The 41,091-nt window shown below is 43.4% G+C and carries 36 protein-coding genes and 2 pseudogenes; 31 read left to right on the forward strand and 7 right to left on the reverse strand.

What is annotated here, in order from left to right; genetic code table 11:
• Nucleotides 1-550 precede the first annotated feature (550 nt).
• The 7 genes from LFYK43_RS02530 to rbsU all read left to right on the forward strand — a co-directional run bounded on the left by LFYK43_RS02530 (nucleotide 551) and on the right by rbsU (nucleotide 6,688).
• A complete protein-coding gene (locus tag LFYK43_RS02530) occupies nucleotides 551-1,951 on the forward strand; it encodes a Na+/H+ antiporter NhaC family protein (protein WP_124975116.1) in 1,401 nt (466 codons plus the stop codon).
• Between the two features lie 164 nt (nucleotides 1,952-2,115).
• A complete protein-coding gene (locus LFYK43_RS02535) occupies nucleotides 2,116-2,664 on the forward strand; it encodes a hypothetical protein (RefSeq protein ID WP_124975118.1) in 549 nt (182 codons plus the stop codon).
• Nucleotides 2,665-2,743: 79 nt separating this feature from the next.
• Complete coding sequence (locus LFYK43_RS12465; protein ID WP_158609172.1) at nucleotides 2,744-2,920, forward strand: hypothetical protein; 177 nt, start codon at nucleotides 2,744-2,746, stop codon at nucleotides 2,918-2,920.
• 210 nt (nucleotides 2,921-3,130) lie between these two features.
• Nucleotides 3,131-4,126, forward strand: coding sequence for a ribose utilization transcriptional repressor RbsR (rbsR, locus tag LFYK43_RS02540; protein WP_124975119.1), 996 nt, complete (start codon nucleotides 3,131-3,133; stop codon nucleotides 4,124-4,126).
• An 84-nt stretch (nucleotides 4,127-4,210) separates the two neighbouring features.
• The gene (gene rbsK, locus LFYK43_RS02545) at nucleotides 4,211-5,119 is read left to right on the forward strand and encodes a ribokinase (protein ID WP_124975121.1); all 909 of its coding nucleotides are present in this window, start codon (nucleotides 4,211-4,213) and stop codon (nucleotides 5,117-5,119) included.
• Between the two features lie 27 nt (nucleotides 5,120-5,146).
• Nucleotides 5,147-5,542 (forward strand): D-ribose pyranase, encoded by a 396-nt coding sequence (rbsD, locus tag LFYK43_RS02550; protein ID WP_124975123.1) that lies wholly within the window; start codon nucleotides 5,147-5,149, stop codon nucleotides 5,540-5,542.
• A gap of 255 nt (nucleotides 5,543-5,797) precedes the next feature.
• Nucleotides 5,798-6,688, forward strand: a complete 891-nt coding sequence (gene rbsU / locus LFYK43_RS02555) for a ribose/proton symporter RbsU (protein ID WP_124975125.1) — start codon at nucleotides 5,798-5,800, stop codon at nucleotides 6,686-6,688.
• 257 nt (nucleotides 6,689-6,945) lie between these two features.
• Here the strand turns inward: rbsU and gap are convergent, their stop codons facing one another.
• Nucleotides 6,946-7,950: a type I glyceraldehyde-3-phosphate dehydrogenase gene (gene gap, locus LFYK43_RS02560; protein WP_124975127.1), complete on the reverse strand. Its 1,005-nt coding sequence runs from the start codon at nucleotides 7,948-7,950 to the stop codon at nucleotides 6,946-6,948.
• A 407-nt stretch (nucleotides 7,951-8,357) separates the two neighbouring features.
• On the opposite strand from gap, the gene LFYK43_RS12470 reads away from it, so the two are divergent.
• Complete coding sequence (locus tag LFYK43_RS12470) at nucleotides 8,358-8,495, forward strand: hypothetical protein (RefSeq protein ID WP_158609173.1); 138 nt, start codon at nucleotides 8,358-8,360, stop codon at nucleotides 8,493-8,495.
• A 140-nt stretch (nucleotides 8,496-8,635) separates the two neighbouring features.
• On the opposite strand, the pseudogene LFYK43_RS02565 reads toward LFYK43_RS12470, so the two are convergent.
• The 3 genes and pseudogenes from LFYK43_RS02565 to LFYK43_RS02575 all read right to left on the reverse strand — a co-directional run bounded on the left by LFYK43_RS02565 (nucleotide 8,636) and on the right by LFYK43_RS02575 (nucleotide 11,233).
• Nucleotides 8,636-10,309 (reverse strand): annotated as a pseudogene (locus tag LFYK43_RS02565) (glycoside hydrolase family 13 protein).
• Complete coding sequence (locus tag LFYK43_RS02570) at nucleotides 10,302-10,730, reverse strand: PTS sugar transporter subunit IIA (RefSeq protein WP_124975129.1); 429 nt, start codon at nucleotides 10,728-10,730, stop codon at nucleotides 10,302-10,304. Before LFYK43_RS02570 ends, LFYK43_RS02565 begins: the two are co-directional and overlap by 8 nt.
• Before the next feature lie 17 nt (nucleotides 10,731-10,747).
• Entirely contained in the window at nucleotides 10,748-11,233 is a 486-nt protein-coding gene (locus LFYK43_RS02575; protein WP_124975131.1) for a PTS sugar transporter subunit IIB, read from the reverse strand.
• Between the two features lie 232 nt (nucleotides 11,234-11,465).
• Between LFYK43_RS02575 and LFYK43_RS02580 the strand changes: the two genes are divergently transcribed.
• From LFYK43_RS02580 to LFYK43_RS02680, 21 genes and pseudogenes are all read left to right on the forward strand, one after another.
• Nucleotides 11,466-12,260 (forward strand): PTS mannose/fructose/sorbose/N-acetylgalactosamine transporter subunit IIC, encoded by a 795-nt coding sequence (locus LFYK43_RS02580; RefSeq protein WP_124975133.1) that lies wholly within the window; start codon nucleotides 11,466-11,468, stop codon nucleotides 12,258-12,260.
• Nucleotides 12,253-13,103: pseudogene (locus tag LFYK43_RS02585) on the forward strand (PTS system mannose/fructose/sorbose family transporter subunit IID). The gene LFYK43_RS02580 and the pseudogene LFYK43_RS02585 overlap by 8 nt, the downstream one beginning before the upstream one ends.
• 123 nt (nucleotides 13,104-13,226) lie before the next feature.
• On the forward strand, nucleotides 13,227-14,213 hold the full coding sequence (locus LFYK43_RS02590; protein WP_124975135.1) for a LacI family DNA-binding transcriptional regulator: 987 nt from the start codon (nucleotides 13,227-13,229) through the stop codon (nucleotides 14,211-14,213).
• 196 nt (nucleotides 14,214-14,409) lie between these two features.
• Nucleotides 14,410-14,778: a type II toxin-antitoxin system RelE/ParE family toxin gene (locus LFYK43_RS02595; RefSeq protein ID WP_124975137.1), complete on the forward strand. Its 369-nt coding sequence runs from the start codon at nucleotides 14,410-14,412 to the stop codon at nucleotides 14,776-14,778.
• A complete protein-coding gene (locus LFYK43_RS02600; protein WP_124975139.1) occupies nucleotides 14,778-15,035 on the forward strand; it encodes a helix-turn-helix domain-containing protein in 258 nt (85 codons plus the stop codon). The genes LFYK43_RS02595 and LFYK43_RS02600 overlap by 1 nt, the downstream gene beginning before the upstream one ends.
• A gap of 224 nt (nucleotides 15,036-15,259) precedes the next feature.
• On the forward strand, nucleotides 15,260-17,176 hold the full coding sequence (locus tag LFYK43_RS02605; RefSeq protein WP_124975141.1) for a BglG family transcription antiterminator: 1,917 nt from the start codon (nucleotides 15,260-15,262) through the stop codon (nucleotides 17,174-17,176).
• On the forward strand, nucleotides 17,169-17,645 hold the full coding sequence (locus LFYK43_RS02610) for a PTS sugar transporter subunit IIA (protein ID WP_124975143.1): 477 nt from the start codon (nucleotides 17,169-17,171) through the stop codon (nucleotides 17,643-17,645). The genes LFYK43_RS02605 and LFYK43_RS02610 overlap by 8 nt, the downstream gene beginning before the upstream one ends.
• A complete protein-coding gene (locus tag LFYK43_RS02615) occupies nucleotides 17,638-17,955 on the forward strand; it encodes a PTS fructose transporter subunit IIB (RefSeq protein WP_124975145.1) in 318 nt (105 codons plus the stop codon). Before LFYK43_RS02610 ends, LFYK43_RS02615 begins: the two co-directional genes overlap by 8 nt.
• Before the next feature lie 16 nt (nucleotides 17,956-17,971).
• Nucleotides 17,972-19,000, forward strand: a complete 1,029-nt coding sequence (locus tag LFYK43_RS02620) for a PTS fructose transporter subunit IIC (protein ID WP_124975147.1) — start codon at nucleotides 17,972-17,974, stop codon at nucleotides 18,998-19,000.
• 3 nt (nucleotides 19,001-19,003) lie between these two features.
• On the forward strand, nucleotides 19,004-21,625 hold the full coding sequence (locus LFYK43_RS02625) for an alpha-mannosidase (RefSeq protein ID WP_124975149.1): 2,622 nt from the start codon (nucleotides 19,004-19,006) through the stop codon (nucleotides 21,623-21,625).
• A gap of 12 nt (nucleotides 21,626-21,637) precedes the next feature.
• A complete protein-coding gene (locus tag LFYK43_RS02630; RefSeq protein WP_124975151.1) occupies nucleotides 21,638-22,504 on the forward strand; it encodes an ROK family protein in 867 nt (288 codons plus the stop codon).
• Between the two features lie 370 nt (nucleotides 22,505-22,874).
• Nucleotides 22,875-25,139, forward strand: coding sequence for a glycoside hydrolase family 65 protein (locus tag LFYK43_RS02635; RefSeq protein ID WP_124975153.1), 2,265 nt, complete (start codon nucleotides 22,875-22,877; stop codon nucleotides 25,137-25,139).
• Nucleotides 25,140-25,826 (forward strand): beta-phosphoglucomutase, encoded by a 687-nt coding sequence (pgmB, locus tag LFYK43_RS02640; RefSeq protein WP_124975155.1) that lies wholly within the window; start codon nucleotides 25,140-25,142, stop codon nucleotides 25,824-25,826. It abuts the gene before it with no gap.
• A gap of 86 nt (nucleotides 25,827-25,912) precedes the next feature.
• Nucleotides 25,913-26,860, forward strand: a complete 948-nt coding sequence (locus LFYK43_RS02645; protein ID WP_124975157.1) for a LacI family DNA-binding transcriptional regulator — start codon at nucleotides 25,913-25,915, stop codon at nucleotides 26,858-26,860.
• Nucleotides 26,861-27,028: 168 nt separating this feature from the next.
• Nucleotides 27,029-28,702 carry an alpha-glucosidase gene (locus LFYK43_RS02650; RefSeq protein ID WP_124975185.1) on the forward strand — a complete coding sequence of 558 codons (1,674 nt, stop codon included), beginning with the start codon at nucleotides 27,029-27,031 and terminating at the stop codon, nucleotides 28,700-28,702.
• A gap of 115 nt (nucleotides 28,703-28,817) precedes the next feature.
• Nucleotides 28,818-30,584 carry a glycoside hydrolase family 13 protein gene (locus tag LFYK43_RS02655; RefSeq protein ID WP_124975159.1) on the forward strand — a complete coding sequence of 589 codons (1,767 nt, stop codon included), beginning with the start codon at nucleotides 28,818-28,820 and terminating at the stop codon, nucleotides 30,582-30,584.
• 105 nt (nucleotides 30,585-30,689) lie between these two features.
• Nucleotides 30,690-31,949, forward strand: coding sequence for an extracellular solute-binding protein (locus LFYK43_RS02660; RefSeq protein ID WP_305775327.1), 1,260 nt, complete (start codon nucleotides 30,690-30,692; stop codon nucleotides 31,947-31,949).
• A 217-nt stretch (nucleotides 31,950-32,166) separates the two neighbouring features.
• On the forward strand, nucleotides 32,167-33,450 hold the full coding sequence (locus LFYK43_RS02665) for a sugar ABC transporter permease (protein WP_124975163.1): 1,284 nt from the start codon (nucleotides 32,167-32,169) through the stop codon (nucleotides 33,448-33,450).
• Nucleotides 33,451-33,536: 86 nt separating this feature from the next.
• Nucleotides 33,537-34,322 (forward strand): sugar ABC transporter permease, encoded by a 786-nt coding sequence (locus LFYK43_RS02670; RefSeq protein ID WP_229717908.1) that lies wholly within the window; start codon nucleotides 33,537-33,539, stop codon nucleotides 34,320-34,322.
• A gap of 37 nt (nucleotides 34,323-34,359) precedes the next feature.
• On the forward strand, nucleotides 34,360-35,166 hold the full coding sequence (locus LFYK43_RS02675) for a DUF1189 family protein (protein WP_124975167.1): 807 nt from the start codon (nucleotides 34,360-34,362) through the stop codon (nucleotides 35,164-35,166).
• 34 nt (nucleotides 35,167-35,200) lie between these two features.
• Nucleotides 35,201-36,307, forward strand: coding sequence for an ABC transporter ATP-binding protein (locus LFYK43_RS02680; protein ID WP_124975169.1), 1,107 nt, complete (start codon nucleotides 35,201-35,203; stop codon nucleotides 36,305-36,307).
• Here LFYK43_RS02680 and LFYK43_RS13170 read toward each other — a convergent pair.
• The gene (locus LFYK43_RS13170; RefSeq protein ID WP_229717906.1) at nucleotides 36,304-36,537 is read right to left on the reverse strand and encodes a hypothetical protein; all 234 of its coding nucleotides are present in this window, start codon (nucleotides 36,535-36,537) and stop codon (nucleotides 36,304-36,306) included. The two genes, LFYK43_RS02680 and LFYK43_RS13170, sit on opposite strands and share 4 nt — an antisense overlap.
• Before the next feature lie 201 nt (nucleotides 36,538-36,738).
• Here LFYK43_RS13170 and LFYK43_RS02690 point away from each other — a divergent pair, with 201 nt between their 5' ends.
• Both LFYK43_RS02690 and LFYK43_RS02695 read left to right on the forward strand, forming a co-directional pair.
• Nucleotides 36,739-37,512: a (S)-acetoin forming diacetyl reductase gene (locus LFYK43_RS02690; protein ID WP_124975173.1), complete on the forward strand. Its 774-nt coding sequence runs from the start codon at nucleotides 36,739-36,741 to the stop codon at nucleotides 37,510-37,512.
• 84 nt (nucleotides 37,513-37,596) lie between these two features.
• Entirely contained in the window at nucleotides 37,597-38,151 is a 555-nt protein-coding gene (locus LFYK43_RS02695; protein ID WP_158609175.1) for a GNAT family N-acetyltransferase, read from the forward strand.
• Between the two features lie 89 nt (nucleotides 38,152-38,240).
• On the opposite strand, the gene LFYK43_RS02700 is transcribed toward LFYK43_RS02695, so the two are convergent.
• Both LFYK43_RS02700 and LFYK43_RS02705 read right to left on the reverse strand, forming a co-directional pair.
• Nucleotides 38,241-39,149, reverse strand: coding sequence for a methyl-accepting chemotaxis protein (locus LFYK43_RS02700; protein ID WP_124975177.1), 909 nt, complete (start codon nucleotides 39,147-39,149; stop codon nucleotides 38,241-38,243).
• A gap of 345 nt (nucleotides 39,150-39,494) precedes the next feature.
• Nucleotides 39,495-40,250: an NADP-dependent (R)-specific alcohol dehydrogenase gene (locus LFYK43_RS02705; RefSeq protein ID WP_124975179.1), complete on the reverse strand. Its 756-nt coding sequence runs from the start codon at nucleotides 40,248-40,250 to the stop codon at nucleotides 39,495-39,497.
• Nucleotides 40,251-41,091: the final 841 nt, after the last annotated feature.

A 41,091-nucleotide genomic window follows, 5' to 3' on the forward strand; every position in this document is an offset into this window, starting at 1 on the left:
AGGATCACCTCCAGATGGTGTGACAGTCACCGCCCATAAAACTTTATTGCTATTTCATTATAGCATATGAGAATCACGTTAAGCTGGAAAATAAAATTTAATTAAATGAATTTACTCGGAAAACAAAGTTTAGCAATCAATGAAATTAGTTGCAATTGTGGCTTGCTTTCTTACTTAAAAACTTTTATACTTATCCCAACAATATTTGAGGTCAGATCATACTAAGTAGTTCTTTTGTCTGGGAGTCAGGAAGTTGGCGGCTGCTGCGAGCCAATCAGGGTGGAAGAGTCGAAATACCGTGGTCTTAATGACACTGGGCAATAACTAGAATCCATTATCTTCTAGTGAGTGGTGTGGTGTTTCGTGCACACAAATTGGGTGGTACCACGGCAAGTGAAGTCGTCCCTATTATGTTTATGACATAGTAGGGGCGGCTTTTTTGCGTTCAGGAAGGATGGAGCAAATGTTAAGGGCAACAAATGGAGGCTTAGCACGATATTGGTTAACCAGTTGAAGTGAAACTTAGGACACTGAAATGAGGTTAAGCAATATGCAAAAGAAAAAGTTTAAGTTAGGAATAGTTGAAGCAGTTGGCATGTTAATTTTGGTTCTGCTGATCATGGGCTTTGGAGTAATTGGACTCCGTTTGTCGCCGCAAGTCCCAGTCCTGCTGGCCATGACAGTCGTGATTTTCTGGGCTAAATTCAAGGGGTTTAGTTGGGATGACATTAATAATGGGATCAAAGACGGGATCAACCAGGGCATCATCCCGATCATCATTTTTATTTTGATCGGTGTGATGATCAGCACTTGGATCGCGGCGGGAACGATCCCGACACTGATGGTCTATGGCTTTCAAGCTTTAAGTGCCCGTTGGTTCTTACCCACTGTCTTTTTGGTTTGTACTGCAGTCGGAGCTGCGGTTGGCAGCTGTTTTACCGTCGTTTCTACGGTCGGGATCGCTTTTTTCGGGATCGGTGTAACGATGAATTTTTCCCCGGCTTTGGTTGCAGGGGCAATCATTTCCGGCGGGATCTGCGGTGATAAGTTGTCACCTTTGTCTGAAACTAACAATTTGACCGCGGCGGTGGTCGATGTGAGTTTATTTGACCACATGAAAACCATCTTGTGGTCCGTCTTGCCAGCGGGGACGATCGCGACCGTCCTTTTTGCTATCTTGGGAGCGGGGCACGAACATGCGGATCTAAGCAAAATTGACCAAACAGTGGCGATCCTTCAGAGCAGCTTTCCGGTTTCGGCTTGGACCTTGCTGCCAATCGTTTTGATCTTTGTCTGTGCCTTTTTCAAAATGGGGGCGATCCCGACCATGCTGTTAAATGCTGTGGTCTCGATTGGCTTAATGGTCGTTGAGCAGACTCATTTTAACATTCAAAAATCGGCACAGCTTTTGCTGGATGGGTATGTCGCCAAAACCAGCAGTACTCAGGTCAATTCCTTATTGTCGCGCGGGGGCATCAACAGCATGATGCCGATGGTTGCCTTGATCGTTTTGACCCTCGCCTTAGGCGGACTGCTCGTTCACTTTGGCTTGATCGCAACGGTCATGGAACCTCTGGCTGCCAAACTAAATTCACCGTTAAAACTGGTGGCTGCCGGCTTAGCTGCCTGCCTGGGAGTTAATTTATTCGTGGGTGAGCAATTCTTATCGATCATTTTGCCGGGGCGTGCGTTCAAGCAAGCCTTTGATGACGGCGATTTAAACGGCGAAGCATTGGGACGAGTCCTGGAAGACGGCGGGACCGTCATCAATTACTTAGTTCCATGGGGTGTTGGCGGCGTCTTTATCGCTAATACGCTGGGAGTTGCGACCTTAGATTACCTGCCTTGGACCTTCTTTATCCTGCTATGTCCAGTAATGTCAATTTTAAGTGCGGTAACTGGTTTGGGATTAAAGCGAACTGTCGCAAAACGGCAAGTGGCAGAGGCGTAAACGACATTCAAACTTTGATGAAGTGCTGACAAAAAAGCGTCAGTGCTTTTTTAGTTGGTCTTGACAGTTGGAAGTAAAATTCTCCAATTTGCTAAATATCCAAGATCATTTTGTGTATAATTTAGATGAAAACCAAATTGGCAACTGATTGGAGTACAAAATAAATGAAAATTAGAGGAATGACTGCGGTTGAAGTTGATAACCTAAATCTTGATTTATCAATTAAGACGGATATGGCACAATCAGAAACGGAATTGGCTGCGGTCCGCATCAAACTAGCTGAAATAGGAATGTGGGAGACTGAGATTTTTCAGCCAAATTATGCTGAAACACAGAGCCTAGAGAACAGTAAAAATCAGATTGGTCAAACGCTCATCAAAGTGAAGGATTATATGGTCAAGCATCTCTTGCCGCCTAAAGAAGAATTGTTAAAATCATACGATTCCTTTCGAGATATGGTTCATCTGAGTGATGAGGAGGCGGCTGAATATCAACTGCTGCGGCTTTTAGTGAATGATGATACTATTTCACGGCAAAAATTTCAGCAAATTATGCAAGATTTCTTGGGAATGAGGGAAGTAGAAGATTCCAAACTACCGGGCTTTGAGCCCCACCGAAAATATTTGCAAAAAGAGTATCTGAGTCCCAAAGCAGCTAAGGTCATGCGCAAACGCACGAAAAATAAGTCCAAGAAGCGGCGAAAGAAAAAATAAAACTAAGAAATCAGTATTTGGTGGGGACAGAAATTTGTTGTTAAAAATGTAAATATGATGGATTGAAAGAGGAGTTCAAATGTCAAAACTCATAAATATTCCACTTAGTGGAACTACTATGAAGAAAGCCGTTAAAGTAGCCAATAAAATAGATAAAATGCAATTGAATAATAACGAATTTGAAGAGCAGACAATGGATAAACTATTTTCAAATAGTGATTTGCTAGATGTATTGTCAGCTTTATCTAAAGTATAAAATAAGGAATCTTAAGTCTCCGAGCAATCGGAGTCTTTTTTTACAGAAAAACATCCCAGAATTAACTGAAGAGTTTTTTCTGATAACTTATTTTTTGCATGATTTTGTAATTTAAAAGCGTTGATATAACGGTATTTGCGTACAATGACGGTTCCTGTTTGTGCTATACTGGAAACACAATTACTTTGGAAACGAGAAGGCACTCAGAGAATGAAGAAGAGAAGAATTACAATCAAAGATGTCGCTAAGGAAGCGGGGCTGTCAACTAGTGCAGTATCGCAGATCCTAAACGGCAATACTCAGCGTTTTAGTGAGCAAGCAATTCAAAAAGTTCATGCGGCTCAGGAACGGCTAAACTACGTGCCTGACTTTTTCGCCCAGCGGATGGTCACTAAAAAAAGCCATCTGATCGGCGTTTTAGTGCCGGACATCAGCAACCCGTTCTTTGCCCAGCTGTTTTTGGGCATTCAAGATGTGCTGCATGCCCAAGGCTATGTTGCCTTGCTTTATAACATGGAAGATGATGAGCAGCGAGAAAGTAGTTCGGTCGCCGACCTGATCCGGCGTGGAGTGGATGGCTTGATCATTGCCAGCTCGGCTTTTTCCAACCAGTCGATTTATGCCGCCTTGCAGCGAGAAAAATTGCCGATGCTGGTGATGGATCAAAAAAATGAGACTGACTTAGTCGATGCTGTGCAAACGGACAACTTTGACGGCGGGCGGCAAGTTGGGCTGCACCTGAAAAAATTTGGGCACCGCAAAGTCGCAGTTGTTCTGCCGGAAAATCCGACAGTCAATGTTCGCAAACGATACGAGGGCTTGGCTAGCATCTATGGTGATGACATTTTGCGAGTCACTGGCGCACTTTCCGTGACTGGTGGTCAGCAAGCTGTGAAAAAAATTATTAATTCGGACGTCACCGCAATTTTTGCGATCAATGATTTGATTGCTTTTGGGCTCTACATGGGTCTTAAGGAAGCTGAAAAGGAGATCCCAGCTGATTATAGCGTCGTGGGCTATGATGATATTGATGCCTGCAAGTACGTCACACCGGCTTTGACGACCATCGCGCAACCAACTTTTGAACTGGGACAAGAAGCCGCGACAATGCTGCTTAAACGCTTGTCTGAGCCTGGCCGAGAACCCGAGGTCAAAATGCTGCCTGTGAAATTAGTTCAACGTTTTTCAGTAGCACCCTTGAAATAGCTTTCAAAAGGTGTTACTATTTTTTTGTTGGATGTGCTAAAACGTTTTAGCAAAATACATCAATATAGTAAGGTGGGAAAAACAATGAACAAAGTAACAGTTGTGGGCTCGATCAATTTAGACACCAACCTCCGGGTTAAACGGATGGTCAAGCCAGGCGAGACGATCCATGCCAAGGAACATTATTCAGCCGGCGGCGGCAAGGGTGCGAACCAAGCGGTAGCTGCTGCACGTGCCGGGGCACAGACAGCCTTTATCGGTGCAGTCGGTGATGATGCGCCGGGCGAACAGATGCTAGGTTTGTTGAAAGATGAGAACATCGATGTCGCTGGTGTCGCTACGATCACCAATGAATCAACTGGCCAAGCCTTCATTACTGTTGATGACGAAGGTGAAAATGCGATCACGATTTATGCCGGCGCAAACTTTGCTTTTGGCGCTAAAGAAGTTGCTGAAAAGAAGGATCTGCTAGAAGACAGCGACTTTGTGATCGCACAATTTGAAACACCAGTCGAAGCAACGATCAAAGCTTTTGAAATTGCACGGGCAGCGGGGGTCAAGACAATTTTGAACCCAGCTCCAGGCGAAGAAAAGATTTCAGCCGAGTTGTTGAAAGTGACAGACATGATCACTCCTAATGAAACTGAAGCTGAAACGATCACTGGGGTCCATGTTAAAGATGAAGCAACAGCTAAAGAAGCTGCCGCTAAGTTGCATGACCTAGGTGTAGCAGTCGTGATCATCACGATCGGCTCTAAGGGTGCTTTCTATGACTACAACGGAGTCGGCGAATTGGTACCGGCTTTTAAAGTTAAAGCAGTCGATACGACAGCAGCCGGCGATACTTTTATTGGGGCAATGAGCAGCGTTTTAAAACCAGACTTTTCTAATTTGAAAGACGCGATCTTGTTTGGCAACAAAGCATCATCCTTAACGGTCCAGCGCTACGGTGCCCAGCCATCGATCCCTTACCAAAAAGAAATCCAGCTTTAAGAATTGTTTTGAGAGGAAGTAGAATTCATGAAGAAAACAGCAGTTATCAACTCCAATCTTTCACGCGTGATCTCACAGATGGGTCATTTTGACAAATTAGCGATCGGCGATGCCGGCACACCTGTGCCAGCCGGGACCGAAAAGATCGATTTGGCCGTTACCAAAGGCATTCCAGCCTTCATGGATGTCTTGAACAATGTTTTGGAAGAGCTGGAGATCCAGAAGATTTATTTGGCAGAAGAAATCAAGACGGAAAACCCAGAAATGCTTAAGGCGATCCAAGCACGCTTGCCAGAAACACCAGTCGAATTCATCACACACGAAGAATTAAAAGCTGATCTGAAAGACTGCAAAGCCTTTGTCCGGACTGGCGAAATGACACCATATGCCAACATCATGCTGGAAAGCAATGTCGTCTTTTAAGCAAGCTAAAGCACGTTTGATTTAAGAGAGGTCGGCGTGCGGTAATTGAGAGAAGAGAAGAATAGGGTGGGGTGAGTTCCGCGAGTGCCGCTCCGCTTCACTTCACCTTGTTATTAGTCAGGTTGCGCGGATCAGAAGTCTGTGCCTAGCCAACTCAGGCAAACAACCGCCAAGACCGCGGTTATTCGCCAGAGTCCGCTAGTGCTCGACTCCTGGACGCTCCGCTTCACCTTGTTATTTTTAGGAGGAAATTACATGAATGCAGTTGCACTTTTAGTCGGCCTTGGGCCCTTGCTGGGCTGGGGCTTGTTCCCAACGATTGCTTCTAAGATCGGCGGTAAACCATCGCACCAGATCTTGGGCGCTACCGCCGGAACTTTCATTTTTGCAGTGATCTTTGCCATCGTTCAAGGAATTCCAATGCCAAGCGGCTCAGCATTAATTTTGTCAATCATTTCGGGGATCGGCTGGGCTTGTGCTCAGATCATGACCTTCATGTCATTTGGCTTGGTTGGTTCATCCCGTGCCATGCCGATCACGACTGCCTTTCAGCTTTTGGGCGCTTCATTATGGGGTGCCTTTTACCTGGGAGACTGGGCGGGTGCTACCAGCAAGGTCATTGGAATCGTAGCTTTGATCGCCATTATTATTGGTGCTTACATGACAGTCTGGTCAGAACACAAAACTTCAGAAAAATCCGGTTACTTAAAGAAGGCCGTTTTATGGCTTGCCCTAGGTGAAATCGGTTACTGGGCCTATTCAGCCGCTCCGCAAGCCGCTCACATCGACGGCATGCATGCCTTTTTGCCGCAATCGATCGGCATGCTGCTGGTTGGGATCGTTTATGGCTTAGTTCAGACCTTTAACAAGAAGAATGATGAATCGCCGTTGAAGGACAGTGTTTCATACAAGCAGATTTTTGCTGGTTTCTTCTTTGCTTTTGGGGCTTTGACTTATCTGATTTCAGCTCAGCCGGATATGAACGGTTTAGCTACTGGTTTCGTCTTGTCCCAGACTTCTGTTGTCTTAGCAACCCTGACCGGGATCTGGTTCTTGGGTCAAAGAAAGACCAAAAAGGAAATGGGGATCACTGTGATCGGTCTGCTGATCATCTTGGTGGCAGCAGCGGTCACGAAGTTTATCTAAAGAGGCGCAAGTGCCTTAGGGAAGAACAGAAAAAAATTAAACAGCTAAGTAAATTAGCAGTTCATAGAGCCTGTTTGCGGTTTGTAGCCGGAGATGGGCTTTTTGTTTTGGCTGATATTGAGTCAGCACCCAGAAATACAAAGCGTGGCTGGAAAATTAGGAAAAAAATACCCCATGATCATTAACCTTCCTGGGCCAACGGTTCTGGGGCACGTTCAAACTATATTTTATTTGACAAGCAAGTCCGTGAAATGCTTTTACAAACTAGCAAATTTTTCCAGTGTACGAATCATTTGAGCGGTAAAGCCAGATTCATTATCATACCAGGCGACGGTTTTAACGATTTGGGTCTCGCTATCTCCATCAACAACTTGAGTTTGCGTTGGATCGAAAATGGAACCCCAAGTCGTGCCAATCACATCAGAAGAAACGATGCTATCTTTGTTAGTCCCAAAAGAAGCAGTATTAGCGACTTTCTCAACCGCAGTGTTGACCTCCTGCGCAGTTACTTTTTTGGCGAGGACTGCAGTTAATTCGGTGACAGAGCCGGCAATGACTGGCACACGCTGCGCATGTCCGTTTAACTTTCCTTTTAATTCTGGAATAACTAAACCAATGGCCTTAGCAGCACCCGTTGAAAGTGGAATAGTGTTTTGCGCAGCGGCACGGGCAGCCCGCAGGTTCTTTTTCGGCCCATCTTGGAGAGACTGAGAAGCGGTGTAAGCATGGATCGTCGTCATTGTACCGACCTTGATCCCAAAAGCATCATTCACTGCTTTAGCTAAAGGTGCTAAACAATTAGTGGTGCATGAGCCGGCGGAAACAATTTGGTCCTTTGCGTCTAAAGTATCGTCGTTGACACCATAAACGATCGTTTTCATGTCTCCAGCTGGAGCTGAGATCAAGACTCGTTTGACTCCAGCCTTTAAGTGCGCGGCACATTTTTCTGCAGAAGTATAAAAACCAGTTGATTCTAAGACAAATTCAACCCCGTCATTTTTTACCCAAGGGATATCAGCAGCATTTGCTTCGGCATAGACAGGTATCTCTTTACCATTGACAACAATACCGTGTTCTGTCGCTGAAACTTCACCATCGTAAGTTCCTTGTCCAGTGTCATATTTCAACAGGTGGGCTAACATTGCTGGCGAGGTGAGGTCATTGATTGCAGCGACTTCAAGATCATCAGAAGTAGCAGCAATTCTCCGGAAAGCTAAACGACCGATCCGACCAAAACCGTTAATACCAATTTTCGTAGCCATTATCTAAGTCTCCTTTTCCAAAAGCGAAGTAACCAAACTGTGGAACAGGGTAACCATAGCACCGGTAAGCTGCAAAAACCAATAAAATGCATAGGGCGAGCGGGCCATTTTGCTAGTGAAAAAGCGTTATCATTACGATCTGATGGGAGCTTAAGGTGACTATATATTTTGAAAAAATTTTTAGCATAGATGACTAAAATCAATTCAAAATGATACACTTTTTTTACACAAATTTAAGCTGATTATAAGCATTAAGGTTTAGAATTTAGCTGTGTTGAAGTTCAAGAGCTTCAATGCAATAAAAGGCTATCAATGCCTGTAAAGAGAGCGTGACAATTATGGCACAGGAGCTTAAAAACAAGGTTATTTCGGCTCAAATCATAGGCTACACAAATAAGAGTTTAGTAATGAAAACAATTACTGGTCAGATCGTACAGGTCCACTATGAATTAAAAACTGAGGAAAAACGAAACTTTTATCAAACAATTCTAAAAGACATTATGTTAGCTGGTCTCTGGATCCCGCTAGACACACAAAACAATTAGCTCCTACCATATGATTGGCTTGATCGGGAAGCAACATTATAGGCCAAATCAATACCCGGAAGGCAAGCCTTGAAAATCATTTTTAGAGAAAACCGCGTCAGAATGGAGGTTTACAACTCCCATTCTGACGCGGTTTTTGGTTAAGATAACTTGTAGGTTAAACACTCATATGGTTGCAAATAGCATATTTTCTGTAATTCAGCATTCTGAGTATGTGGATAATTTGACAGCAACAATTGAGCATCGGCAATCTTAAGTTCTGCAGGAATGTTATATTTGACCTTTTTGTCTGCAAAAGAACCAATGATGAGGATCTTTTCACCTTCTAGTGCGCGGACATATGCAAAGATTTCTGAGTCGTCTGCAGAAATCAACTGAAATTTACCTTCAGTCAAACTTTCTTCTTGTGATCGTAGTGCAATCAGTTTCTGGTAAAAACTAAAGATAGAATCATCAGCTTGACGGTCTGCTTCTGTGTTGATCTCTTGATAATTATTGTTGACGGCAATCCATGGTTTGTGGGTTGAAAAGCCTGCATTTTTTTCGGAATTCCACTGCATCGGTGTTCGAGAATTATCACGTGATTTTAAGTTTAGCAATTCAAGGGCTTTATCAGCAGAAAGACCTGAGGATCTTAAGTTCTCGAATATATTGAGAGCTTCTACATCCTGAAAGTCGGTGATGTTTTGCCGCTTGCAATTAGTCATCCCAATTTCTTCCCCTTGAAAAATGAAAGGCGTTCCTTTTTGCAAAAAAGTGACCATAGCCAACATTTCGGCAGATTTTTTTCGATATTGACTGTCATTACCGAAACGTGAGACTGCACGCGGCTGATCATGGTTATTTAAGTATAGAGCATTCCAAGCGACATTGTCTTGCCATTCAGCCATTGAATTCCGAAGGTCGCTAAGCTTGAATCAAACATCTGAATATCTGCCTAGCTCGCCATAATCGACGTGCATATGATCGAACTGGAAGAGCATGCTCAATTCGTTATTTCGGGGGTCAACATATTGCTGAGCTTGTGTGCTAGTCGTATGCGGAGTTTCACCGATTAAAACGACATCATATTTACTTAAAATTTCTTCGTGCATTTCTTTAATGTATTCATGCAACTTGGGTCCATTAGCTGAACCGACATAATAAGCACCAAAGCCTTCCTGATTAAGGAGGGACAGGTTTTTAAAATCAGGTTCCTTTGAAATGAAACTGATCGAATCCATTCTAAAACCGTCGATACCCTTGTCTAGCCAAAATTTCATCGTCGCATAGATATCTTGTCTGAGCTGAGAATTTTCCCAATTTAAGTCAGGCTGTCTCTTTTCAAAGAGGTGTAAGTAATACTGCTTTCTGGCGGGAACATACTCCCAAGCGGAACCCCCAAAGACCGAACCTAAATTGCTGGGAGCACTGCCGTCTTGTTTGGGGTCGCGCCAGATATAGTAATCACTGTAGGCGTTTGAGCGACTTTTTTTAGATTCCATGAACCACTTATGTTGATCGGAAGTGTGATTAACGACCAGATCCATGATAATTTTGAGACCTTTTTGGTGGGCTGATCTTAGTAGTTGATCGAAGTCTTCCATCGTCCCATAGTCAGAGTTGATTTCCTTATAACTCGAAATATCGTAACCATTGTCGATCATTGGAGACTTGTAAACAGGCGTGAGCCAGATCCCACTTATCCCTAATTCCGTTAAATAGTCCAATGACTCTGTGATGCCATTGAGATCACCGATGCCATCCCCATTACTGTCTTTAAAACTTTGAGTATAAATCTCATAAAAAACGTATTTTTTCCACCAATTATTCATCTTCTTCGTCATCAAATTCACTTTCGCTTTCATTCAGAGCGTTGACATAAACTACTTGTTTTCTTGCCTCATCCACCAAAGAAGAAATTTTATCCGCTTCCAAGGGCGTATCAGTTGGTTCCATTGCGATCGCCAATGCCAAGGGGAGGTTGACCCCCGAAATTAAATGAGTTTTTGGTCGACTGATATACGGTAAAAACTTCTGATTGACGGAGCCCGCTAAAATATCTGTCATAATAATGACTTCATCTTCGGAAGTGAGACCAGAAAATAATTGCTTGATCTCAGGCTCAATCGGTTTATTGTCCATGTAGGCCGTCAATACCTTGACATTTAGGTTATCTCCAGCAAAGAACTGCAAGGCATTTGCTAATCCTTCCGAAAGAGTGCGATGAGATGCAAAAAATAGATATATTGACATTATGTTCACCTACCTTTTTATTTCTGTTTTTTCAAAACCTTATCTAGTGATACCGGCGAATCATCCGGAGTGTATTGGAAGCTGACCGGGATCCCAAGCTCGCTAAGCTCTTCCAGAGTCTGGACTTCTGCTTCACTTAAAGCTACACGTTTAGTATATGGAACTCGTCCATCCTGTTCAAAAAGTGCCCCGACATTAATTGCGGGAACTTGAACACCGCCTTTGATCAGATTGAGCAGGGTCGAAGGTTCCTTAACTAGCAGGAAAACTTTATGGTCGTCGTATTTACCAGCCTTGAAATTTGTAATGGCTTTTTCTTGCGAAATAATTGACATACCAGTTCCTGCAGGTTTGCTCAATCGCATCCCTGATTTAACTAAATCGTCATTGGCAACTTGATCATCAACGACCATATATCGTTTAGGATGCAGTTCCTTGTTCCATTGATTAACTGTGATTCCGTGGATCAGTCTTTGATCGATACGCGCAAGTACTACTGACATAATTAACCCTCCTAAAATGAATCGTTCCAATTTTTATAAACAAAATATAACACTTACTTTAATAGCTGTAAACCTATATTAAAACAATAAAAATTAAAAAATATGGCAATAAAAAAGATTAAAAAAAACTTTAAGAAAAGCGTTTATATTTTTTCTTTAAGGTGCTAATATCTAACTTAGTTGGAGCGTTCCATAAAAACAAACAATTTTTTTACTTAGGAGAGTGAAAAATATGCCAGTGTTCTTACAGAATTTGTTAATTGTGATCCTTGCTGCTTATATGGCCTGGGATAATGGTTCCGGTGGTCAGATTACCGCACAGTGGCCGGTGACGATCGGTGTCATGATGGGGTTGATCATGGGTGACTTACATACTGCCTTATTGGTTGGCGGTACTTTGCAATTGATGTCACTCGGCGTTGCGGCAATTGGCGGGTCATCGATCCCTGAATATGGTTTGGCAACCATAATTAGTATCTACTTAGCAGTCAGAACGGGTGCTAGTACCGGAACTGCGATTGCGGTTGGACTGCCAGTAGGGATCTTCGCCTTGCAGCTGGATGTCATTGTAAAAATCATCAACAACTTTTTTGCCCACCTCTCGCAAAGATTACTACATGAGAAGAAATTCAAGCAAATGCAATTATCGTTCCTGTGTTCAGTCTTAGTCTGGACGCTTAAATATGTTATTCCAGTCTCTGTTGTGATCATGTTTGGTGTTCCTTTGGTTAAATTTATCATTAATGTTATTCCACAATGGGTCACAGATGGTTTAACAATTGCTGGTGGGATCTTGCCAGTCGTCGGGATCAGTTTGTTAATGAGATACATGCCTGTGATGAAATATCTTTCATATTTAGGAATTGGCTTTGTGCTTGCAGCTTATCTGAATGTTCCGATCCTGGGCGTCGCAATTGTTGGTGCTGGTATTTCCTATATTATTTTTAGACAGAATTCACAGCGGGAAAATGACCGCAACCAAATGACTACTAATGTAGAAGGAAATGGGGATGACTTCGATGAGTAAAGAGAATAATAGCGAGGTAAAACAAGCTGCACCAGGGACGTTGGGAAAACTTTCAGTCAAGGAACGAAAATCTATGTTTTGCAGATGGATCTTTTCTGCTGGATTGGGCTGGAACTTTGAAACTCAGCAAGGACCCTCAGTTGCGTTTTCCATGGCGCGTGCTTTAAGAAAAATTTATCCTAACGATGATGATTATATTAAAGCAATGGATAATCATTTTAAATATTACAACGCTACTCCTCAAATGGGGAATGTTATTTTAGGCGCTACATTAGCGATGGAAGAACAAGATGGCTTGAAAGCATATGATTCGGTTCAATCTTTAAAAACATCGCTGATGGGACCGTTATCTGGAGTGGGGGATTCGTTTTTCTGGTTTTACTGCCAACTATCATGGGTTCGATTTCCGGTTACATGGCTTTGCAGGGTAATGCGACCGGGGCAATTATTTGGATGATCCTTTACGTTTTGTTATATTGGGTCAAAATGTGGCTTTTCAACTTGGGATATTCAACAGGGACTAAATTGATCACGACACTTGGCTCAAAGCTTGAGATCTTTACTGATGCGATTTCAGCCATGGGTGTGATGGTTATCGGGACTTTGATGGCAACCGTGATCAACTTCAAGACTTCACTTGTCTTTAAAACTGGCAAAGTATCTCTTTCCGTTCAAAAGGACGTTTTAGATAAGATAATGCCAGCCTTATTGCCAGTAATCTTAACTTTCTTCATTTACTGGTTATTGGGTAAGAAGGGTTGGACCACAACCAGAGTGATCTTGCTGATCATTGTGCTCGCCTTGCTAGGTGCACTTGCTGGTGTTTTAGCTGTTCCAGCCTGATGAAGGCAATTAGGTAAATATTGTAGTATTTACTGAATGAAGTATAATATCCTTAAGTCTTAATTGAACTTGATCGTTTGAGAGCTACAAAATTTAACTTGAATTGCAGTAAGGGGAATCAACATGGCAACTATGGACGATGTCTCGAAAGAGGCTCATGTTTCACGGGGGACTGTCAGTAATTATATTAACGGTAAGCCCGTCAAGGCAGATAATGTTGAAAAAATAAAAAAAGCCATTGAAAAGCTCGATTATGTACCTAATGCCTCAGCACAAAGCTTGAAAAGAAATCGTTCTGATTACGTTGTTTTTATAATTCCAAGAGTTAATACACCGTTCTTTTCACAACTAACCAATGATATCCAGCTAGCGTTGCGCGAAATGAACTTGAAAATGATTCTTTGTGTTTCAGAAAGCGAAGCTCAGAAAGAAATGATCTATATCCAGATGGCCAAATCACAGAAGGTAGCTGGTATAATCACTATTTCTTATTCCGATATTGAGGACCTAGTTCCAGCGGACATTCCACTGGTAGCTTTGGAGAAGCAGGTGTCGAATTTTTTTCCTTTAATTATTTCCGACAATTTTCGGGGCGGTCAAATTGCAGCCCAAAAATTAGTTGAAGGCAACTCAAGCAAGCTGCTCTATATTGCGCAAAAACCAGAATACGAAGCTGGGGCGAATCGGCGCAAGGGTTTTGTTGACTACTGTGAGCGAAATCAGATCAGCTATCAAACTTTCTTTAGTAAAAATAAGAAAATGCCACAACAAGATTTCCAGGAATTTATTGAAGAAAATCTAGAAAACCAGCATTTCAAGTATGACGGAGTTTTTTGTGAAACTGACGAGTTTGCTTTTAGTTTTTGGGGAGCGTTAAAAGAGCAGGGAATCAAAGTTCCGCAGGATGTCCAAGTCATTGGTTTCGATGGAATTCGAGTTTTTCCTCGTCAGGAACCAATTTTAGCTTCAATTAAACAACCAACCAATTTAATTGCGAAATTTGCAGTAGAGTACCTAATGAATCTAATTGACTCTGGTCACGAAAGAAACGAAGAATTTGAACCATTAGTTTTGCCTGTTTCATATATACCTGGGAAATCAGTCAGATAAAAGCAACGCATTCATCCTGTGATTCGTGTTAAGGGATGAATGCGTTGCTTTATGTTTTGCGGTACGGTTTTATATACCCTAGCTAGGGTATATGTTCGAAAATAAAGGATAGAAGGTTGCACAAATATAACTAGAATGCTATATTATTATTGCAGGTTGATATAGCATATGAGTTATATTGAAAGGCGTTATGTGTATGTATGAAATTGAAGTTTATGAAGATAAAAACGGATATAGTGAGGTCAAAGCTTGGTTAGATGCTTTGAATGAAAGCAAGCAAAAAGATGATCAGAAAGTGCTTAAAAAAGTACGATATCAGCTCAAAATTTTAGAAGAACTAGGAACTGATATTAGACCACCACATTCAAAATTGCTCAAAGGTTATAAGTATCCAATCATGGAGTTAAGACCACAGCCAGATAAAATTTTTAATGCAAGTTATGACGGGGCAAAGTTTGTCTTGTTAAGCCACTATACTAAGAAACAAAATAAGACCGACAAGAGACAGGTTGAACATGCAATCACATTATTAGAGGATTGGCTAGAAAGAAAGGATGAGTGGTGATGAGGTTATCAGAGTTAGAAACAAGTTTCTCATCAATTCCCACAGATGAAAAATTTGTTATTGATATCATGGCCGAGTTATACGCTGAACGGATCAAAAAGAATGTGTCTCAGCGAGAATTGGCTGAAAAAATTGGGATGAAGCAGCCACAAGTAGCTAAACTTGAAATGTTAGAGTCTCTTCCAACCTTAAGGACTCTGAATCGGTATGCCAAAGGATTGGGACTAAAACTAAAAGTGGGTTTAGTACCAGTTTGACTCTTACACAATTAGCAGAGCAATTAGTAAAGATTTTTCAAAACTTAATAAACCTTATTAGCTTGCCTATCCTTCGGTTGATATGGCAGGCTTTTTTGATGATCATTTATTTAACGTGTAACGAAATTGTTTGGAAACCTCTTTAAAGGTACACTTTTAAAGGTGTACTTTTATGTATATTTTAGCTTAAGAAATATAATTATAATTAAAGTGCAAGCAAGTAGGTGCGCAAGATTAATACTGATGAGCTGCAAATCATAGAGGAAATCATTAAAGATGAAGTTGTTCATTATGCTGATCTATCAAGGGTAACCGGAAAGTCTAGAAAAACAATTGCTAAATATCTAGACCATATTTCAGATTTCGTAGTGCGGTTTCAGGTTCAATTGGTCAGGAAAAGAAACGTAGGTATTTATTTTAAGGGAAATATTGACCGACTTGTAAAGGAGTTCTATCAATTTAATGATGGTCAGGGTGTGGATCCCAGCAATGCAAGACTTATTAAGTTGTTGTCACAGCTTCTTTCAGAGGCTAAGGAAAAGCCGGCACAAGAGTTTTGTGAAGAGCTTTTTGTGAGTCGAGGAACACTTGAAAATGATTTGAAGCAACTAAAACCAATTTTGAAGAAAAATGGAGCCAAACTGGTTTCTAACCATTTTGGCATCAAAATTGAGGCTTCTGAGAGGGTAAAACGTCGACTAATATCTGAATTATTAAACATGTATTGGGGTAAATCAATTTTTCTGCAAGAAAAGCACGAAAAGCCGCAGATTCCAAGCAATCTTCCTAAAGATATTGCAGAATTACTGGATCAATCTATATTTGACGATGTTAGTGCTGTGCTGAATAAGTTTCAGAAAGAGATCGATTTTTACCTCAATGACTATGAGTATCAGTCATTATGTGTCCATCTTGTAATTGCTATTAAGAGGATCAAGCGGCATGAGATCCTAAAATCAAACGAAACGCAAAAAGACCTTGAGATGGAAACAAGAAAATTAGTTGCTTTGCTTGAAAAGAAGTTTGCGATGGTTTTGCCGGATGATGAAAAAAGTTATATTGATATTCACATCCTTGCTGCTAAAGAGGGGCAAGAGGGCAGTGCAAGTAAAGTTGATAGAATAAAAAATTCAACTCAAAACGATTTGTATGATTTTCTGGCTGGAAATATTCGCGAGACCGATGATTTCTTACTTGAAAATCTGACGCTGCATTTAATTCCAGCACTTAAAAGGTTATCTTTGGGACTTAAATTAAGTAACCCCTATACCAATGAAATTAAACGTTATTTTCCTTATGCATATAATGAGGCTGCCGACTTAGGAATCAAAATTTATCAACAGTTTGATGTCAAGCTAAACGAAGATGAATTGGCATATGTTACCTTGCATTTACAAGCTTTTCGGGAAAGAAGTAGTACTAAGTTACAAGCGGTGATTGTCTGCAGCACTGGAATGGGGACTGCTCGGCTGATTGAACAAAGACTAAAAAATAACTTTGCTGATCTTTTGGAGATTCGAAGAGTCATTTCTTTGCAAGAGTTAAAAAGACTGCCTATTACAGAAGACTTAGTGATCAGTACAATCAATATTTCCAATCTTGAGGCGCCGGTAATAGTGGTCCCACCATTTTTAGATCAGAATTCTATTAGTAAGATCAGTCGAAAAATAGATCAATTACATGGCGAACACTCTAACCGCTCTGAATTTATGAAATTGATCGACCCTCGAGTAGTCATGATCGACAATAAGCCGCGCTCGCAGAAAGAGGCAATCGGCAAAACAGCTTCACTTTTAGTGATGAATGGCTATGCCAGAGAAGGGATAGGTGCAGCTGCCTGCGCCAGAGAAAAGTTGGCCAGTACTCAGATTGACCAGGTTGCAGTTCCACATGCACCACTTTCTTTTGTGATCCATCCCTGTATTGGTATCTATATCAATAGGCAAGGAATTGAGTGGGGCGAAGGACAAGTCAATTTAATTTTCTTTCTAGCAATGAATCAGGAAATTAAAGCGAAAGTTGACGAGATTTATCGGTATTTCAATGAGATTCTGGAGGATAAAGAATTATTGAAGCAGTTGATTGCTTGCAAGAATTCTTCAGAAGTGATTAGTAGATTAGAAGGTGAGAGGAATGTCTGAGACACAAGATTTTATCAACGAAAAAAATATCATTATTGGGTTAGATGCCACAGATAAAGAAGATGCGATTTTTAAGATGAGTCAGGTCTTAGAGAAGAATGGCGACATTTGTGATGCTAAGAAATTTTATCAGGATGTCTTGTACAGAGAAAGTCTGACGACTACAGGAATCGGCAATAATATTGCTATCCCTCATGGAAAAAGTGACACGGTCATGCAGCCATCATTGATCTTTGCTAAAAGTAAACGACCATTGCAGTGGAATTCATTGGATGGGCAGCCGGTTGAGATTATTTTTTTAATGGCAGTTGGAACCGCTGACAGTGGAAAAGAGCACTTAAGAATGCTAGCACATCTTTCAGGAAATCTAATGAATGATGATTTTGTTAAGCAAATTAAGGACGCAAATAAAACCCAGGATATTTTAGATGTTTTTGATGAATTTAAGGAGGATGAAGATAATGAGTAAAAAAATAGTTGCTGTTACAGCTTGTATTGCAGGTATCGCACACACATATATGGCGGCCGAAAACCTGAAAAAGTATGCCAAAAAGGCTGGTTATGAAATTAAGGTTGAAACGCAAGGCGCTATGGGGATTGAAAATCAGTTAAAACAAAAAGATATTGATGAAGCTGATATTGTGATTTTTGCTGTCGATACAACAGTTTCAAAAGCAGAAAGATTCGAAAACAAGAACGTATTTAAGGTTGGTACATCTGAAGTTGTCAAGAATGGTAAGGCAGCAATTGATGGTGCAATAGCTGCTGCTCAACAATAAAAAGGGGTGGGACCTGATGAAACAATTTTTTAAAGAGTTAGGACAGCATTTTCAGACTGGTGTATCTTATATGATCCCATTAGTTACAGCTTCTGGGCTTTTGACCTCAATTGCCGTGATTTTCGGTGGGCAAGCTGTCTGGAATGAGACAAGCGATGTTTGGGGCAACATGCGCTTACTAGGCCAAACGGGGTTGAACTTTATTCCTGTCATCATTGCTGCTTACGTTGCATATTCAATTGCTGATCGCCCTGGGCTGGCTCCGGCTTTTATTGTTGGTTTGGTAGCTGCCAAAATGGGAACAGGCTTCCTTGGAGGCATGTTGGTTGGGATCTTAATGGGTTATTTAATTCAATGGTTGAAGAAAATTCCAACGCCTGCAAAATTAACTACTGTTAAATCACTTCTGCTGATCCCGTTTTTGGCAACGTTGATTGTTGGGTTCGTAATGGTTTACGTTGTTGGTGAGCCAATTTCGGCGATGACTAATTTCCTGTCTGCTTGGTTAAAAGGAATGAGTGGGACCAACGCTGTTTTGCTAGCCGGACTATTGGGAGCAATGATGGCCGTTGATATGGGCGGCCCAATCAATAAAATTGCATACGCTTTCGGCATGGCAGCCTTCACTACTGGTGGTTATCAAGCAAGTACAGCAATGTTAATGGCAATTGCGATCCCACCGGCAGGAATGTTTTTAGCAACCTTGCTTGGAGGACGTAAATTATACAGTCAACAAGAAATCGAAAATGGTAGAACTGCTATTATTATGGGATTAGTTGGAATTACTGAAGGGACGATTCCTTTTGCTGTCGCTGATCCAGTTCGTGTTATTCCAAGTATTATTATTGGGACTTCTGTGGGTTGTGGTTTAAATGCTGCTTTTGGGACTTATCAGAAAACTGCATTATCAACATTCATGGCAATTCCGTTCTCCTCAAATTGGATCCTATATACGGTTGCAATTTTAGTTGGCGTCGTTGTGGTGGCATTGCTGGCAAATGGACTGAAAATTATCACGCATCATCAACCACAGGAGGATGATTAATTTATGACCAAAGCGCATTTTGTGAACCATACGCATTGGGACCGAGAATGGTACTTTACGACAGAAGATGCCCAGGTTTTAAGTGACCAGTTATTCTCAGATGTTTTACAAGAATTGGAAAGTCACCCAGAAGCCAACTTTACTCTCGATGGACAGACATCAATCGTGGATGAATATGTCGCTATGCATCCAGAAGACGTGGACAGAATTAAAGCCTTAGTTGCACGAGGACAGCTTTTTATTGGCCCCTGGTATACCCAGACTGATGCCATGCTGCCCGATGCCGAGTCAATTATTCGCAATTTAGTGATTGGGATAAATGATACCAAGCTAAAATACGGGCAGCCGATGATGATCGGTTACCTGCCGGATACCTTTGGCTTTAACGCCCAACTGCCAATGCTCTTGAATCAGGTGGGGATCAGCGACTTCCTTTTCTGGCGCGGGACAAACTTTAAGCGCCAGATGGACTCTGTTTACTTCAAGTGGCAGGGCTTGGGTGAAAATCAAGTTTACACAGCTAACTTTCCTTTCGGCTATTATACTGGGCAAATTGCTGTCGATTCTAAGCGGCACTTAAAAGAATTTGTAGAGAATCGCCTGGATCCCGGCATTGATTTTTCTGCCGACCATGGCAACAACGAGACGGTTTTACTGCCATCAGGGATCGATCAAATGAATATCGTGCATAACGTGCAGCAGACGTTAGATGAGATCAATCAATACAGCCATAATCAGATCCTTTTGAGCAGTTACCCGCAATTCATGCAGACCTTACGGCAAAATGACGATTTGCCCGCCTATCAGGGTGAGCTGCGTTATCCAACATACTCGCGGGTGCACCGGACGATCGGTTCAGTGCGGTCGCGGATCAAACGGAAAAACTTTGCTTTGGAACAGCAGATCTTGCGCAGAGTTGAACCGCTGCTGGTCATCGCGCAAAAATGCGGGATCAAGGTCTCCAATGGAGTGGTCTTGAAGCTGTGGAAAAAGTTGTTGGAGTGTCAGCCGCACGATACCTTGGGCGGCAGTGTCTCAGATAACGTTGCCAGTGATATCGACCATCGCTTCAAAGAAGGCTTTGAAATCGCGGACGGGATCGAAAACTATATCAAAAAGCGCATCGCCCAGAGACTGAAATTGACCGACCAGCATGTCCTGGTCTTTAATACTGACGCGCGTCCATTTAGCGGTTATAAAACGGTGCAATTTTTGGCTCGCTCCAAGAACATCAAGTTTGCTGAAAAATATCATGCTGCGATCTTAAAAGCAGATTATGTGCCTAAACGGGAAAACATCATGCAGCAAACAGCTAAAGGTTTCGAATTCAAGGATGAACCTGGTTACTATCAATTAACGGTGCGGCTGAAAGTTGATTTTAAGGGTCTCGGTTATCAAGTCGTTGCCTTTCAAGCAGATCAGGCTGCCTTGCCTGAGTTGCAGCAAGTTGAGCAGACGACCATTGAAAACCATGCCTGGAAAGTAGCGTACAATGACGGCCAGTTTACTGGATACGCCAACGGCAAAGTTTATCCCGGGTTGATCAGTATTGTTGATTCGGGTAACGATGGGGACACCTATGACTATTCGCCGCTTCGAGGTGATCAAGAAATTGCTTTGCCTTTGAAAGGAGAAGTCAATGTCCATGCTGTTACTGATTATCAAGAGCTTTCTTTGACCGGGAAATGGCGGCTGCCGCAACAACTCAGTGAGCGCTTGGTCAAGGATCCAAACTGTGGTGAAGTTGCGTACAAACTGACCTTGTCCTTGAGTGCAGACGATGATGTTTTAGCTGGTCGGCTGGAAGTTGATAACCAGGTCCTGGATCATCGCATACGGCTGAAGATCAAGACTGGGATCCAAAGCGACCATGCACTAGCACAGATCCAAGGCGGCTTTCAAAAGACCTTTAACTTGCCGATCGATCCTAATTGGCAAGACGAGTTTGTCGAAAAGCCCGTCAATCTTTATAACTTTGATAAAGTCGTTGGCATGAACGACGAACATGAAGGAATTTTCCTCTTTGCAAAAGGCCTGAAAGAGTATGAGTTAGGGGAACAAGCCTTTTATGTCACTTTGATGGCCACGACTGGTCAATTGGGGAAACCTAATTTGTTGTGGCGTCCAGGCAGAGCTTCAGGCGATACGACCAGTCTCGGGCACCAGATGACCCCCACACCACTCGCAGAAGAGCTGGGGGAAAACACTTTTGAATTTGGTTTGCTGGCTGGCAAGGATCTGCAAGAAAATGAATTAGCTGTTAGAGCCGAACGCTGGCTGGCCGCAGATGTTAGTTACCAGCTCCAGACGCTTAACCTCTTTATTAACCGTTTGGATAATAAAATCTGGGAGATCGAATTTGATGACAGTTTGCCGCAAATTACTGAGCAGGAAACCTTGTTTGAACTTGACCCAGAAGTCACGATCAGTGCACTTTACCCTGCCTATACTGTTAAAGGTGCAGTTGTTTTGCGGTTAGCCAATGAGTCTGCAAAAACGCTCGATCTTTCTGCTTTGTTGGAGCAGGGTTTTATCCCAACCAATGCTCTGGAAGAAACTTTACCCAAGAAAGAAAAGCTGCTGCTTGCACCCTATGATATGCTGACAGTGCTGAAGAAAGATTAGGAGGGCTGAATTATGCGGTTAGGAAGTATCGAGGCTGGCGGGACCAAGTTCATTGTCGCCGTTGCGGATGAAAATTATCGGATCTTGGCACGGCGCAGGATTCCCACGACCACACCAGCAGAAACATTAGCAGCTTGTATCAGCTTTTTTCAGGAAAATCCGGTGAATGCTTTAGGGATCGGCAGCTTTGGTCCCGCAGAAATTAAAAGAGATTCACCGCATTTTGGCACAATTTTGAACACCCCTAAACCCAACTGGGCCCAAGTCGATGTAGTTGGTCCGTTAAAGCAAGCGCTGCAAGTGCCGGCGGCTTTTACGACCGATGTCAATGCATCTGCGTATGGTGAGTATATGCTGGGAGCAGGCAAAAAGGTCAACTCGCTGATTTACTTTACGGTTGGAACGGGGATCGGCGGCGGTGCGATCCAAGATGGACACTTCATTGGCGGCAGGTCACATACTGAGATGGGGCACGCCTTTGTTAAGCCGTATTCTGGCGATGATTTCAAAGGAGTCTGTCCTTATCACGGCAACCAGTGCTTTGAAGGCATGGCTTCCGGTCCTGCCATCGAAGCACGGACCGGTCAACGTGGTGAAGACCTAGAGCGAAGCGCTGATGTTTTCAAGTTGATCAGCTACTATACAGCCCAGCTGGTTTTAGCTGCCTACTTGAATTTCACGCCAGAAAAGATTGTGCTCGGCGGGTCGGTCATTAGCCAAACTGAATTACCGCAAATCAGAAAAGTTGTGCGGGAACTCAATAACGGCTACGTTGATTTGCCAGACCTAGATCAGTTGCTGGTCCTGACTTCAATTCCAGATAATGGCGCAGCAACGATGGGAAATTTTGCTTTAGCGCGACGGCTGCTTGAAGGATAGGCGTGGAGTTGTCTGGAGCAAGAGCCTTTAAAAGCTAACGGCTGGGATAAAGCCTAAGTGCTGTCTAGTCAGATGATGGATTGAACCAAAAATTATTTTGAATTGTAATTGGAGCTATCGGGTGGATCCGGTGGCCCCTTTTTTTATTTAAATTAGGGTGATGTAAAAAGTGCGCCAAAATCTGTTATCGGTAACATCGTTAATGTGACGGGAACCTTGATTTGACGGGCTAGAAAACGATTGCTTCGGTTAATTTGGCAATGCTATCATGAAAATTGTAAATATAGCGCATAGACTAGCGACTAAGGCAGTGGTTAGGTAAGGTCACTGGCAAAAATATGAAAGCAGTAACTGAAGGAGCAAAAAGCAAATGAAAAGAATTTTTGAGATCGATCCTTGGAAGATCGTGACTCACTCGTTAGACCAAGATAATAAAAGGCTACAAGAAAGTATCACCAGTCTGGGCAATGAGTATATGGGAATGCGCGGGATGTTCGAAGAAAAATATTCAGGCGACACTCACCATGGGATCTATCTGGGAGGGGTCTGGTATCCGGATAAGACTAGAGTCGGTTGGTGGAAAAACGGCTATCCCGCTTATTTCGGCAAGGTGATCAACGCGGTTGATTTTGTCAGTGTAGATCTGCAGATCAATGGCGAGTCGATCGACTTAGCCCGTGACCGCTATACCGATTTTGACTTAGAACTTGATATGCAACGCGGGATTTTAAGACGCAGTTTCACTGTGTTTAAGGGTGATGCCAAGGTCCGGCTGCATTCAGAACGCTTTGTTAGTACAGCTTGCAAGGAACTCTACGCGAACCGGTTAACTTTTGAAAATCTTGGGAAAAAAGCGGTTGAACTCAGTATTAGTTCAGTGATCGACGCGAATGTTTTCAATGAGGATGCCAATTATGACGAGCAATTCTGGGATGTTTTAGCCCACCAGGCAAAAGGTCAAGAACTGACCATGACCTCCCAGACCATTCCTAATTCTTTTGGTACACCCCAGTTTATTGTGGCGATGAAGGCTGTCCATCAGACTTCGCTGACTTTCCAGAAAAATGAAACGAGTCCAAAAACTGTTGCGGCTCTCTGGTCAGGTGAGTTGGGCCCTGGCGACCAGGCTGAATTTGAAAAAAAGGTGCTGGTCACGACTTCACGCGATTATCCCAGTCAAGAAAAAATTGAGCTGGCGGCAGAGCGGTTAGCGAGTCAGCAAGGCGGACGTGCTTTTGCGGAACTTTTAGCTGAACATGCAGCAATTTGGGAAAAGCGCTGGGAAAAATCTGATGTTGTGATCGAAGGCAACGCAGAATCCCAGCAAGGGATCCGCTTTAACCTCTTTCAGCTCTTTTCAACTTATTATGGCAACGATGCTCGGTTAAATATTGGACCGAAAGGTTTTACGGGTGAAAAATACGGCGGGGCCACCTACTGGGACACTGAAGCCTTTGCCTTTCCTTTTTACCTTGGAGCAACACCGGCAAAAGTGACGCGGAATCTGTTGCAATACCGGCATGATCAGTTGCCCGGGGCATTCCATAATGCGCAAGAACAAGGGCTTGATGGCGCGCTGTTTCCGATGGTGACCTTTAATGGGATAGAATGCCACAATGAATGGGAGATCACCTTTGAAGAGATCCACCGTAATGGCTCGATCGCCTATGCAATTTATAACTATACTCGCTACACCGGCGATCAGGAATATGTTCATCACGAAGGTTTCGATGTCTTGGTCGGGATCGCCCGTTTCTGGGCCGACCGGGTCCACTATTCTGCGCGTAAAGGCCAGTACATGATCCACGGTGTGACGGGACCAAATGAATACGAAAATAACGTCAATAACAATTGGTATACCAACCTGCTTGCCAAATGGTGCTTAGGGTACACTGACCAGATTGCCCAAGAGGTATCTGATCAGAAATTAGCTGAACTTAGTTTGGACCAAAAGGAGCGGAGTCGGTGGCGAGAAATCAGCAATCAGATGTACTTGCCGGCTGACTCAAATTTAGGGATCTTCGTTCAGCACGATACTTTTCTGGATAAAGATTTGACTCCAGTCAAAGACCTGCCGCAAGATCAGTTGCCGCTCAACCAGCACTGGTCCTGGGATCATATCCTTCGTTCGCCTTACATTAAGCAGGCAGATGTCTTACAGGGAATCTATTATTTTATTGACCAATTTAGTGAAGAAGAGAAGCGTCGCAATTTTGACTTCTATGAACCTTTGACTGTGCATGAATCGAGCCTGTCCGCAGCAACTCATGCTGTGTTGGCGGCTGACCTGCATAAAGAAGATAAAGCCTTTGAAATGTACTCCCGGACTGCTAGGCTGGATCTGGATAATTACAATAATGACACCGAAGACGGCCTGCACATTACTTCAATGACCGGGTCTTGGCTGGCGATCGTGCAAGGCTTTGCTGGTCTGCGCGTCAACGCTGATCACCTGTCTTTTGCTCCGTTTTTGCCTAAAGAATGGACCGCTTATAGCTTTAGAATAAACTTCCGTGGTCGGCTGGTGAGTGTTGCAGTCAATACAGAGGGCACTAAACTTGCCTTATTGTCAGGCGATGACTTAGAGGTCATTTTAAATGGGACTCCAGTTTTCCTTGAAACGGAGGGCAAGTAAATGCAAGGGATCTTGTTTGATGTCGACGGGATCTTGACTGATACCGCGAAATTTCATTTTGCTGCTTGGAGCCGACTGGCGCAAGAAAAGCTGCAAGTTGAGCTGCCTGTAGAATTTGAAAGTAACTTAAAGGGTGTCAGCCGCGTAGATTCCTTAGTGCGTATCATGGAATATGCCGGGATCACAGACCAATATTCACTCGGTCAAATTACTGCGTTAGCCAATGAGAAAAACGCTTATTATGTACAAGCCATCAGCCAATTGACCAAGGCAGATATTTTGCCCGGGATCGTTGCTTTTTTGCAAGAACTTAAAGAGCATGATATTCCTTGCGCGGTTGCTTCAGCCTCTAAAAATGCACCGCTGATCCTTAAAAATTTGGGCTTAAATTCATATTTTGCGGTCATCGCTGATCCTGCCCAGGTCAAACATGGGAAACCCGCTCCAGACCTCTTTTTGGCGGCAGCCCAAAAGCTGCAGGTCCCGATCCAGGAATGCGTTGGGATCGAAGATGCTGTGGCGGGAGTCGCTGCGATCAAAGCCGCCGGAGCCGTCGCTGTGGCAGTCGGGGACAAAATAGAGCTGCAGGCTGCTGATCGGGTCGTTTCTACAACAGCGGATCTAAACTATACCAGCGTCAATGAAGCCTTTCGGCAGTCCAGCAGCAAGAAAAATCTGTCAAGTTAGACCAAAGAAAAAATTTGATTGAAGCACGTCGCAAAAAACCTTATGATTGTTAGAGGAGAGAAACTAGCTAGAAAAGGGGAGTAGTAATGACTACTTTAAAGGATGTGGCTGATCAAGCCCACGTTTCGCGCATGACAGTTTCTCGGGTGATCAATCACCCAGACAAGGTGACAGCTGAAGTCAAGGAGCTGGTCTATCAAGCCATGCAAAGCCTTAATTACCACCCTAATGCAATGGCACGGGCTTTGGTCAATAACCGCACACAAATTGTCAAACTGCTGGTGTTAGAGGAGATGACTACTGTCGAGCCCTACTACATGAACTTGTTGACGGGGATCTCAAAGGAATTAGAAGGACACCAGTACGCCTTGCAGCTGGTAACAGAGAACAGTTTTGAGATCGGCTCCTGTGACGGCTATATTATTACCGGGATGCGCAATGAGGATTATGAATGGATCCGTGAATTAAAGATGCCCTTTGTTTTATTCGGCGAAAACCGCTATGGGTATGATTTCGTGGACTCGGACAACAAAATGGGCGGTGAACTGGGCACTCGTTATGCAATTCAGCAGGGTTATCAGCATCTGATCTATATTGGCATCGACTTAGCCGAACCGTTTGAATATTCGCGCGAAGCCGGGTACCTGCAGGTCATGCAAGAACATGGATTGGAGCCGCGGATCATTCGCAGTGAAAACCACTCTACCCAGATCCAAAATTACATTATGGAACACTGGGCGGATTATGCGGAGAACACGATTTTTATCTGTGCCTCTGACCGGTTAGCATTGGGAGTCGAGCGCGCGATCATTACCATGCAAGGCAGTATTCCTGAGCAATATGGCATTATCGGGCACGACAGCGTCTTTTTGGATCAAGTGGCCTTTCCCAAGTTAACAACGGTTAAACAGGAAGTGGCGCAAATGGGCGGCTTATGTGCCAAAATGCTGCTAAATAAAATCATGCAAAATAATAAACCTCAGGGCAATTGTGTCACCCAACCACAGTTGATCATCAGAGATACAACGAAATGACGGGAATGCAGCTTTTTGAAGCAGCTGGAAATATCTTCCGGCCTGCTTCTTTTTTTACTGTTTTTGTCACTACAAACTGTTACCGATAACATCACAGAACTGCTTGCTTTATCATCTGCCACTCTTTAAATTTAGAATTGGTAAGGCAGGGAGGTCATACTTTTGAAAATGCACTCAAATGCAGAACGGATCATTTATCAAATTTACCCGAAAAGTTTTATGGATTCCAACCATGACGGGATCGGCGACTTGAATGGAATCACTCAGCGCTTAGACTATTTGCAGTCACTCGGAGTCAATACCTTGTGGCTCAACCCAATTTTTGTTTCACCGCAAGTCGACAATGGCTATGATGTCTCGAACTATTTTAGGATCGAACCGACCTTAGGGACGATGGCCGATTTTGAAAAACTGGTAACATCTGTCCATGACCGCGGAATGGAACTGATCTTGGATTTAGTGTTAAACCATACCTCGGACCAGCATCCGTGGTTCAAAGATGCTGTCTCAGATCCCCAGAGCATTTATCGTAATTACTATCTCTGGGATAAAGGGCGTGCGGGGCAAGTCCCCAACAACTGGGCTTCTTTTTTTGGCGGCAGTGTCTGGGAGAAGGATCCAGCAGGAACAGATGAGTATTATTTTCATCTGTTTGATAAGGCGATGCCAGATTTAAATTGGAAAAATCCAGAAGTCAGGCAAGCAATGGTCGACATTGCGAAATTTTGGCTGCAGCGCGGGGTCGATGGTTTTCGCCTCGATGCCTTTATTCATATTGCCAAGGCAGATTTTCGGCAAGATGTTTTTACGGCTGATTCACAGCAACCCCAAATTGCTGACGAATACTACGCAAATTTGCCTCAGGTCCAAGAATATTTGGCTGAATTTGTCCACGCGTTGAAGGAAATTAAGGCAGATGTCTTTATTTTGGGGGAGGCGTCCAGTGCTGACATTGATCTGGTTGAAAGCTATACAGACCCCAAGCGCGATCTATGCGACAGTGTCGTATCATTTCGTTACTTTCAGGATGTACCAGAGCCGCAGCTGATTGACCAATTGCCTGCGGCAGGACAACCGCACAAGCTTGATCTAGCACAGTTCAAACGCACGATGGTCTCTTGGCAAGCGGTTCTTCAGGAGTGGAGTTTACCGACCCTTTATTGGAGTAATCACGACCTGCCGCGGATCCTCGATAAGCTGCAGATCGAGCCAAGCATGCAAACGGATGCAGCTAAGATGCTGGCTGTCTTGATGTACCTGCAACGGGGGATTCCGTGTATCTACTATGGTGAGGAATTAGGGATGACAGCTGGTCAACTGACCGATCCAGCAGATTTTAATGATGAACTTGCAGAGTCGTTTGTCGCTACGGGAACCAGTCATGGTTTTGTACGTGAATCATTACTAGAAAGTCTGTCTGTCAGCCATAAGATGGGGGCACGCTCGGTCATGCAGTGGACTGACGGCGTTTTTGCGGGCTTTTCCAGTCAGACTCCTTGGCTGAATGCTAAAGGCAACGGCAACAGCGTCCTGCTGGAAAAACGAGATCCAGACAGTGTCCTGAATTTTTACGGACAAGTTTTAGCCTTGCGCCAGAAAAAATTATTTACCGAGGGCAGGATCGTCTTTGAGGTCAACGACCCAGACTTGTATGGATATACACGTTTTTGGGAAAAGCAGCAAGCCTATATTATGTGCAATTTAACCGACCATGAGAAGAAAATCAAATTGACCGAGGAACAGTGTGCTAGTCGGGTTAAGTTGAAGAACCGTGCTCAATTTGACCGCACCGCTAATAAGTTGACCTTGGGAGCATATGGCGTGCTGGTATTGGAAGGATAGATATTTCTTTACGGTGTCTCTTGATTGCATGGTCTTAAAAGAGTTAGGGCAGTTTTACAAGAGACGCCTTTAAATACGAGCAATGTGTCGTTTTTCTTAATTTTAGGAGGTAATTATGGAAACTTCAGCTTTATACCATCGCCCAGACAGCGAGATGGCTTACTTAAAAGACGCAACTCATTTTCAGATCCGTTTGCGTACCAAACATAATGATGTTGCCGCAGCAAAACTTTTGTACGGTGATCCATATGGTTCCAAGGTCAATGAAAAAGACGAAGGCGTCTGGGACTATCAAGTCAGTCAGATGCAATTGACCTATCAAACCAGTACACATGACTATTGGATCAGTGAGGTCGTATTACCGCTGCATCGCTTGCAGTATGCTTTTCATGTGATAGGCAAAGATGGGCAAGAGGTGATCTACGATGACCGCCGAACTTATGCGTACAGCCCAGAGGGACTAGCAAAGCTTTCCTGTTTTAGAATGCCTTATCTGCATGAAAGTGATCGAATCACGGCTCCAGAGTGGGTCAAGAAAACTGTTTGGTATCAGATCTTTCCAGAACGTTTTGCCAATGGCGATCACACTAATGACCCAGCCGAAACCTTGCCCTGGGGCAGCGAGGAGCCGACGCCCACGAATTTCTTTGGGGGAGATCTGCAGGGGATCGTCGATCATCTAGACTACCTGGAAGACTTAGGGATCAATGGGATCTACCTCTGTCCGATTTTTACGGCTCATTCTAACCACAAGTACGACACGATCGATTACCTGGAGATCGATCCGGCTTTTGGAACTAAGGAAACCTTAAAGGAACTGGTCGATCAAGCACACGCGCGGGGAATGCGGGTGATGTTGGACGCGGTCTTTAACCATATGGGTGATTTTTCCATGCAGTGGCGTGATGTGCAGCGTTTTGGTGCCAAATCAAGGTTCGCCAGCTGGTTTCACATTCACGATTTTCCTGTCAGTTACACCAAAACGGATAACGATGAGTATGGGAAAGATCTTAACTATGAAGTATTCGCCAATACGCCGCACATGCCTAAGATCAATACTGCTGATCCTGGCGCGCGTAAATATTTGCTCAGTGTGGCGACTTATTGGATCGAGAACTTTGATATCGATGCCTGGCGCTTAGATGTTGCCAATGAAGTTGATCATGAATTTTGGCGTGATTTTTATGAACAGACCCACGCCTTGAAAGAAGACTTTTATGTGTTGGGCGAGGTGTGGCATTCCGCTCAGGAGTGGGTCGGTCACCGCGAATTTGACGCTGTGATGAACTACTGTTACACAGAGCCGCTCATCGCTCACTTTGTTAAACATGAGTTGACTGCACAAGAAATGAGCGACCAGCTGCAAGAACAATTGATGCTTTATCGCGACCAGACGGATCAAGTAATGTTTAACGCGCTGGATACACACGATACCGCGCGGATCTTGACCTTGTGCCAAGGTAATAAAGGATTGACCAAGCAGGTGTTAACCTTTATGTTTACCCAGATCGGTGCGCCTTGCATTTATTATGGGACTGAAGTTGGTCTGGACGGGGGCAATGATCCTGGCTGCCGCAAGTGTATGGTTTGGGATCAGACCCAGCAAGATCAAGAAATGTTCAAATTTACGCAAAAATTGATTCAAGTGCGCAGACACTACAGTGAACTATGGTCCGCCGGACAAATCAAGTTTACCGCGAAAAACGATAATGGCCTGCTGGAGATCGAACGCAGCGATGAACAGCACCGGATCATTTGTCTGTTTAATACAGCTGCGACAGCTCAAGAGTATCAAGCAAAAGGCCAGGTCTTGCTGCAGCAAAACAGCAAAGAAGACGGTCAACTTATGCCGCAAGGATTCGTGCTGTTGCTGGCAGAGTAGGAACAAACTGTTACCGGTAACATCCTGAAAACGATTGCATTAAAGTTTTCGCCAGTGCATAATAATTTGTGGAGAGAATCAGAAACAACAAAAAGGAGTGACTTTCTGATGAAGAAAAGTTTCAAAAAATTGGGTTTGTTGGCTTTAGCAGCTGGAATGACGGTGACATTGGCAGCTTGCGGCAGTGACAAGAAAGATGCCGACGCTAACGCCAAAAAGTCGATCACGGTTTCCGTTGATAAGGGTTATAAGGACTACATCAACGATGTTAAAGGTCAATTTGAAAAAGACAACGGCATTAAAGTTGTGGTCAAGACCCATGATGCTTTATCGACCCTGGATAACCTCAAACTCGATGGACCAGCCGGCAAGGCGCCAGATGTGATGATGGCTCCATTTGATCGGACCGGTGTGTTAGGCAAACAAGGACAGCTTGCAACGGTCAGTTTATCCAATAGTCGTTACAACAAGAAAGATCAAGCATTAGTGACCTTAAAAGATAAGCATTACGGTCAACCAGCAGTGATTGAAACCTTAGTCATGTACTATAATAAAGATCTGGTTTCCCAGGCACCGCAAACTTTCGCAGACTTGGAAAAATTATCCAAGGATCCAAAATTTGCCTATGAAAATGATAAAACTAAGAACGTTGCCTTCCTGACCCAGTGGACGAATTTCTATAATGCTTACGGTGTCATTAAAGGCTATGGCGGCTACATCTTTGGTCAGAATAACACCAACCCTAAAAATCTTGGTTTGAACAATAAGGGTGGGGTTGAAGGTATTACTTATATGGCCAATTGGTTCAAGAATGTCTGGCCAAAAGGGATGCAGTCTACAACTTCTAACGAAAACTTCATCACCGACCAATTTACCAAGGGCAAAACTGCTGTTGTGATCGATGGTCCTTGGATGGCAGCAACTTATAAAAAAGCCAAAGTCAACTATGGTGTCGCTAAGATCCCAACCTTGCCGAATGGTAAAGAATATCAAGCCTTCGGCGGTGGGAAAGCTTGGGTGGTTTCCAACTATTCCAAGAACAAGAGTATGTCTAAGAAATTTGCTGCTTACTTAGCCAATGATAAGAACCAGCAGAAATTCTATCAGGCAACACAAGAGATCCCAGCTAATGAAAATGCACGGACGAAAGTTGTCCAAAATAAAGATGATCAGCTGACACGAGCTGTGATCGCACAGTTTAAAGCAGCTGATCCAATGCCAAACCTTCCAGAAATGGCAGAAGTTTGGACAGGTGCTGAAAACTTGATGGTCAACGCAGCTGCAGGCAAATCATCACCGCAGCAAGTGGCCGACAAGGCAGTTAAGCAGATCAAGGAATCGATCCAACAGAAATACAAAGATTGATCCTAAGCTTTGAGCAAAAAACAGCGCATAAAGGCGTAGCTTTATGAGTTTGGGCCTTACCTCCCAAACTCTTTTATTATGAAGAAACTAAACTTCACCGCTATATTTACAAACAGGCAGAGACTGAAAAGAAGGTTAGTCGCTTCGGGTCGGTTGCTGCTGCTAATTTAAAGAAATGCCCGCTTTTTAGGGTAGAGAGACAAAGGGGAGAAGTAGGATGAAAAAAAATCCCAATAAAGCCATGAGCTTGTCGATCATTCCTGGCTTAGGCCAGTATTACAATGGTCAAAAATTAAAAGCAGGGATCTTTTTAGGCGCCTTCGTGATTTTTGTGATCGAGATGATTTTCTTCGGCGGTGCAGCTTTAAAGGGTCTGTTCACCCTCGGGACCGTTCCGATGCGTGACCATTCCATGTTTTTGATGGTCAAAGGAACGCTGCAATTATTGATTTCAGTGATTTTTATCATGTTTTATGTCTTAAATCTCCGGGACGGAAGAAAGGTCGCCCAAGAGATCAATGCGGGACACGAAGTTCCAATTAGTTTTAAAGAAATGTACCACTCTTTAGGGACAAATAGTTTTCCATACCTCTTGACGATGCCAGCCTACTTGCTGATGATCTTCACAATCATTTTACCGGTCTTAGTGACCTTATTTATGGCCTTTACCAACTATGATTTTGATCATATTCCACCAGCACAATTGATCGATTGGGTCGGGCTGCTCAACTTCAAGAACATGTTCTTCTTAAGCACCTACCGGGCAACGTTTGGAGCTGTCTTTTCTTGGACTTTGATCTGGACATTTTGTGCGACGACCCTGCAAATCGTTTTAGGAATTTTTACCGCCGTCGTTGCTCACCAGGATTTTATTAAGTTTAAACGAGTTTTCGGGATCATCTTCCTGTTGCCTTGGGCTGTACCGGCTTTCGTGACGATCCTGAGTTTTTCCAACATCTTTAATGATTCTGCCGGCGCGATCAATGTCCAAGTTATCCCATTCTTAAATAAGTTCTTCTTTATGCACCTGCCGCAGATCAACTGGATGACAGACCCGTTGTGGACCAAAGTTGCTTTGATCATGATCCAGGGCTGGCTGGGCTTCCCGTATATCTATGTCTTGGTGACAGGGATCTTACAGTCGATCTCAGATGATCTGTATGAGGCAGCGACGATCGATGGCGCAACAGCCTTGCAGAAGTTTAAAAATATTACTTTGCCAGCAATCTTTAGTGTGGCTGCACCAACCTTTGTTACTCAGTACACTTTTAACTTCAACAATTTCTCGATCATCTACCTCTTTAACAACGGTGGACCGGGAGATGTTGGCGGCGGTGCCGGCAATTCCGATATTCTGATCTCTTGGATCTACAAATTAACGACCAATAGTACGCCGCAATATGGGCTGGCTTCAGCGGTGACGATGATCATTTCTGTGATCGTCATTGGCGTTTCGTTGTTAGTCTTCAAGAAAACTAATGCATTTAAAATGGAAGGGTGAGTCGATTGGCTAAACAAGTTCATACTAAAGGAAAAAGCTCGATCAAACGGACCCGCTTTTTCAAACACTTTTTGACCTATTTCTTTATGCTTTTTTTATCCTTGATCATCATATATCCACTCCTGATCACGGTGATGACTGCCTTTAAGAATAGCGATGTGGTGGCGTTTACCCTCAGTTTTCAGGGTCCGTGGACCTTACAGAACTTTACGGACCTCTTTAAGACGACACTATACGGCAAATGGTACTGGAACACGCTAGTTATTTCCTTAGCAACAATGGTGATCCAAGTTGCGGTCGTCACACTTGCTGGTTATACCTATAGCCGCTATAGCTTTGCTGGTAAAAAGTGGTCTTTGACCTTCTTTCTAGTAGTTCAGATGGTCCCAACGATGGCAGCTTTGACCGCCTTTTATGTTTTGGGTATGCTGCTCAACGGTTTAGATCACTACTGGTTTTTAACTTTGATTTACATCGGCGGGGGGATCCCGATGAATACTTGGCTGATGAAGGGCTACTTTGACACCGTACCGTATGATTTCGATGAGTCAGCCAAACTTGATGGTGCCGGGAACTTTACGATTTTCTGGAAAATCGTGATGCCGCTGGTCAAGCCGATGATCGCGGTGCAAGCACTCTGGGCCTTTATGGGACCATTTGGTGATTTTATGACCGCACGCTACTTGTTGCGGGAGGAAGCTAACCTGACCGTGGCAGTCGGTTTGCAGGAGTTTATTTCGGATCCTAAAGACCAGCAGGTTGCCTTATTTGCAGCTGGTGCCATCTTAATTGCTGTCCCGATTTGTGCCTTGTTCTTCTACTTGCAAAAATATTTTGTCACAGGTTTAACAGCAGGCGGTTCCAAAGGATAAAACGGGCAAATACTGTGAGAATTGAGGAGATCAGAACATGATCAAAGAAAGTTTTCCGTTGAACTATTTTGCAAGCTGGTTCAGTCCAGTCAAAATGTTTCGCGGCCGCAAAAGTCTAGGCTGGCTGCAAATTATTATTGTGCTGCTCTTTTTAATGGCACTAAATCTTTTACCTGTTCCAGCATATTTTCAGCGACAGAAGAGCGTACCCTTAGATATTTATTTGCCGCAAGTTCAAAAACTGCTGCAAAAAAATGACAAAGGCTTGGAGCAAGCAGTTCAAAAAGCCGAGTTCACTGCCGAACGGTTTAAATTTGAACAGAGTCAGATAGTTTCCAAGTCGAAAACTAGCATCGTTGGCATTGGATTGTCGGCTAAAAAAATCGGCAACTTTAAGAATGCTGTTGTTCTGAACAATGATCATTTTATTTTTAAAGAAGACGGTCAGGCGGACAAAGTTTACTATTCGGATCACTTCAATCCTCAAACTGGCATCAAACAGCAGCTGGAGCATGAATGGTATCAAAGAAACAAGGGAACGATCACGTTTATGATGCTGCAAAGTATTGGCAGTCTGTTTTTATTAACTAACTTGATTTTTGTTTTCGGCGGAGCTTTTCTGCTTTGGCTGGGCAGGAAGAGCCCATTAGTTACGAAGTCCAGTTTTAAAGAGAATGTTAATTTGATGGTCAACATTTTAGGACCAGTCAGCTTACTGACAGCAATCATTGGTTTCCTAAAATTTGATCTCTCTTTAATGCTGATGTTGCAAATGCTGGGTGCAGTCATAATCATGTTGACAGTCTATGCAAAAACCAAATTTAACGATCATGCTTCGGTCTGAGTAACACAAGAAAAATTGAATAGGGTGGTATAAAATGGTTGAACTTAACTTAGAGCATATCTATAAAAAATATGATAATGCGGATGATTATTCAGTAACAGACTTTAACTTGCACATCAAAGACCGTGAATTCATCGTCTTTGTCGGGCCGTCTGGTTGCGGGAAATCAACAACTTTACGGATGATCGCCGGTTTGGAAGATATAACTAAAGGTGAATTTAAAATAAACGGCAATGTAGTCAATGATGAAGAACCGAAGGACCGCGATATTGCGATGGTCTTTCAGACATATGCCTTATATCCGCATATGACGGTCTACGAGAATATGGCATTTGGCCTGAGGTTACGCAAATATACTAAGGCTGAGATCGATTCTCGGGTCCAGCATGCCGCTGAGATCTTAGGATTAAAAGAGTATCTTGAACGCAAACCAGCCGACCTTTCCGGCGGTCAGCGCCAACGGGTCGCCTTAGGTCGGGCGATCGTCCGCGATGCACCAATCTTTCTAATGGACGAACCGTTGTCCAATTTGGATGCTAAGTTGCGAGTAGCGATGCGCGCACAAATTGCTAAATTACATCAAGATTTAAAAACAACGACGATCTATGTCACTCATGATCAAACGGAAGCGATGACGATGGCGGACCGGATCGTGGTGATGAAAGACGGTAAGATCCAGCAGATTGGCACGCCGCAAGAAGTTTATGATCAACCGGTTAATGTGTTTGTTGGCGGGTTCATTGGTTCACCAGCGATGAATTTCTTCAACGTGACGTTAAAAGACGGATGTATCTATGATGAAGGCCAGAATTTTAACCTGCGTGTGCCTGAAGGGTGTTTAAAAGTTTTGCAGGATAAAGGATATGAAAATCAAAAGTTGGTGTTTGGAATCCGTCCCGAAGATATGCACACGGAAAAACCTTTTCTAGATGCGTTTCCAGAAGCAAGGGTCGAAGCTACTGTTTCTGTGTCTGAACTTTTGGGGTCTGAATCACAACTGTACAGTAAGGTAGGGGAGACAGAATTTGTCTGCAAAGTTGATGCGCGTGATTTTGTCCAGCCTGGGACAAAGGTCATGATGGGTGTCGATTTGAATAAAGCTCACTTCTTTGACCCTCAAACAGAAGTTTCCGTTTATTAGTTTGAAATAGCCAAAAAATGATCTAAAGCCAGTTGTTTTGGTTTTGGGTCATTTTTTCCAATAAATTGGTTGGGTTTTCGCTGGCTGCTCTGTTGGTGATGCTCGTTGGGATGATCCTTTGGCAGAAATTGCCGTTGAAAATTACTGCGATTTTGAGCGTGAATGGGCAGGCCGATGGAGGGAGCAGTCGCGGTTTTACTGTCTTTGGCTTGCCATTTATCTATGCTCATTAATGTACTAGCACAGTGGAAATAGCTGCTTTTGGGCGTACAGACAGTTATCCTGTTTATATCGGCAGGCTATTCGCTTTATCTGCATCAAAAAGGCATTTAGCTGAATTAAATTCAAATAAAAACCATTTGATGAAAGGGCTTTAGTGTGGTACAATATAAATTGTGAAAGAGATAACAAAAAGAACTGGAGGAATTTATATGTCACAGAAAGTTGCAATGGTTACTGGTGGAGCACAAGGGATCGGCGAGGCTATTTCACGGCGTTTGAGCAAGGACGGCTTTGCGGTCGCAATTGCTGATCTGAACGAAGCAAAGGCTGCTGAAGTGGCTGCTGCGATTGAAAAAGACGGCGGCAAAGCTGTTGCGGTCAAATTGGATGTTTCGAATCGGGACAACTTCTTTGCCGCAGTCAGAGATGTAGCTGATCAACTAGGCGGCTTTGACGTTTTGGTCAATAATGCCGGCTTGGGACCAACAACTCCGATCGATACGATCACACCTGAATTATTTGATAAAGTTTATCACATTAACGTGGCCGGTGATATTTGGGGGATCCAGGCTGCTTTGGAACAATTTAGAAAGAACGGCACGGCTGGTAAGATCATCAATGCCACTTCTCAAGCTGGTGTGGTCGGCAATCCTAACCTGTCACTGTACAGCTCAACGAAGTTTGCGGTTCGTGGCCTAACACAAGTAGCAGCACGTGATCTGGCGGAAGAAAATATCACAGTTAATGCCTACGCACCTGGGATCGTGAAGACACCGATGATGTTTGATATTGCACATCAGGTTGGCCAAAATGCCGGCAAAGACGACGAATGGGGCATGCAGACCTTTGCCAAGGACATTGCCTTGAAGCGTTTGTCTGAACCAGAGGATGTGGCTGCAGCCGTTGCATTCCTGGCTGGACCTGATTCTAACTATATCACTGGGCAGACAATTGAGGTCGACGGTGGGATGCAGTTCCATTAATTCAACAAATTAAGAATAAAAATGACTGAAGTTTTGCAGAGAAGTTTCGTTGCAGAACTTCTTTTTTTATTTCAAACGGCTATAATGTTTCAAAAAGGGGTGGGAGCAACGCTAAAAGTAGAAATAATCACTGCTAGCAACCAAGCTGCTTTACGTGTTAAGAATGAGCCATTCCCATTGGTTGGCAAACTGGACGTTGTTCGGCTGCAAAATCAGTGGGCTTATAACATAATGTTTTGTCCAGCCGCGCAAGTTCGGTGGCAAACTTTCCCACAGGAAAAGTACCAATTGGACGAGGTTGTTGCCCAAGGTTTCGCTCTTGGGGCATTTGACGGCCAAAAACCAGTTGGCCTCGGAATTTTTGTAAAACAGAGGAGTCGGTTTCTCTATTTAGCAGACTTGAAGATCAACGGTAGTTACCGTGGGAAGGGGTTGGGAAAACAAATCCTCACAAGTTCTCTGCTGCTGGCGCAGAAATTGGGATATGGCGGGATTTACACAATTGCCCAAGATAACAATCTGAATGCTTGCCTGTTTTACTTGAATTTTGGTTTTGAGATCGGCGGTCTCAATACACGCACCTATGACCATAGTGCCCAAGCGGGAAAGTCAGATGTTTATTTTTACTTTGAATTCTAAAAAACACTGCTTTGCAATTGACATGAATGTCAAAGCAAAACAGTGCTTTTTGATTGGTATCAGGTAGGGCATCAATTTCCAACTAGAAATTATGCGTTGTCAAGTTGCACGCTGAAGAGCTCGTTTAGGATCTCAACGTTTTCTTTGATCGTAGTTGAGGAACTTTCCAGTTCATGTAAAGAGTCCTGGTTCCTGGCAAAACCGCTCAATGCGGAACTGATCTTAGCCCCGGTTTTGCTGGAAGTTTGATCGATGCTGTCGACTTTGTGCACAATATTTTGCAAAGTAGTTTGGATCCGGGAAGAAGATTCATCAACTTCGCGTGAGAGTTTGCGCATCTCTTTAGCAACTACCGAAAAGCCATCAGTATTTTCATTTGTTCGGACTGCCTGTAAAGCTGTATTGACCGAAAGAATATTGGTGTGGTAGGAGATTTCGTGGACGGATTTGGTGATCTCATCAATTTGCTGTGTATCTTCCTTTAGTGCTTCAGTGATTTTCAGATTGTCATTGGAACTTTGCTGCATGGTGTCCATGATCGTCTTGGTATGCTCCATTTGCTGCGTTTGAGATTGGTACATATCATTGATCGTCTCAGTCACATTCATGATATCAGTTAAGGCATTTTTGATCGATGTAGTCTGTGCGGTTTTATCGAAACAGATCTTGCAGATGCCCAGCAGTTTGCCAGCATCATCTTGTAAAGGAAAGTAGTTTGCTTCTAAAAAAACCTTGGCCCCATCGCTGGCTCGACGGACAACTTGGTCTTGGAAAGAGCGCCCGGACAAGAGATTTTGCCAGAAAACTTCATACTCCGGACTGTTGGCGAATTCAGGAAAACACAGGTCACGGTGTCTCATGTGCAAGAGTTCTTCTCTGGAATAGGCTACTGTCTGACAAAATGCGTCCGAGACGTAAGTAATATTGCGTGATGTATCAAAAGTAATGACGGCTAAATTATTGGTAACTGAGTTTAAAAAATTATGACTGATCCCCAAAATTAGTATCCTCTTTTCTCTTCAAGCTGCTGCGATTTTCAGAAAACAAGCACAGGCTTGGTAAATAACATGTCTGCCTTTACTAATCGGAAAGTTTGGAGATTGTTCAAGCAGTAATTTGACTAATTTAACTAAATTAATATGAAAATCTCATCAAAATTTATAAATACATGAAAAACCTGCAAATTATACGCTTCACCTGAATCAAAATAGAAAGCAAGGCGATTAAATCGTTCTTATTTTAGAAGAAAACAGTCAAATTGTATTTTGTTTCCCAAGCGGCCCAGACAAAAAAAGAGCTTCCTCCATGCGGTTTGAGGAAACTCTTTTTGATTTTTGGCTTAGCTACTGTGCCGTATAGCCGCCATCAACCGTGAATTCTGCTCCGGTGGCAAATTTGGCTTCATCAGATGCCAGGTAAACGCACAGATAGGCAATATCTTCCGGTTCGCCAATATGACCCATCGGTGTCTTAGTCCGTTCCGACATCGCTTCGACGATGCCTGGCTGGGTTTCAACCAGCGGTGTTTTGATATAACCGGGATGAACGGTGTTGATGCGAACATCATAATCTTTTAAAGCACAATCTAGGGCTGCAGACTTGGTCATGAGTCTGATCCCGCCTTTTGAAGCATTGTAAGCACCGGTTCCCGGATCCCCGATCAGTCCTTCGATCGACGACATGTTGATGATCGAAGCTCCGTGGGGCTGGTTTTTCATCTGCCGGATCCCTTCGCGTGTTCCGTAGAATGGACCGTTTAGATTGACTGCTTGGATCTGGTCCCACTCAGCATCAGTGATCTCTTCGAAACTTTTGATCATCCCGATCCCAGCATTGTTGACGAGAATATTGACTGTACCAAAAGAATCTTTAGCAAACTTAAAAACTTCTGGCCATTGACTTGAATCAGTGACGTCTTGTTTGAAAAACTTAATGTTGTCACTTTGATTTTGGGCAGTCAGATTTTTAGCGCTGTCTTCATTGATGTCAGTGGCAACGACCTTGGCACCTTCCTTAGCAAATTGATCTGCAATGGCCAGTCCGATCCCGCTGGCACCGCCAGTCACGATCGCAACTTTTCCTGCTAAACGTTGACTCATACAGCTCTCCTCCTTTTTGTTTGTTACATTCTTCACAAATAAATATTAGCATTAATCACTGAATAATTAAAGAAATTGCTTATGTTGAAAATTACTGGAGGTGCTTGACGATCTAGATGAAATCTGACTCGCTTTATCTGCAAAAAGATATTCGGTGCAAAATCCGTTGCTGGAAATAATTTTTCTTCGCTGAGGCATAATTTAGGAAGAGCGGCGGGGTACAAAAAATATTAGCGGGTCTCAGAGAAGCATTTGAGCCAGCTTGGTATATTTTGCACAATGTAAAATTCGGAGCCCAGAGAATAAGTGAAAATTTTTTTGGACAAACTTTCCTATTAAAAGCTTGACATACCAGTGTTAGTGAGCGAATGTTCAGCTTTTAGGAAGTACCATGGATCTCCTTAAAGAAAAACAATTTGATTTATCTGTTGACATACGTGAACTTGGTCACTATAATTTGGCGTAAATTATAAATAACTTATAGAGCGATGAAAAAATGAGTAGTAAATCGTTTGCTATCTTCAGAGAATTCACATTTATGCTGCAAGTGGGTGTTAGCAAGTTTACGAAAATGGTCTTGGAGCGAACAATTGCTAAGCTGTGCAGCGAAGCAAAAGTGGGTACACCCATTATAGTGTCCGAGTCTAGCCGATTTTTGGCTGTACTTGTTGAGGTGTTTGGCGTGAGTCAAGCATAAATTCAGGTGGTACCACGTGTAAATGCGTCCTTGGGTCTTTTTGAGACCTGGGGACTTTTTTTGGTGCGCCCGGCATGGGCAGTAACTAGGCGGTGTGAGTCCGCTGTGAGCCGTAGTGGTCGGTATCACAAGTCGAAGGCAAGG

Origin of the sequence: Ligilactobacillus salitolerans, assembly GCF_003864415.1 — a bacterium.
Classification (GTDB): domain Bacteria; phylum Bacillota; class Bacilli; order Lactobacillales; family Lactobacillaceae; genus Ligilactobacillus; species Ligilactobacillus salitolerans.

Coding starts and splice junctions, on each gene's coding strand:
- LFYK43_RS02530 (WP_124975116.1), top strand. CDS start 551: ATGCAAAAGAAAAAGTTTAAGTTAGGAATAGTTGAAGCAGTTGGCATG.
- LFYK43_RS02535 (WP_124975118.1), top strand. CDS start 2,116: ATGAAAATTAGAGGAATGACTGCGGTTGAAGTTGATAACCTAAATCTT.
- LFYK43_RS12465 (WP_158609172.1), top strand. CDS start 2,744: ATGTCAAAACTCATAAATATTCCACTTAGTGGAACTACTATGAAGAAA.
- rbsR (WP_124975119.1), top strand. CDS start 3,131: ATGAAGAAGAGAAGAATTACAATCAAAGATGTCGCTAAGGAAGCGGGG.
- rbsK (WP_124975121.1), top strand. CDS start 4,211: ATGAACAAAGTAACAGTTGTGGGCTCGATCAATTTAGACACCAACCTC.
- rbsD (WP_124975123.1), top strand. CDS start 5,147: ATGAAGAAAACAGCAGTTATCAACTCCAATCTTTCACGCGTGATCTCA.
- rbsU (WP_124975125.1), top strand. CDS start 5,798: ATGAATGCAGTTGCACTTTTAGTCGGCCTTGGGCCCTTGCTGGGCTGG.
- gap (WP_124975127.1), bottom strand. CDS start 7,950: ATGGCTACGAAAATTGGTATTAACGGTTTTGGTCGGATCGGTCGTTTA.
- LFYK43_RS12470 (WP_158609173.1), top strand. CDS start 8,358: ATGAAAACAATTACTGGTCAGATCGTACAGGTCCACTATGAATTAAAA.
- LFYK43_RS02570 (WP_124975129.1), bottom strand. CDS start 10,730: ATGTCAATATATCTATTTTTTGCATCTCATCGCACTCTTTCGGAAGGA.
- LFYK43_RS02575 (WP_124975131.1), bottom strand. CDS start 11,233: ATGTCAGTAGTACTTGCGCGTATCGATCAAAGACTGATCCACGGAATC.
- LFYK43_RS02580 (WP_124975133.1), top strand. CDS start 11,466: ATGCCAGTGTTCTTACAGAATTTGTTAATTGTGATCCTTGCTGCTTAT.
- LFYK43_RS02590 (WP_124975135.1), top strand. CDS start 13,227: ATGGCAACTATGGACGATGTCTCGAAAGAGGCTCATGTTTCACGGGGG.
- LFYK43_RS02595 (WP_124975137.1), top strand. CDS start 14,410: ATGTATGAAATTGAAGTTTATGAAGATAAAAACGGATATAGTGAGGTC.
- LFYK43_RS02600 (WP_124975139.1), top strand. CDS start 14,778: ATGAGGTTATCAGAGTTAGAAACAAGTTTCTCATCAATTCCCACAGAT.
- LFYK43_RS02610 (WP_124975143.1), top strand. CDS start 17,169: ATGTCTGAGACACAAGATTTTATCAACGAAAAAAATATCATTATTGGG.
- LFYK43_RS02615 (WP_124975145.1), top strand. CDS start 17,638: ATGAGTAAAAAAATAGTTGCTGTTACAGCTTGTATTGCAGGTATCGCA.
- LFYK43_RS02620 (WP_124975147.1), top strand. CDS start 17,972: ATGAAACAATTTTTTAAAGAGTTAGGACAGCATTTTCAGACTGGTGTA.
- LFYK43_RS02625 (WP_124975149.1), top strand. CDS start 19,004: ATGACCAAAGCGCATTTTGTGAACCATACGCATTGGGACCGAGAATGG.
- LFYK43_RS02630 (WP_124975151.1), top strand. CDS start 21,638: ATGCGGTTAGGAAGTATCGAGGCTGGCGGGACCAAGTTCATTGTCGCC.
- LFYK43_RS02635 (WP_124975153.1), top strand. CDS start 22,875: ATGAAAAGAATTTTTGAGATCGATCCTTGGAAGATCGTGACTCACTCG.
- pgmB (WP_124975155.1), top strand. CDS start 25,140: ATGCAAGGGATCTTGTTTGATGTCGACGGGATCTTGACTGATACCGCG.
- LFYK43_RS02645 (WP_124975157.1), top strand. CDS start 25,913: ATGACTACTTTAAAGGATGTGGCTGATCAAGCCCACGTTTCGCGCATG.
- LFYK43_RS02650 (WP_124975185.1), top strand. CDS start 27,029: ATGCACTCAAATGCAGAACGGATCATTTATCAAATTTACCCGAAAAGT.
- LFYK43_RS02655 (WP_124975159.1), top strand. CDS start 28,818: ATGGAAACTTCAGCTTTATACCATCGCCCAGACAGCGAGATGGCTTAC.
- LFYK43_RS02665 (WP_124975163.1), top strand. CDS start 32,167: ATGAAAAAAAATCCCAATAAAGCCATGAGCTTGTCGATCATTCCTGGC.
- LFYK43_RS02670 (WP_229717908.1), top strand. CDS start 33,537: ATGCTTTTTTTATCCTTGATCATCATATATCCACTCCTGATCACGGTG.
- LFYK43_RS02675 (WP_124975167.1), top strand. CDS start 34,360: ATGATCAAAGAAAGTTTTCCGTTGAACTATTTTGCAAGCTGGTTCAGT.
- LFYK43_RS02680 (WP_124975169.1), top strand. CDS start 35,201: ATGGTTGAACTTAACTTAGAGCATATCTATAAAAAATATGATAATGCG.
- LFYK43_RS13170 (WP_229717906.1), bottom strand. CDS start 36,537: ATGAGCATAGATAAATGGCAAGCCAAAGACAGTAAAACCGCGACTGCT.
- LFYK43_RS02690 (WP_124975173.1), top strand. CDS start 36,739: ATGTCACAGAAAGTTGCAATGGTTACTGGTGGAGCACAAGGGATCGGC.
- LFYK43_RS02695 (WP_158609175.1), top strand. CDS start 37,597: ATGTTTCAAAAAGGGGTGGGAGCAACGCTAAAAGTAGAAATAATCACT.
- LFYK43_RS02705 (WP_124975179.1), bottom strand. CDS start 40,250: ATGAGTCAACGTTTAGCAGGAAAAGTTGCGATCGTGACTGGCGGTGCC.